General features: G+C 72.7%; 48 protein-coding genes and 2 pseudogenes (1 of these 50 cut by a window edge). 20 read left to right on the top strand and 30 right to left on the bottom strand.

Annotated elements, in window-relative coordinates:
- The 3 genes from IO20_RS0111265 to IO20_RS0111255 all read left to right on the top strand — a co-directional run.
- On the top strand, positions 1-347 hold the 3' end of the coding sequence (locus IO20_RS0111265) for an ABC transporter substrate-binding protein (protein WP_030549523.1). Its footprint begins 952 nt before the window's first position; only the last 347 of its 1,299 coding nucleotides appear in the window; its start codon lies beyond the left edge, outside the window; its stop codon occupies positions 345-347.
- 141 nt (positions 348-488) lie between these two features.
- Entirely contained in the window at positions 489-1,043 is a 555-nt protein-coding gene (locus tag IO20_RS0111260) for a DUF1697 domain-containing protein (protein ID WP_030549524.1), read from the top strand.
- An 83-nt stretch (positions 1,044-1,126) separates the two neighbouring features.
- Positions 1,127-1,756, top strand: a complete 630-nt coding sequence (locus tag IO20_RS0111255) for a mycothiol-dependent nitroreductase Rv2466c family protein (RefSeq protein ID WP_030549525.1) — start codon at positions 1,127-1,129, stop codon at positions 1,754-1,756.
- 30 nt (positions 1,757-1,786) lie between these two features.
- On the opposite strand, the gene IO20_RS0111250 is transcribed toward IO20_RS0111255, so the two are convergent.
- From IO20_RS0111250 to IO20_RS0111175, 16 genes are all read right to left on the bottom strand, one after another.
- Positions 1,787-2,482, bottom strand: a complete 696-nt coding sequence (locus tag IO20_RS0111250) for a hypothetical protein (RefSeq protein WP_030549526.1) — start codon at positions 2,480-2,482, stop codon at positions 1,787-1,789.
- The gene (locus IO20_RS0111245; protein ID WP_030549528.1) at positions 2,479-7,056 is read right to left on the bottom strand and encodes a CHAT domain-containing protein; all 4,578 of its coding nucleotides are present in this window, start codon (positions 7,054-7,056) and stop codon (positions 2,479-2,481) included. Before IO20_RS0111245 ends, IO20_RS0111250 begins: the two co-directional genes overlap by 4 nt.
- A 99-nt stretch (positions 7,057-7,155) precedes the next feature.
- Positions 7,156-7,896: a sirohydrochlorin chelatase gene (locus tag IO20_RS0111240; protein WP_030549529.1), complete on the bottom strand. Its 741-nt coding sequence runs from the start codon at positions 7,894-7,896 to the stop codon at positions 7,156-7,158.
- 8 nt (positions 7,897-7,904) lie between these two features.
- Complete coding sequence (locus tag IO20_RS0111235) at positions 7,905-8,798, bottom strand: ABC transporter permease (protein WP_030549530.1); 894 nt, start codon at positions 8,796-8,798, stop codon at positions 7,905-7,907.
- Positions 8,785-9,579: an ABC transporter ATP-binding protein gene (locus IO20_RS0111230; RefSeq protein ID WP_030549532.1), complete on the bottom strand. Its 795-nt coding sequence runs from the start codon at positions 9,577-9,579 to the stop codon at positions 8,785-8,787. The genes IO20_RS0111235 and IO20_RS0111230 overlap by 14 nt, the downstream gene beginning before the upstream one ends.
- Positions 9,580-9,646: 67 nt before the next feature.
- On the bottom strand, positions 9,647-10,756 hold the full coding sequence (locus IO20_RS0111225) for an aliphatic sulfonate ABC transporter substrate-binding protein (protein ID WP_030549533.1): 1,110 nt from the start codon (positions 10,754-10,756) through the stop codon (positions 9,647-9,649).
- 203 nt (positions 10,757-10,959) lie between these two features.
- Complete coding sequence (locus IO20_RS0111215) at positions 10,960-12,303, bottom strand: sulfate adenylyltransferase subunit 1 (RefSeq protein ID WP_030549535.1); 1,344 nt, start codon at positions 12,301-12,303, stop codon at positions 10,960-10,962.
- Positions 12,303-13,238, bottom strand: a complete 936-nt coding sequence (cysD, locus tag IO20_RS0111210; RefSeq protein WP_030549536.1) for a sulfate adenylyltransferase subunit CysD — start codon at positions 13,236-13,238, stop codon at positions 12,303-12,305. The genes IO20_RS0111215 and cysD overlap by 1 nt, the downstream gene beginning before the upstream one ends.
- Complete coding sequence (cysC, locus tag IO20_RS0111205) at positions 13,235-13,825, bottom strand: adenylyl-sulfate kinase (RefSeq protein WP_030549537.1); 591 nt, start codon at positions 13,823-13,825, stop codon at positions 13,235-13,237. The genes cysD and cysC overlap by 4 nt, the downstream gene beginning before the upstream one ends.
- Positions 13,825-14,541, bottom strand: a complete 717-nt coding sequence (locus IO20_RS0111200; protein WP_030549538.1) for a phosphoadenylyl-sulfate reductase — start codon at positions 14,539-14,541, stop codon at positions 13,825-13,827. Before IO20_RS0111200 ends, cysC begins: the two co-directional genes overlap by 1 nt.
- The gene (locus tag IO20_RS0111195; protein WP_030549539.1) at positions 14,538-14,717 is read right to left on the bottom strand and encodes a hypothetical protein; all 180 of its coding nucleotides are present in this window, start codon (positions 14,715-14,717) and stop codon (positions 14,538-14,540) included. Before IO20_RS0111195 ends, IO20_RS0111200 begins: the two co-directional genes overlap by 4 nt.
- A complete protein-coding gene (locus IO20_RS0111190) occupies positions 14,714-16,411 on the bottom strand; it encodes a nitrite/sulfite reductase (protein ID WP_030549540.1) in 1,698 nt (565 codons plus the stop codon). Before IO20_RS0111190 ends, IO20_RS0111195 begins: the two co-directional genes overlap by 4 nt.
- Before the next feature lie 136 nt (positions 16,412-16,547).
- On the bottom strand, positions 16,548-16,631 hold the full coding sequence (locus IO20_RS42145; protein ID WP_310591794.1) for a putative leader peptide: 84 nt from the start codon (positions 16,629-16,631) through the stop codon (positions 16,548-16,550).
- A 151-nt stretch (positions 16,632-16,782) separates the two neighbouring features.
- Positions 16,783-17,352, bottom strand: coding sequence for a GNAT family N-acetyltransferase (locus tag IO20_RS0111185; protein ID WP_030549541.1), 570 nt, complete (start codon positions 17,350-17,352; stop codon positions 16,783-16,785).
- Positions 17,353-17,442: 90 nt separating this feature from the next.
- Entirely contained in the window at positions 17,443-18,735 is a 1,293-nt protein-coding gene (locus tag IO20_RS0111180; RefSeq protein ID WP_030549542.1) for a helix-turn-helix domain-containing protein, read from the bottom strand.
- Positions 18,736-19,013: 278 nt separating this feature from the next.
- Positions 19,014-20,651 carry an acyl-CoA dehydrogenase family protein gene (locus IO20_RS0111175; protein ID WP_030549543.1) on the bottom strand — a complete coding sequence of 546 codons (1,638 nt, stop codon included), beginning with the start codon at positions 20,649-20,651 and terminating at the stop codon, positions 19,014-19,016.
- A gap of 17 nt (positions 20,652-20,668) precedes the next feature.
- Here IO20_RS0111175 and IO20_RS0111170 point away from each other — a divergent pair, with 17 nt between their 5' ends.
- Positions 20,669-21,793: a YihY/virulence factor BrkB family protein gene (locus tag IO20_RS0111170; protein WP_078945957.1), complete on the top strand. Its 1,125-nt coding sequence runs from the start codon at positions 20,669-20,671 to the stop codon at positions 21,791-21,793.
- A gap of 6 nt (positions 21,794-21,799) precedes the next feature.
- Complete coding sequence (locus tag IO20_RS0111165) at positions 21,800-22,546, top strand: DUF6597 domain-containing transcriptional factor (RefSeq protein ID WP_030549545.1); 747 nt, start codon at positions 21,800-21,802, stop codon at positions 22,544-22,546.
- Here the strand turns inward: IO20_RS0111165 and IO20_RS0111160 are convergent.
- Positions 22,474-22,896 carry a VOC family protein gene (locus IO20_RS0111160; RefSeq protein WP_425423712.1) on the bottom strand — a complete coding sequence of 141 codons (423 nt, stop codon included), beginning with the start codon at positions 22,894-22,896 and terminating at the stop codon, positions 22,474-22,476. The two genes, IO20_RS0111165 and IO20_RS0111160, sit on opposite strands and share 73 nt — an antisense overlap.
- A gap of 252 nt (positions 22,897-23,148) precedes the next feature.
- Between IO20_RS0111160 and IO20_RS0111155 the strand changes: the two genes are divergently transcribed.
- The 3 genes from IO20_RS0111155 (at position 23,149) to IO20_RS0111140 (ending at position 26,830) form a co-directional block, all read left to right on the top strand.
- Positions 23,149-24,042 (top strand): SDR family oxidoreductase, encoded by an 894-nt coding sequence (locus IO20_RS0111155; RefSeq protein WP_030549547.1) that lies wholly within the window; start codon positions 23,149-23,151, stop codon positions 24,040-24,042.
- Between the two features lie 262 nt (positions 24,043-24,304).
- A complete protein-coding gene (gene rsgA / locus IO20_RS0111145; RefSeq protein ID WP_030549548.1) occupies positions 24,305-25,417 on the top strand; it encodes a ribosome small subunit-dependent GTPase A in 1,113 nt (370 codons plus the stop codon).
- Between the two features lie 63 nt (positions 25,418-25,480).
- Entirely contained in the window at positions 25,481-26,830 is a 1,350-nt protein-coding gene (locus tag IO20_RS0111140; protein WP_030549549.1) for a DNA-3-methyladenine glycosylase 2 family protein, read from the top strand.
- A gap of 10 nt (positions 26,831-26,840) precedes the next feature.
- Here IO20_RS0111140 and IO20_RS0111135 read toward each other — a convergent pair whose 3' ends face one another.
- The 3 genes from IO20_RS0111135 to IO20_RS0111125 form a co-directional block, all read right to left on the bottom strand.
- Complete coding sequence (locus IO20_RS0111135; protein WP_030549550.1) at positions 26,841-27,323, bottom strand: DUF456 domain-containing protein; 483 nt, start codon at positions 27,321-27,323, stop codon at positions 26,841-26,843.
- Between the two features lie 81 nt (positions 27,324-27,404).
- Complete coding sequence (locus IO20_RS0111130; RefSeq protein WP_030549551.1) at positions 27,405-27,839, bottom strand: hypothetical protein; 435 nt, start codon at positions 27,837-27,839, stop codon at positions 27,405-27,407.
- Positions 27,840-27,987: 148 nt separating this feature from the next.
- Positions 27,988-28,971: a helix-turn-helix transcriptional regulator gene (locus IO20_RS0111125; RefSeq protein ID WP_030549552.1), complete on the bottom strand. Its 984-nt coding sequence runs from the start codon at positions 28,969-28,971 to the stop codon at positions 27,988-27,990.
- A gap of 232 nt (positions 28,972-29,203) precedes the next feature.
- Between IO20_RS0111125 and IO20_RS0111120 the strand changes: the two genes are divergently transcribed.
- The 4 genes and pseudogenes from IO20_RS0111120 to IO20_RS0111105 form a co-directional block, all read left to right on the top strand.
- A complete protein-coding gene (locus tag IO20_RS0111120; protein WP_030549553.1) occupies positions 29,204-32,977 on the top strand; it encodes a S8 family peptidase in 3,774 nt (1,257 codons plus the stop codon).
- A gap of 123 nt (positions 32,978-33,100) precedes the next feature.
- Positions 33,101-34,513, top strand: coding sequence for a protein phosphatase 2C domain-containing protein (locus IO20_RS0111115; RefSeq protein WP_030549554.1), 1,413 nt, complete (start codon positions 33,101-33,103; stop codon positions 34,511-34,513).
- Between the two features lie 55 nt (positions 34,514-34,568).
- Entirely contained in the window at positions 34,569-36,311 is a 1,743-nt protein-coding gene (locus IO20_RS0111110) for a pyruvate dehydrogenase (RefSeq protein WP_030549555.1), read from the top strand.
- A gap of 71 nt (positions 36,312-36,382) precedes the next feature.
- A pseudogene (locus tag IO20_RS0111105) lies at positions 36,383-36,784 on the top strand (ATP-binding protein); the annotation flags it as partial.
- A 58-nt stretch (positions 36,785-36,842) separates the two neighbouring features.
- On the opposite strand, the gene IO20_RS0111100 reads toward IO20_RS0111105, so the two are convergent.
- Positions 36,843-37,952 (bottom strand): DUF2637 domain-containing protein, encoded by a 1,110-nt coding sequence (locus IO20_RS0111100; RefSeq protein WP_031127120.1) that lies wholly within the window; start codon positions 37,950-37,952, stop codon positions 36,843-36,845.
- A gap of 204 nt (positions 37,953-38,156) precedes the next feature.
- The gene (locus IO20_RS0111095; RefSeq protein WP_030549558.1) at positions 38,157-39,023 is read right to left on the bottom strand and encodes a (2Fe-2S)-binding protein; all 867 of its coding nucleotides are present in this window, start codon (positions 39,021-39,023) and stop codon (positions 38,157-38,159) included.
- Positions 39,024-39,218: 195 nt separating this feature from the next.
- On the opposite strand from IO20_RS0111095, the gene IO20_RS0111090 reads away from it, so the two are divergent.
- On the top strand, positions 39,219-40,163 hold the full coding sequence (locus tag IO20_RS0111090) for a GntR family transcriptional regulator (RefSeq protein ID WP_030549559.1): 945 nt from the start codon (positions 39,219-39,221) through the stop codon (positions 40,161-40,163).
- A gap of 124 nt (positions 40,164-40,287) precedes the next feature.
- Positions 40,288-41,958 carry a WD40 repeat domain-containing protein gene (locus tag IO20_RS0111085; protein ID WP_030549560.1) on the top strand — a complete coding sequence of 557 codons (1,671 nt, stop codon included), beginning with the start codon at positions 40,288-40,290 and terminating at the stop codon, positions 41,956-41,958.
- Between the two features lie 47 nt (positions 41,959-42,005).
- On the opposite strand, the gene IO20_RS0111080 is transcribed toward IO20_RS0111085, so the two are convergent.
- Positions 42,006-42,794: a hypothetical protein gene (locus tag IO20_RS0111080; RefSeq protein WP_030146737.1), complete on the bottom strand. Its 789-nt coding sequence runs from the start codon at positions 42,792-42,794 to the stop codon at positions 42,006-42,008.
- A 343-nt stretch (positions 42,795-43,137) separates the two neighbouring features.
- Positions 43,138-44,835, bottom strand: a complete 1,698-nt coding sequence (locus IO20_RS0111075) for a PucR family transcriptional regulator (RefSeq protein ID WP_030549561.1) — start codon at positions 44,833-44,835, stop codon at positions 43,138-43,140.
- Between the two features lie 308 nt (positions 44,836-45,143).
- Here IO20_RS0111075 and IO20_RS0111070 point away from each other — a divergent pair, with 308 nt between their 5' ends.
- From IO20_RS0111070 to IO20_RS0111050, 5 genes are all read left to right on the top strand, one after another.
- Positions 45,144-46,034: an FAD binding domain-containing protein gene (locus IO20_RS0111070; protein ID WP_030146735.1), complete on the top strand. Its 891-nt coding sequence runs from the start codon at positions 45,144-45,146 to the stop codon at positions 46,032-46,034.
- Positions 46,035-46,036: 2 nt separating this feature from the next.
- Positions 46,037-46,645, top strand: coding sequence for a (2Fe-2S)-binding protein (locus IO20_RS0111065; RefSeq protein ID WP_030549562.1), 609 nt, complete (start codon positions 46,037-46,039; stop codon positions 46,643-46,645).
- A gap of 2 nt (positions 46,646-46,647) precedes the next feature.
- Positions 46,648-49,047, top strand: coding sequence for a xanthine dehydrogenase family protein molybdopterin-binding subunit (locus IO20_RS0111060; RefSeq protein WP_030549563.1), 2,400 nt, complete (start codon positions 46,648-46,650; stop codon positions 49,045-49,047).
- 301 nt (positions 49,048-49,348) lie between these two features.
- On the top strand, positions 49,349-50,824 hold the full coding sequence (locus IO20_RS0111055) for an NCS2 family permease (protein WP_030549564.1): 1,476 nt from the start codon (positions 49,349-49,351) through the stop codon (positions 50,822-50,824).
- Positions 50,825-50,869: 45 nt separating this feature from the next.
- Positions 50,870-52,006 (top strand): XdhC family protein, encoded by a 1,137-nt coding sequence (locus IO20_RS0111050; RefSeq protein WP_030549565.1) that lies wholly within the window; start codon positions 50,870-50,872, stop codon positions 52,004-52,006.
- A 123-nt stretch (positions 52,007-52,129) separates the two neighbouring features.
- Here IO20_RS0111050 and IO20_RS0111045 read toward each other — a convergent pair whose 3' ends face one another.
- From IO20_RS0111045 to IO20_RS0111030, 4 genes are all read right to left on the bottom strand, one after another.
- Positions 52,130-53,434: an ROK family transcriptional regulator gene (locus IO20_RS0111045; RefSeq protein WP_211270362.1), complete on the bottom strand. Its 1,305-nt coding sequence runs from the start codon at positions 53,432-53,434 to the stop codon at positions 52,130-52,132.
- A gap of 118 nt (positions 53,435-53,552) precedes the next feature.
- Positions 53,553-53,795 carry a hypothetical protein gene (locus tag IO20_RS0111040; protein WP_030549567.1) on the bottom strand — a complete coding sequence of 81 codons (243 nt, stop codon included), beginning with the start codon at positions 53,793-53,795 and terminating at the stop codon, positions 53,553-53,555.
- Positions 53,792-54,436, bottom strand: a complete 645-nt coding sequence (locus IO20_RS0111035) for a TNT domain-containing protein (protein ID WP_030549568.1) — start codon at positions 54,434-54,436, stop codon at positions 53,792-53,794. The genes IO20_RS0111040 and IO20_RS0111035 overlap by 4 nt, the downstream gene beginning before the upstream one ends.
- A 192-nt stretch (positions 54,437-54,628) precedes the next feature.
- Positions 54,629-55,234, bottom strand: a complete 606-nt coding sequence (locus tag IO20_RS0111030) for a TetR/AcrR family transcriptional regulator (RefSeq protein ID WP_078945960.1) — start codon at positions 55,232-55,234, stop codon at positions 54,629-54,631.
- Positions 55,235-55,346: 112 nt separating this feature from the next.
- Between IO20_RS0111030 and IO20_RS0111025 the strand changes: the two genes are divergently transcribed.
- The gene (locus IO20_RS0111025; RefSeq protein ID WP_030549570.1) at positions 55,347-56,501 is read left to right on the top strand and encodes an acyl-CoA dehydrogenase family protein; all 1,155 of its coding nucleotides are present in this window, start codon (positions 55,347-55,349) and stop codon (positions 56,499-56,501) included.
- Here IO20_RS0111025 and IO20_RS0111020 read toward each other — a convergent pair.
- Together IO20_RS0111020 and IO20_RS40245 are read right to left on the bottom strand one after the other, a co-directional pair.
- Positions 56,470-57,105: an ankyrin repeat domain-containing protein gene (locus tag IO20_RS0111020; protein ID WP_051874423.1), complete on the bottom strand. Its 636-nt coding sequence runs from the start codon at positions 57,103-57,105 to the stop codon at positions 56,470-56,472. The genes IO20_RS0111025 and IO20_RS0111020 overlap by 32 nt on opposite strands.
- A 32-nt stretch (positions 57,106-57,137) precedes the next feature.
- A pseudogene (locus IO20_RS40245) lies at positions 57,138-57,244 on the bottom strand (heme-binding protein); the annotation flags it as partial.

Genomic DNA, 57,244 nt, shown 5'->3' with positions numbered 1-57,244 from the left:
AGGACAGCCCGTACAAGAAGGAGGCGGCGGAATTCCTCGACTTCTTCCTCCGGCCGGAGAACATGGTGCGGCTCGCCCGCGGCGACTGGATGCTGCCCACCGGTACGAAGGCCCTCGCCGACCCCTCGCTGCACACCGCGGAGGACGGCTGGGCGACCGGCGCGGCGGTGGCGCAGCGGCTGCGGCCCGCGCCCGCGCAGTCGGTACGGGGCTATCCGGAGTGGAAGGACAAGGTCGCGACCCCGGCCTTCCAGGAGTACTACAGCGGGGCCATCGACGTGGGGGAGCTGCGCAGAAGGCTGGTGGAGGACGGCAACCGGGTGCTCGCCCGCTATCAGCGCAAATGATGGATTCGCGATTACGAAACCTTGTTGAATAAGTCACAGATGAGTGAAGGGTCTTCTCCCCGATCCCCTCCATCGGCCAGTGTTCGAACCGGCCACCGTGCCGCCCCCCACGAGGCGCGGTGGCCCACTTAGAGTGAGGCCATGACGCAGACATACGCGCTCCTGCTCCGCGGAATCAACGTCAGCGGGCACCGCAAGGTCCCCATGCCGGAGCTGCGGGCCGTCCTCGAAGAACTCGGGCACCGGAACGCGCGCACGCATCTGCAGAGCGGGAACGCCGTCTTCACCACCGACTCCACCGCCGGCGAGGACGCGCTCACCACCCAGATCGAGGACGCGATCGAGAGCCGCTTCGGCTTCCGCGTCGACTGCCTCGTCCGGGACGGCGACTACCTCGCGGCCGTGGCGGCCGCCTGCCCCTTCCCCGCCGCCGAGCTCGAGGGCAAACAGCTCCACGCCTTCTACCTCTCCGGGCCCGCGGACCCGGAGCGCTTCGCCGGGATCGACCGCGCCGCCTACCTCCCCGAGGACTTCGCCCTCGGCGACCGGGTCCTCTACCTCCACGTCCCCGAAGGCCTGGGCAGGTCGAAGCTGGCCGACGTCCTCACCCGGCCGTCCGTCGTCAAGGGCCTGGTGGTCACCGCCCGCAACTGGAACACCGTGGTCAAGCTGGTGGAGATGACGCGGGAGGCCTGACGGCGAAGCGGCCCGAGTGGCCCAGCCCGGTGGCTGCCGATTGGCCCAAGCCGACGGGCCATTCGCTGGCTAGATTCGGCCGTATGACGACCACCACCGAGACCCCGTCCCGTCCCACCGTCGACTTCTTCTTCGACCCGGCCTGCCCCTTCGCCTGGATCACCTCCCGCTGGATCCTGGAGGTCGAACGGCACCGGGACATCGACCTCCGCTTCAAGGTCATGAGCCTGTACCTGCACAACGAGGGCAACACCCTGCCCGACTGGTACCGCGCACTGGTCGACGCCTCGATCGGACCCGTCCGGGTCGCGGCGGCCGCCGCCGCACAGCACGGCGAGGAGATCCTCCGCCCGCTCTACACCGCGTACGGCACCCGCATCCACGAGCAGAAGCGCGACGACCTCGACGCCGTCGTCGAGGAGTCCCTCGCCGAACTCGGCCTCCCCGCCGCACTCGCGAAGGCCGCCCACGACCCCGGGTACGACGAGGACGTCCGCCGCCACCACGACGCCGGCAAGGAACCCGACACCGGGGCGTACGTCGGCACCCCCACGATCCACGTCGACGGCACCGTCTGGTTCGGCCCGGTCCTGCGCGCGATCCCGCGCGACGAGAAGGCCGCCGAACTCTTCGACGGCTTCCGCGTCCTGGCCGCCCACCCCGACTTCTTCGAACTCAAGCGAACCCGCACCGGAAGCCTCGACTTCGGCTGACGCCCCCGCGAGCTGCCGCGGGAACCGGGGTCACACGAGGCGACAGCTGCCGTCGATGCCGGCGATCTTGCCCGACAGGCGCAGGAACCGCCCGAGCCCCCTGGGCAGGACGCGGGTGCGCAGGGTCACGACGGCGTCGACGGGCTGCCCTTCCGGGGCCCGGACGAGCAGCCGCAGCTCCTCGTTGACGTGCAGGAACGCGCGATCGGAAGCCCTGAAGTCCCAGTAGGCGCTGGTGAATCCGACCCCGGACGACGTGATGCGCGGACAGTAGACGGTACGCCGCCGCAACACCTCGGGACCGGCCTCCAGGCCCAACGGCGTCCCCGCCACGCTGAACGTGAGGTTCGCCCCCAGCGTCGTCTCGATCTCCTGGGGCGTGTCGCCCTCCACCAGGGTGGGCGACATGGCCGCGACGGTCGCGCCAGGGCTGGGCGACAGATCGAGGACCAGACGGGACCAGGCGACCGTGGACTCGGGATGCGTCTGCACCACCAGGATCAGCGGGATGTCGTATCCCTGGAGCCCGGGCTCGCCCGTGTCCACCGGGGTGACCGTGCCCCGGGCGAGTCCGATCCGCGTCTCGCGGCGCAGAAGCCGCACCGTCGTCTCGTCGACCGTGGTGAAGGCCCGGTCGGCCTCGTCCTCCTCCACGGTCGGCTCGACCAGCCCCACCAGCCGGTATCCCTCCGGAAGCCGGGGGGAGAGGTCCAGCGTCTCCGTCATGCGTCGCTCCTTCCACTCGAAGATCCCAGGGTGTCGGCCGCCCGGCCGCCGGAGGTCCGGTCCGCCCGCCACTCGCCCAGCAGACAGAAGGCGGCCCAGCGGTCGAGGCGGTCCCCGCCGGGCCGGTCGCGCGAGGCCAGCACGGCCGCGCGCAGCGCGCCCGCCGGAGTCGCGCCCGACAGGGTCAGCTCGTGGAACGCCCCCATGATGTCGGCCGTGGAGCGGTCCGGGACCCGCCACAGACTCATGACGAGGGACCGGACGCCCGCGAAGAGGAGGGACCGGCTCAGGCCCAACACCTCGTCGGTGCGATCGACGCCTCCGAGCCCGGTCTCGCAGGCCGACAGGACGGCCAGGCGCACACCGTGCCAGTCCTCCCGCAGGATGTCCCGCCCGGTGAGCGGCCCGTCCGCGAGCGCCAGACCCGACGACAAGGGGTCGTCCGCACGGAAGGTGGCATGGCAGGCGGCGTGCAGGATCTCCGACCCGGCCATCGCGTCGAGCACCCTCCGGCGGGTCGCGTCGGCGCCCAGAAGCGGCTCCGTGCCCAGACGCGCGGCGAGCAGCCGCGCCTCCTCCCGGGCGTACGGCAGGTCGCCGCCGGGATCGCCGAGCACCACGGCTCCCCGCCCGGTCCGCGGCTCCCGGTGGGCGAGGGTGCCGAGCAGCGAGATGCTCGGCAGGTACGCCACCGGGTTCCGCTCGATCAGGGAGGCACCTCCGTCGGGAGACAGGGCGTGGAAGGGAACGTTGTGGAGGGGGCCGGTCGGGCAGATCAGCACCGTGTCCTCCGGCCGGGTCAGGCCCGCCAGCGGGGCGACGAGCGGCGAGAGCATCTGTTGGAAGAGGCCGGGCATGTCGATGGCCATCTCCCTGACCTGCCCGGCACTTCCGAAGTTGTCCGCCACGAACCGGGTCAGGGCGGCTCCGTCCGCGTCGATCGGCGTCACGGCGAGTCCGGTCCGGGGGTCGAGCAGGAAGAGGACGAGCCGGCCGTCGCCCAGGCGGGCGTACGAGGCCACCACCACCTGCTCCCCGCGCAGCCGCGCGAGGGCGGCGTCGGCCGTGACGGCCGCGGCGGAACGCACGGCGGCGTACTCCGCGCCCGACACGTGGTGCGAGGCCATCTCCGACCACAGCGCGTCCAGCTCCCGGCGGACGGTCCGGAGCCGCGTCCAGTCCGTGCGCGGGGCCCGTTCCAGCGCCGTACGCTCGCGGAGGAGTCCCGACTCACGGTAGATCAGAGCCGCCGGCACGCCGTCCGGAGCTCTCAGCTCCGCCGTACTGAGCGTGTCGAGGAGCGTGCGGGAGCGCAGCCGTTCCGCTGCGGCGAAGGCGGCCCCGACCTCGGCCGGCCCGTCGCTCCCCTCGGGGCCCTCGGGCCCGTCCCGCCTCTCGGCTCCGGCGGCGCCGTCCAGGTGGTACTGGACGAGGAGTTCGTACACCTCGGCGCGTTCCTCCTGGAGGTGCCGCCGCAGGGCGGGGTCGGGCTGCGCGGCCCGTACGAGATCGGAGAGTTCGACGCCCAGTTCGAGGACCCGGATCGCGGTCTCCGGTTCATCGGCCGTCCAGGCGGCCCTGGCCATGGGGGCGACGACCTGCCAGACCCGCTCGGCGTTCTCGATCCGTACCGGCTGCCCGGCACCGTGGCGCGGATGCCACACGAGGGGACCGACGGACTCCGCGGGCACACCGGACAGCTGGAGGACGTGCTCGTACGCCTCCAGGGGGTCCCCGAGCTCCGGACGGGCGCCGAGGATCTCGGCGGTCACCAGCCAGTCGGTCGCCAGTCGGTCCGAGTTCCCCGCGTTGTGCCGGCGGGCCAGGGCCGCGTGGCGCAGCGCGCCGCGCTGCGGACCGAGCACGGCCAGGGCCCGCGCGCGGGTGTGGTGGACCAGGGCCAACGCGTGCTCGACCGGACTCCAGCCCGCCTCCCGCTCGGCGAGCGGCAGAGCCTCGTCGAGCAGGCGGAAGCATGTGTCCGGATCGCCCTCCCCGAGCGAGATGAGGGCTTGTGCGCACATGGCCACTATCCGGTCGTGGTCGGAGTGCGGAGCCCCCTCGCGCCATCGGTCCGACAGTCCGTCGTAGCGCCCGGCGGCCTCGATGTCCCCGCAGCGCTCGGCCGCGGCGGCGAGCATCCCGTACAGGTCGGCGCGGGGGTTCTCCCGCAGCACGTGCGCGCCCGGAAGACCGGTCATCGGCCTGCCGGCCAGCTCGCGCTCCTCCCGGTCCTTCTCCAGCCAGACCTCGGCGTCGCGCAGCACCGCGTACGCCTCGGCGTACTGCCCGAAGTCGGTGAGGTACGCCGCTTTCGCCTGCAGGGCGTCGCTGATGAGCAGGGCGCGGCCGGCGAACTCGGGTGCGCCGTCGCCCCACTGGGACGGGAGGCCGGTCACGAGCTCCAGCTTACGTTCGGCCATGAGGAGCGCGCGCCCGGTGTCGCCCGCCTTGGCGTTCCACTGCCAGGAGAGCACGCGGAGCGCCGTGAGCGCGGACGCGAGCCGTTCGGGCAGCCACCGTTCCTGCCAGCGTGCGAACGCGTCGTCGTCCGGCAGCGCGTCGAGGAGCTCCGCCGTCCAGGGCTCGCGTGCGCGGAGCACGGCTTCGAGGTGCTCCGGCAGGCGGTGCCGGATCCCCGCGGGCGACAGCCGGGTCAGCTCCTCCTCGACGGAGTCCGGCACGTCGGCACCGTCGCCGGGAGCGGGAGCGGGAGCGGGAGCGGGCGCCGCAGGCGCGGCCGGACGCCGCAGCCTGCGCCAGACGCGCCGTGGCAGAGACGTCCGCTCCGGTGCCGCTGGATCCGCGACCGCTTCACCGTCGTCGTACTCCTCCGGCGGAGGGAGCGCGGCGAGTGCCTGCCGGGCGCCTCCGTACCCGGGGTCGAGCGCGAGCGCGCGCTCGTAGCAGGCGCGGACGTCCGCGGTCGGGGCCGACGTCTCCCTCAACACGTCACCGAGGAAACGCCAGGCCATCGGCGTCTCCTCGACGGCGAGCGACTCCTCGAAGTAGGCCCGCGCCACCGCGAACCTGTCCTGGACGTAGTACGCGTCGCCGAGGCAGAGGAGAGCTGTGACGTGGTCAGGGTTCAGCCGTAAGGCGCCGACGTAGCAGGTGATCGCCTGCTCGAACTCGCGCCGCCCGAAATGGCCTTCGCCGCGGTGGAAGAGCTCGTCCGCCTCGCTGTGCGCCCCCTCCGGCGGCGGCTGCCGCCGGATCCCGAGGAGGTCCGCCACCTGCGCCGCGAGGACGGGTGAGTCGGCCGCGAGCGTACGGAACATCTCCGCCCCTTCGGGGCTGCCCGCGATCAGCGCCGCGGTGAGATGGGCCTGAAGCTGACCCGGTGGCAGGGCCGCGGCGGCCGTGGGATCGACGGTCAGCCTGCCGTCGGCGAAGTGGGCGGCGAGCGGAGCGGGTCCGCGCGCCGCGCTCGGGAACAGCGAGGCGATCTCCTCCTCGTTCAGGAGACGCGCGAAACGCTCGGCCCACTCCGGGGCCTCGGGTGCATCCGCCGCCGCGAGCAGGACGACGAAGAGGTGCGCGAGGCGCTCCTCGCCCGGCACGGGCGGGTCCGAGACGTGCGGCCGGAGCACCGCGACGCCCTCCTCGGGGGCGCCCACCCGCCGGTACGCCTCCGCGAGCTGGAGGGCCACGTCCCTGTCGCCCGGATGTGCGGCGTTCCAGGGCTTCAGGACCGTGACCACGGCGTGCGGCAGGTCGTGTGCCTGGTAGAACCGCGCCAGCACGTCCTGGAAGAGGGTCGTCTCGCCGTGCACCCCGAAGGCGGCGTCGAGCAGCCGGGCCCGTGCGGCGGCGGCCTCCGGGTCAGCGGCCGCGTCGATCAGGCGCCGGGCGGACACCCATCTCAACTCCGCCGCCTCGTCACGGTCGTGGCCGCGCAGCCACTCCGTCAGCAGCGCCGCCGAGGCCTCCGGACCGTCCGCCGCCCAGGCGCGGGACACCGTCCCGTAGGCCGAGAGACGAACATCCAGGGAGCGACGGACTGCGTCCCGTCGCTCCCCGGACTCCGGTCCGGTCGGCGGGCCGAGCTCCGCCGCCACCGCGCGGCGCAAGGAGTCCGCGTCCGTGCCGTCCCACGCGGACACGAGTCGGCCGACCGTCCCCAGGGTGCGGGCGAGAGGAGCCTCGTCCACCGTCAGCGCGTGGAGCCCGTGGTCGAACTGCCGCACGGCCTCCTGGTCCTGGCCTTGCAGAGCGGCCGCAGCGCCCCGCAGGACGTGGGACTCGCGACGCAGTTCCCCCGACAGGGCACGGTCACCGGTGAGGAGTTCGGCGGCGAGTGAGACCGAGGCCAGGACGTCACCGAGAGCGGCAGCCGTCGGACGGTCCCGCCAGACCGTGCCCGCCCCTTCCGCCACCTCGGTCAGATCGCCGAGGAGGTGGCCGAGCCCCTCCGCGGGCAGGGCCGCGACGGTGCGGTTCAGCTCCTTCGGCGGAAGCGAGGCCAGCCGCAGGATCCGGTCGGAGGCGGCCTGTCGATCGTCCGGATCGCGCGGGGGGACGGACCCGCCGCGCTCCGCCGCCCACAGCCGGAACAGAGCCCAACCGAACACGCCGCACCCCCTTGCGTCATGTCTGACCCCTCATACCCCGCAGGGCACGTCTGCAAGGGAGAACGAAGGAACGTCCGGCGCGGTTCCAGAGGTGGGGGATCAGCCGGCGGCGGCCACGCGGGAGAGCGGGCGGGCCGCCTCGGTGTACCGCTCGACGAGCAGCGCGGCCAGTTCGGGGGACGGGCCGAGGACGTCCGCCAGGACGTCCGCCCCTGCCGCGCCCGCCGCGATGCGGTCGGGAAGACGGCCCGGGGCGATCACGTACGGGGCGACCGCCACCCGGCGCACCCCGTCGGCGCGCAGGGCGCGGACCGCGTCCTCGGTCCTGGGAAGGGATGCGGAGGCGAACGCGGGCCGCACGGAGCACCAACCGGTGCGCCGCAGCTCCCGCGCCGTTTCTGCGATCACCGCGATCGCCTCCGGGTCGGTGGAGCCCGCCGAGGCCAGGACGACCCCGGTCGTGCTCTTGTCGCCGGGCGTGAGCCCGGCCTCGTACAGCCGTCGTTCCACCGCCGCGACCAGCAGCGGCGAGGGCCCCAGGACCTCCGCCTGCCGGATCCGCAGCGAGGGAGGGGCCTGCCGCAGGACGGCGGGGACGTCGGCCTTCGCGTGGAAGGCCCGGGTGAGCAGCAGCGGCAGCGCCACCACGTCCCGCACCCCCTCGGCGGCGAGCCGGTCGAGGACCCCCGTCACCGACGGCAGGTTGAAGTCCAGGAACGCCGTCTCCACGCGCAGCCCCGGCCGCAGCGCACCGGCCCGGCGCACCAGCGCCTGGACGGTCGCCGCGTGCCGCGGGTCGCGGCTGCCGTGGGCGATCACGAGGAGGACGGGCCTGTTCATGGTGCGGTTCAGCCCTTCGTCAGCAGACCGCGGCGGCGCAGGACCGCGCGCTCCAGCGGGCTGAAGATGAGCAGGTCGATGGCGATGCCGACGACCAGGATCAGGATGATCGCCAGGAAGATGCCCGCCATGTCGATGTTGTTGCGGCCGTTCTCCAGGAGCTGGCCGAGGCCGAGGCCCAGGTCCGGGGAGGACGCGATGATCTCCGCGGCCATCAGCGAACGCCAGGAGAACGCCCAGCCCTGCTTCAGGCCCGCCAGATAGCCCGGCAGCGCGGCCGGCATGACGATGAACCAGGCGCCCTTGAGCCCGGTCGCGCCGAGCGTCTGGCCTGCCCGCAGGTAGAGCGGCGGGACCTGGTCGACACCGGCGACGAGGCCGTTGGCGATCGACGGGACGGCACCGAGCAGGATCACCGCGTACATCATGCTGTCGTTGAGGCCGAGCCAGAGGACGGCCGGCGCCACCCAGGCCACGGACGGCAGCGACTGGAGCCCGGCGAGGATCGGGCCGATCGCCGCGCGCACGAACTTCACCCGGGAGACGAGGAGTCCCAGCGGGGTGCCGATGGCGAGGGCCAGCAGGAAGCCGAACAGGGCCCGGGACACACTGGTCCAGAGGACTTCGAGGAGCGTGCCCTCCAGCCACATCGTGGTCAGGCTGTCCCACACCGCGGACGGTGCCGGGAGCTTGTACTCGTCGGTGACCTTCAGTGTGACGAGCAGCTGCCAGACCACCAGGACGAGCACGACGGCGACGACCGGCGGCAGCACCTTCTTGAGCAGCACCTCACGGACCGGGGTCCGTCGGATCTGCACGCTGTCCAGGGCGTCCAGACCGGCTTCCAGACCGGCGAGATCGTCGGCCTTCCGTGCCTTCGGAGTCGTTTCAGTGCTGGCCATGACGGCGGATCTCCCCACGCAGGTGCTCGGTGATCTCGAGGGACAGCTCCGCGACGTCGGCGTCCTCGATGCGACGCGGCTGAGGGATGTCGATGGTCCACTCGTGCGCGATCCGGCCCGGCCGCGACGAGAGGAGGACCACGCGCTCGGCCAGCCGCACGGCCTCGCGCACGTTGTGGGTGACGAAGAGCACCGACAGCCTCGTCTCCCGCCAGATCCGGGTCAGTTCGTCGTGCAGCACGTCCCGGGTGATGGCGTCGAGCGCCGCGAACGGCTCGTCCATCAGGAGGAGATCGCTGTCCTGGGCGAGCGCGCGGGCCAGCGCGACCCGCTGGCGCATGCCGCCGGACAGCTCGTGGACCCGCTTGCCGTACGAGCCGCCGAGCCGGACCAGGTCGAGCAGCCGCTCCGCCTCGGTCCGCCGCTCGGCCTTGGGCACCCCGCGCAGCCGCAGGGCCAGTTCGATGTTCTTGCCCGCGGTGAGCCACGGGAAGAGGGCGTGCTCCTGGAACATCAGGGCCGGCCGGCCGCCGGGGGTCTCGATGGACCCCGCGGACGGCCGGTCGATCCCGGCGACCAGGTTGAGCAGCGTGGACTTGCCGCAGCCCGAGGCGCCCAGGAGGGTGACGAACTCGCCCGGAGCGACATCGAGCGAGATGTCGTCGAGGACGAGCTGCCCGCCGGCGGGTCCGCCGAAGGACTTGGATACATGCTCGATACGGGCGGCATGGGTCACCGCCGCACGGTCCTCGGCCTTGGCGAGCGTCGCGGTCGTGGCCATGGTCGTCACCTCCTGGTGAAGCTGAACTCGGGCTGCTGCGCGGGTGTCTGACGCTTTTACTCGGGGACTACTTCACGCCGAGACCGGCGTCGGAGACCTCGGGCCTGCCCGCGGCCTTCAGGACCTTGTTGAGCGGCTTCAGGTCGTAGATGCCGGACAGCTCCGGCTTCTCCAGGAGACCGGCCTTCACCGCGTGGTCCGCCTGCGCCTGGAGCGTGGCCGCCAGCGGGTCGTCGGTGAACTGGATGGACGGCCACGCGGCGTCGATCACCTTGGCGCCCAGTGCCTTGCCGGACAGGTCCTTCAGCTTGGCGTTGGCCGAGGCCTTCGCCTTGTCCTGGTTGGCGTTGATCCACTCGTTGGTCTTCACCGTGCCCCGCAGGAACGCCTCGACGACGTCGGGGTGCTCCGTGAGGAACTTCTGCGACACGATGATGTTCGTGATCACGAACTTCTTGTCCGGCCACAGGTCGGACTCGTCGAGCAGCACCTTCGCGCCGTCGCTGACCAGCTTCGACGCGGTCGGCTCGGGCACCCAGGCGCCGTCGATGGCGCCGGAGGCGTAGGCGTTCGGGGTGACCTTGTTGTCCGTACGGACCACGGAGACGTCGCCCTTGCCGCTCTCGGCGTCGACCTTCCAGCCCTTCTCGGAGATCCAGTTGAGGAAGGCCACGTCCTGCGTGTTGCCGTGCTGCGGGGTGGCGATCTTCTTGCCCTTGAGGTCGTCCAAGGTCTTGATCTTCGCGGGGTTCACGACGAGCTTCACACCGCCGGAGGCGGCGCCGCCGACGATCCGCAGGTTCGCGCCCTTGGTCTTGACGTAGCCGTTGATCGACGGCGAGGGGCCGATGAAGCCGATGTCGATCGAGCCGGCGTTGAGCGCCTCGATCTCGGAAGGACCGGCGTTGAAGGTGGTGGGCACCAGCTTGGTGCCGCCCAGCTCCTTCTGGAGGATGCCCTCCTGGTCGCCCACGAGCGCGGTGGCGTGGGTGAGGTTGGGGAAGTACCCGAGCCGTACGGTGTCGGCGGAGAGCTTCGTGCCCTCGGCGGCCACCTTCTTCTCGTCGTTCTTGGCCTCGGAGCCGTAGCCGCAGGAGGCGAGTGCGCCGATCAGCAGCGGCAGAGCGGCGGCGGCGGCGAGGCCGCGGCGCAGGGTGGTACGGGTGGTGGCAGGCACGGGAGGTTTTCCCCTCGATTCAGCGTTTTCGAAGTCTGCGTCTATGTCGTTCGGGGTGGAGCGGGTGGAGCGGGGTCGCGCCGCGCATGCGGCGCGTCGAGGTCAGCACGCACATCGCGCGACACCTCCGCGGCCCGCGCCGAGGGCGCCGGAGCCCACCCGGCCGCCTTCCTTCGCGAAGGTGGCGTACATGTCCTTCGTCATCAGAAGTCCCACCCTTCTTCGTCCTCGACGACCGTGACGGTCTTGGTGGTGGCGAACGACTCGCCCGCCATGCCCGCCGCGAGCGTGGTGCCGTCCGCCGGGTCGATCAGCAGGAACGAACCGGTGCGGCGCGAGTCCGCGTACGCGTCGAGCGCGAGCGGCTCGGCCGTGCGCACCACGACCCGGCCGATGTCGTTGGCGACCAGCTGACCCGGGTTCGGGTGCTGGGAGAGGTCGTCGAGGGTCAGCCGCGAGGGGATCTCCTTGACGATCGCCTTGACCGTGCGGGTGGTGTGCTTGAGCAGCACCCGCTGGCCGACGGCGAGCGCCTGGTCCGCGACGTGGCAGACGGTCGCCTCGATGTCCTGCGTGGTCGCCGGGGCGTCACCGCTCGGGGCGAGCAGGTCGCCGCGCGAGATGTCGATGTCGTCGGCGAGCCGGATCGTGACCGACTGCGGCGCCCAGGCGATGTCGACCGACTCGCCCAGCGCGTCGATCCCGGTGATCGTGGAGGTCTTCCCCGACGGCAGGACGGTGATCTCCTCGCCGACCCGGAAGGCGCCGGCCGCGATCTGACCGGCGTAGCCCCGGTAGTCGGGGTGCTCGGCGGTCTGGGGGCGGATCACGTACTGCACGGGGAAGCGTGCGTGGCAGCTCGTCAGGTCGTGGCTGACCGGCACGGTCTCCAGGTGCTCGAGGACCGTCGGGCCGCCGTACCAGTCCATGTTCGCGGACGGCTCCACCACGTTGTCTCCGGCGAGCGCCGAGATCGGGATCGCGGTGATCTCCGGGACGCCGAGCTCGGAGGCGTACGTCGTGAACTCCTCGGCGATGGCGGCGAAGACGGGCTCGGCGTACTCGACGAGGTCCATCTTGTTCACGGCCAGGACCACGTGCGGGACGCGGAGGAGCGCGGCGACGGCGGCGTGCCGGCGGGTCTGCTCGACGACGCCGTTGCGGGCGTCGACCAGGACCACGGCCAGCTCGGCGGTGGACGCGCCGGTGACCATGTTCCGGGTGTACTGCACGTGCCCGGGGGTGTCGGCGAGGATGAACCGGCGGCGCGGGGTCGCGAAGTAGCGGTACGCGACGTCGATGGTGATGCCCTGCTCACGCTCGGCCCGCAGACCGTCGGTGAGGAGTGCCAGGTCGGGCGCCTCCTGACCGCGGGAGCGGGAGGCGTGTTCGACGGCCTCCAGCTGGTCGGCCAGGACCGACTTGGAGTCATGCAGGAGGCGGCCCACCAGGGTGGACTTGCCGTCGTCGACGGAGCCGGCGGTGGCGAAGCGCAGCAGGGTGGTGGCCGCCAGCTGCTCGGTCAGCTGCTCGGTGGACGTGCTCATTAGAAGTACCCTTCGCGCTTGCGGTCTTCCATCGCGGCCTCGGACATCTTGTCGTCGGCGCGGGTCGCGCCCCGCTCGGTCAGTCGGGAGGCGGCGATCTCGGCGATGACGGCGTCGAGCGTGGTGGCGTCGGAGTCGACGGCGCCGGTGCAGGACATGTCGCCGACGGTGCGGTAGCGGATGAGCCGCGTCTCGACCGTCTCGGACTCCTTCGGGCCGCCCCACTCACCGGCGGTCAGCCACATGCCGCTGCGGGCGAACACCTCGCGCTCGTGGGCGAAGTAGATGTCGGGGAGTTCGATCTTCTCGCGCTGGATGTACTGCCAGACGTCGAGCTCGGTCCAGTTCGACAGCGGGAAGACGCGGACGTGCTCGCCGGGGGCGTGCCGGCCGTTGTAGAGCTGCCACAGCTCGGGGCGCTGGCGGCGCGGGTCCCACTGCGAGAACTCGTCGCGGAGGCTGAACACCCGCTCCTTGGCGCGGGCCTTCTCCTCGTCGCGCCGGCCGCCGCCGAAGACGGCGTCGAAGCGGTGCTGCTGGATCGCCTCGGTCAGCGGGACGGTCTGCAGCGGGTTGCGGGTGCCGTCAGGGCGCTCGCGGAGCTTGCCCGCGTCGATGTAGTCCTGCACGGAGGCGACGTGCAGCCGCAGTCCGTGCCGGGCGACGACGCGGTCGCGGTACTCGAGCACCTCCGGGAAGTTGTGCCCGGTGTCGACGTGCAGCAGCGTGAAGGGGACCGGCGCGGGGGCGAAGGCCTTCAGCGCCAGGTGCAGCATGACGATCGAGTCCTTGCCGCCGGAGAAGAGGATCACCGGCCGCTCGAACTCGCCCGCCACCTCACGGAAGATGTGGACGGCCTCGGACTCCAGGGAGTCCAGGTGCGACAGCGCGAACGGGCTGTCGGTGGCGTCGTGGAGATGAGCGACGGTGGTCACAGCAGACCCCTCTCGGTGAGCAGCGCGTGGAGCTGCGCTGCGGACTCCTGCACGGTCTGGTTCTGGGACTCGATCCGCAGGTCGGGCGTCTCGGGAGCCTCGTACGGGTCGTCGACCCCGGTCAGGCCGCTGATCTCGCCCGCGGCCTGCTTGGCGTAGAGGCCCTTCACGTCGCGGACGGAGCAGACCTCGACGGGGGTGGCCACGTGCACCTCGACGAAGGCGGTGCCCTCGGCCTGGTGGCGCTTGCGGACCGCCTCGCGGCTGTCGGCGTACGGGGCGATGACCGGGACCAGGACCTGTACGCCCTGCGAGGCGAGGAGTTCGGCGACGAAGCCGATGCGCTGCACGTTGGTGTGCCGGTCCTCGCGGCTGAAGCCGAGACCCGCCGACAGGAACTCGCGGATCTCGTCGCCGTCGAGGACCTCGACGCGGTGGCCCTCGCCGCGGAGGCGGCCGGCCAGCTCGTACGCGATGGTGGTCTTGCCGGCGCTCGGCAGGCCGGTGAGCCAGATGGTGGCACCGGTCACGTGGGTCTCCTGGGAGGTGTGGGAGGTCTCGGGGGAGGTCTGAGGGGTGGTGGTCATCAGCCGTGCAGCCCGCATTCGGTCTTGGCACGGCCCGCCCAGCGTCCGGCGCGGGCGTCCTCGCCCTCCAGGACGCGGCGGGTGCAGGGGGCACAGCCGACGGAGGCGTACCCGTCCATGAGGAGCGGGTTGGTGAGGACACCGTGCTCGGTGACGTACGCGTCGACGTCGTCCTGCGTCCAGCGCGCGATGGGGGAGACCTTGACCTTGCGCCGCTTCTCGTCCCAGCCGACGACCGGGGTGTTCGCCCGGGTCGGGGACTCGTCGCGGCGCAGCCCCGTCGCCCACGCGCTGTACCGGGTCAGGCCCTCTTCGAGCGGCTTGACCTTGCGCAGGGCGCAGCACCGGTCGGGGTCGCGGTCGTGCAGCTTCGGGCCGTACTCGGCGTCCTGCTCGGCCACCGTCTGACGCGGGGTCAGGGTGATGACGTTGACGTCCATGACGGCGTCCACGGCGTCACGGGTGCCGATGGTCTCCTCGAAGTGGTAGCCGGTGTCGAGGAAGACGACGTCCACGCCGGGGCGGACCCGGGAGGCGAGATGGGCGACGACCGCGTCCTCCATGGAGGACGTGACGCAGAAGGCGTCGCCGAAGGTGTCGACCGCCCACCGGAGGATCTCCAGGGGGGAGGCGTCCTCCAGCTCGCGGCCGGCCTGTTCGGCGAGTGCCTTGAGGTCGGCCGCGGTCGCGTCCTCGTTCACTTGAGTGACCGTCATATCTCTTTCCTTCCAGCGGTGTTGCTCGAAGTGCCCGGGGCGAGCAGCCCCAGGAACTTCAACTGGAAGGCTCGGCTGCACGCGGCGCATTCCCAGGCGCCGTGGCCCTGCTCGTTCGGACGCAGGTCCTCGTCGCCGCAGTAGGGGCAGTGGAACGGTGCGGCGCGCTCGCTCATGAGAGGGCCTCCTCGGAGGCGCGCGACGCCCAGGTGGCGAAGCGCTCGCCGGTCTCGCGCTCCGCCTGGAAGCGCTTGAGGACCCGCTCGACGTAGTCGGGGAGCTCGGCCGCGGTGACCTTGAGGCCCCGGACCTTGCGGCCGAAGCCGGCCTCCAGGCCGAGGGCGCCGCCCAGGTGCACCTGGTAGCCCTCGACGCGGTTGCCGTCGTCGTCCAGGACCAGCTGGCCCTTGAGGCCGATGTCCGCGACCTGGATGCGGGCGCAGGCGTTCGGGCAGCCGTTGATGTTGATCGTCAGCGGCTCGTCGAACTCCGGGATCCGGCGCTCCAGTTCGTCGATGAGCGAGGCGCCCCGCGCCTTGGTCTCGACGATCGCGAGCTTGCAGAACTCGATGCCGGTGCAGGCCATCGTGCCGCGCCGGAACGGGGTCGGGTTCACCCGCAGGTCGAGCGCCTCCAGGGCGGCGACCGCCGACTCGACCTGCGCCTCCTCGACGTCGAGCAGGATCAGCTTCTGGTCCGCGGTGGTGCGCAGCCGGCCGGAGCCGTGCTGCTCGGCCAGGCCCGCGATCTTGGTGAGGGTGGCGCCGTCGACCCGGCCCACGCGCGGGGCGAAGCCGATGTAGAAGCGGCCGTCCTTCTGGCGGTGCACGCCCATGTGGTCGCGCCACTGGCCGGCGGGCTGCTCGGGGGCGGGGCCGTCGGTCAGTTCGCGCTTGAGGTACTCGTCCTGCAGGACCTGGCGGAACTTCTCCGGGCCCCAGTCGGCGACGAGGAACTTCAGCCGGGCGCGGTTGCGCAGGCGGCGGTATCCGTAGTCGCGGAAGATCGAGATGACGCCCTCGTAGACGTCCGGGACCTCGTCGAGCGAGACCCAGGTGCCGAGGCGGACGCCGAGCTTGGGGTTGGTGGAGAGGCCGCCGCCGACCCAGACGTCGAAGCCGGGGCCGTGCTCCGGGTGGTGCACGCCGACGAAGGCGATGTCGTTGATCTCGTGCGCGACGTCGAGCTGCGGCGAGCCGGAGACCGCGGACTTGAACTTGCGGGGCAGGTTGGAGAAGTCCTTGTTGCCGACGATCCGCCGGTAGATCTCGTCGATGGCGGGCGTGCCGTCGATGATCTCGTCCTCGGCGATGCCGGCCACGGGGGAGCCGAGGATGACGCGCGGGGTGTCGCCGCAGGCCTCCGTGGTGGACAGGCCGACCGCCTCCAGGCGGTTCCAGATCTCGGGGACGTCCTCGATGCGGATCCAGTGGTACTGGACGTTCTGCCGGTCGGTGATGTCCGCCGTGCCGCGGGCGAACTCCTCCGAGATCTCGCCGATGACCCTGAGCTGCTCGGTGGTCAGCCGGCCGCCGTCGATGCGGACGCGGAGCATGAAGTACTCGTCGTCCAGCTCCTCCGGCTCCAGGACGCCCGTCTTGGTGCCGTCCAGACCCTGCTTGCGCTGGGTGTAGAGGCCCCACCAGCGCATGCGGCCGCGCAGGTCGTTGGGGTCGATGGAGTCGAAGCCGCGCTTCGAGTAGACCGTCTCAATACGTGTCCGTACGTTGAGACCGTCGTCGTCCTTCTTGAACTGCTCATTGCCGTTCAGGGGGGTGAAGTGCCCCACGGCCCACTGACCCTCGCCACGGTGGCGCCCGGCCTTGCGGCGGGCGGCGGCGGGAGTGGGGTTTTCCGGGGTGGCGGCCATGGCGTCTTGTCCTTCGGGACTGCGAGAGGGCGGCTCTGACCTGCACACTGGCGCTCAGGTCAGAGGGTGGCGCGTCAGTGCGCAGCAGGGTGGGGCAGAGTCGGGCTGTGTGGAGATCGCGGCGGTGCTGGTTCTCTCAGCGCGCCGGACAGATGGCGCTGGACATGCGGCCGAGGTCGACGTGCCGCCGACTCACCAAGGCAATTCCAGTTCCAGACATGACGGAAGCGTGTCACGGGACTTTGGACCCAGTCCAGCATCGTCCAGAATGCGGACATAGTCGTCTCGCTTGTCGAGATGGTGTGGTCTGGGTCACGCGAAAGGGGCCCTGATCAGGGCCCCTTTCGGTCGGGATGCCGGAAGCGACCGGCTCAGGCGTGGGCGCCGGGCCACGGGCCGGGCGTCTCGCTCTCCTCGACCTCCTCGACCTTGGTGTCGAACAGCCGGAAGCCGCGCCGCTCGTAGTTGGCCATCGCGTGCGGTCCGTCGAGGGAGCAGGTGTGCAGCCAGACGCGCTTCGTCGCCTCCCGCCCGGGCCACCGCTCCGCCAGGTCCCAGGCCCGCGCCACCCCGTACGAGAGCAGGTGGCCGCCGATCCGGCGCCCCCGGAAGGCCGGGATCAGGCCGAAGTAGACGATCTCCACCGTGCCGTCGTCCTGCGGGTCCAGCTCCACGTACCCGGCCGGCGTCCCCTTGTCGTACGCCACCCAGATCTCGGCCCCCGGCTTCTCGACGATCTCCTGCCACTGCTTGTACGTCAGCGACAGGCGGTCGTTCCAGCGGATGTCGCCGCCGACTGCCGTATAGAGGAAGCGGCTGAACTCCGCCGAGGGCACCTCGGCCCGCCGGACGACCACGTCGTCGCCCTCCGGCGGGGTGGCGGGGCGGAGGTCGGACGGCGAGGTCTGTTCGAGGGACCAGGTGGTGAGAGTGATGCTCATAAGGTCATCGCATCATGCGGAGCGGCTGATTCCCACCCTGTTCGGTATCGGCGGACAACCGGTCCGTCATCCGGACACCCGGCCTTTCGCTCACGTACGCGCCGCCGCCCGGACCGCCGGGGCCAGGGAGTGCGGCAGCAGGTCCGCCGCGCGCTCCGGCCGCAGGACCTCCACGGCGACCTCCTCCCGGAAGCGGTACGGGCGGTGCGCCAGGACCCCGGCCAGATTGCGCCGCACCCGGGACATCTCCGCCCGCACGGTCACCGTCCTCGTCCGGTCGCCGAACACGTCCTCCGCGAGGTCCGCCGCGCTCCGCCCGTCCCGGTGCAGCGCGAGCACGTACAACAGCTCGGCGTGGCGCGGGCTCAGCTCCAGCTGCCAGCTGCCCTCCGCGCCCGACACCGCCACCGTCGCGCGGCGCGGCCTGCTCAGGTCGAGCACCACCCGGGCCGCCGCCGTCGCGCCCGGGCCCTCGCCCGGCGTCTCCTCCTCCACCCGCAGCAGCCAGCCGCCCGGCAGCGGCTCCACCGCGCACAGGCCGAGCGAGGGCAGCCACAGCCGGCCGGACCCGAAGGACTTCGGCAGCGGGATCCGGTCCACCGGCGCGAGCCCGGTCACCGCCGCCGTCCAGCCGTGGGTGTCCACCGCGACGGCCCGGCCGCCCACCCGGCACAGGATCGGCGCGGCCACCGCCCGCAGCCGCTCGATCGAGCTGCGGTGCCGCTCCCGCATCTCGGCCTCGGCGAGCTGGGCCACCGAGTCCACCAGGGCCAGCATCGCCGGATGGAAGGTGGAAGCGGGACCGCTCACGTCCAGGATGCCGAGCAGCCGCCGGTCGCGCGGGTCGTGCACGGGCGCGGCGGCGCAGGTCCAGTTGTGGAGGGTGTGCACGTAGTGCTCGGCCGAGTGCACCTGCACGGCCCGGTCCATGGCGAGGGCCGTGCCGACGGCGTTGGTGCCGGTGGTGTGCTCCGACCAGGCGGCGCCCTCCTCCAGGCAGATGCCGTTCGCCTGCCGCAGCACCGCCGCGTTCCCCTGCCGCCACAGCACGCGGCCGTGCTCGTCGGTGACCACCATGATCTGGAGCGAGGTGTCGGCGATGCCGGCGAGCCCGCCGCTCAGCGTCTGCATGACCTCGGAGAGGAGCGTGCTCCTGCGCCGCTCCTCCAGCTCGTCCCGCTGGAGCAGCACACTGCTCGTGCCCTGGTCGGGGTCGAGCCCCAGCCGGGCCATCCGCTGCCAGGAGGCGTCGATCACCGGGCGGGGCGCGATCGGGGGCGTACGGCCCGCCAGGGTCTCCTCGCGCACCCGGTGGAGCAGTCGGCTGGCCTGGACGGCGTCCATGGAGGCGAGGCGCTTCATGTCGAGCTGCGTGTTCTTCATCGGTCTCTCCCAGCCACCCGGGGTGCTGTATCGGTTCTGCACGGGGCAGATGTCCGGAGTGTCGGTGCCCATCGTGCCGTTCGCCGCCGTCCGGCGAGGCCCGGTTCGGGTAATCCTGCAACCCTTTGCAACTCTGGTCGTCCACCGGCTCCCTGGGCGAAGGTGGTGTGAGCGGTGGGTGGTGCCGTGTCGGCGCAGCACCACCCCCGCTTTCCCGCGCGTACCGACCCCCTGCGGTCCACCCCTGGTGCGCGCGGCACGACTTCACTCGGCGCGCGTCAGACCTCCACCCGCGCCCGCTCCACCACCGCCCGCAGGTCCAGGGTGTGCGGCAGCGTCCCGAACGCGGCGCCGCCGTCCCCGCCGAGCCGCGCCGCGCAGAACGCGTCCGCGACCTCCGGCGGCGCCCACCGCACGAGCAGCGAGCCCTGGAGCACCAGCGCGAGCCGTTCCGTGAGCCGCCGCGCCCTCGCCTCGATCCCGTCCATGTCCGCGAGTTCGACGAGGACGCCCCGGATCGCCCGGTCCAGACGGTGGTCCGCGCCCCGCGCCTCTCCGACCTCCCGCAGGAACGCGTCGAGGGCGGCGGGCTCGGTCCGCAGCACCCGCACCACGTCGAGCGCCTGTACGTTCCCGGAGCCCTCCCAGACGGAGTTCAGCGGCGACTCCCGCAGCAGCCGGGGCATCCCCGACTCCTCCACGTACCCGTTGCCGCCCAGGCACTCGAGCGCCTCCGCCACCATCGGCGTGCAGCGCTTCGTCACCCAGTACTTCGCCGCCGGAACGGCGATACGGAGAAGGGACCGCTCCTCCGGAGTGTCGGCGTCGTAGGCCGCCGCGAGACGCAGTCCCAGGGTCGTCGCCGCCTCCGACTCCAGGGCCAGATCGGCCAGGACGTTCCGCATCAGCGGCTTGTCGATCAGCAGCCCGCCGAAGGCGCTGCGATACGCGCAGTGGTGCACGGCCTGCGCCACCGCCTGCCGCATCAGGGCCGCCGAGCCGAGCACGCAGTCCAGCCGGGTCGCCGCGACCATGCCCATGATCGAGCGCAGCCCGCGCCCCTCCTCGCCGACCCGGCGCGCCCACGTCGTCCCGTCGAACTCCACCTCCGCGGAGGCGTTCGAACGGTTGCCCAGCTTGTCCTTGAGCCGCTGGAGCGCGAAGGCGTTCCGCGAGCCGTCCGGGAGCACCCGCGGCACCAGGAAACAGGTGAGACCCGCCGGGGCCTGCGCCAGGACGAGGAACGCGTCCGACATCGGCGCCGAACAGAACCACTTGTGCCCCGTCAGGACGTACTCCCCGTCGGCCGCCAGCGGGCGGGCCTCCGTCGTGTTCGTCCGGACGTCGCTGCCGCCCTGCTTCTCCGTCATGCCCATCCCGACCAGGGCACCGGCCTTCTCCGCCACCGGACGGAGCCCCCACTCGTACACGTGCGAGGTGGCCGCCGGCTCCCAGACCTCCGCGACCTCCGGCTCGGTGCGCAGCGCCGGCACCGCGGCGTGCGTCATCGACAGCGGGCAGCCGTGCCCCGCCTCCACCTGCGACACCACCATGAATCCGGCGGCGCGTCGCACATGACCACCCGGACGGCCCCACGCGTCGGTGAGCCCGGCCCCCACCGACTTGCCGAGGAGCCGGTGCCAGGCCGGATCGAACTCGACCTCGTCGATCCGGTGGCCGTACCGGTCGTGGGTGAGCAGCCGCGGCGGGTTCGCGTTCGCACGCTCGCCCCACTTCGCCATCTGCCCCGAACCGGCCGCCTTGCCGAGCACGCCGAGATCACCGCGGGCCTCGTCGAGGAGCTCCGGCGCGAGGTGTCGCTCGACCGCCTCGGCCAGCACCCGATCGCTGTCGAAGACGTCATGTCCGACCAGGGGCGGAGCCTGGTTGGTCACGGTGTGGGTGGTCGCTGTCATGCCGATACGGTAGGCAGGTGCAGGCAGCAAGCGAAACACCCGAACGGCCCGAGCGGCGGCCCTGGAGCAGGCTCCACCGCGCGCGCGTCCTCTACCGCAACGTCTCGAAGCGGAAGATGGTCTGGCTGCTCCTCAAGGACACCGTCAACTCGTGCATCGAGTACCGGATCCTCGGCCTCGCCGCCGAGGCCGCGTTCTTCACCCTGCTGTCCCTGCCGCCGCTGCTCCTCGGTCTGATCGCCCTCCTCGGCTACGCCGACGACTGGACCAACACGGACACCGTCGCGAGCATCCAGGAGAACATCCTCCGCGCCGCCGGAACGGTCCTCTCCGACCGGGGCGTCGACGACATCGCCAAACCGATCCTGGACGACGTGACCCAGGGCAAACGGGCCGACCTGATCTCCCTCGGCTTCGCCATCGCCCTCTGGTCCGGCTCACGCGCGGTGAACGTCTTCATCGACACCATCACCGTCATGTACGGGCTCGACGGCCACCGCGGCATCGTGAAGACGAGGCTCCTGGCCTTCCTGCTCTACCTCGTCGCCCTCCTCATCGGAGCCGTCGTGCTGCCCCTCGCGGTCGTCGGCCCCGACCGGGTCGTCGAACTCGTCCCCTTCGGCACGGAGGTCGTCGCCGTCCTCTACTGGCCGGCCGTCATCCTGCTCTCCATCGCCTTCCTCACCACGCTCTACCACGTGTCCGTGCCCGTCAGATCGCCGTGGATCGAGGACATCCCGGGTGCCCTGGTCGCCCTCGGGATGTGGGTCCTCGGCAGCTTCCTGCTGCGGATCTACCTCACGAGCCAGGTCGAGGGCCCGACGATCTACGGCTCGCTCGCCGCGCCCATCGCCGTCCTCCTCTGGATCGGCATCTCGGCCTTCGCAGTCCTCGTCGGCGCCGCGGTGAACGCCGCCATCGACCGCGTCTGGCCCTCCGTCGCCACCGCCGCCGCCCGCGAGGCCAACGAACGCGCCCGCGCCGTCCAGGCGGCGGAACTCGTCGCCCGCGTGCGCGCCGAGGCGGACGACGTCGACGAGGACGACCCGGACATGCCCTCGGAGTTCCCCGAACGCTGGTCCCGCTTCCTCCCCCCGGACGACGTCAAGGCCCGCCTCCACTCGGGCTGGGAGAAGGACTGACCCCGGGTGTACGAGGAGCGCCCCGCCCTGCTCGACGGAGCCGTCCTGTGGACCCGGACCGCCGCTCCGTCGCCGGAGAGCGCACGCCCGGTCCTTCCCGACGGCTGCATGGACCTGATCTGGGCCGACGGACACCTCCTCGTCGCCGGACCCGACACGCGCGCGTACGTACCGCGGGAGACCGCCGTACGGTACGCGGGGATCCGCTTCGCGCCCGGTGACGCGCCCGCCTTCTTCGGCGTCCCGGCCCGCGAACTCCGTGACCGACGGGTCGCCCTCGGCGCCCTGTGGGACGAGGCCGGGGCGCGCCGCCTCGCCGAACGGATCGCCGAGGCGCCCGACCCCGCCGGCGCCCTGGACGAACTCGTACGGCTCAGGGCGGCCGAGGCGCCCGCGCCCGATCCGCTGATCCGGGCCGTCGCCGAGCGGCTCGCGGCCGGCCGGCCGGTCGCCGAGACGGCCGACGCGGTCGGGCTCGGCGCCCGGCAGCTGCACCGGCGGTCCCTGGACGCCTTCGGCTACGGCCCGAAGACCCTCGCCCGCGTCCTCCGCCTCCAGCGCGCCCTCGCCCTGGTCCGCGCCGGAGTGCCGTACGCCGAGGCCGCCCTGCGCGCGGGCTGCGCCGACCAGGCCCATCTCGCGCGCGAGACACGGGCCCTGGCGGGAACGACGCTCGGCGCCTACGCGCTCTCGGCGGCGGCGTCGGCGAACAGGGAGACCCCGCAGCCGTCCGGGTCGAGGACCACCGCGTAACGCTGGCCCCAGACGGCGTCCCAGGGCGTCAGATGTCCCCGGTACCCGGCGCCGACCAGCTCCTCGTACACCGCGTCCACGTCCGCCGGCGTACCGCACCGGAAGGCGAGCTCGATCCGGTTCCCGCCCTCGGGCCGCTGCCGGCCGGGATCGAAGGAGCGCACGACGTCCTCGGTGTCCCAGGCGATCCGCAGCCCGCCGGGCAGCGCGACCTCCACGTGCGGGGCGGACTCGGCCCCCTCGGGAACGTCCACGCCGAGACGGCGGTAGAAGGCGAGCGAGGCGGCCATGTCCGAGACGACGAGGCCGACGAGGTCGAGACGGGGAGTGACCCGGGGTGCGATGTCCATGCCTCCCATGCTGGACGCCGCACCCACCGAGGTCTTGTACGAATCGGTCACGACTTCCTGTCCTCGGACGTCCTTCTCCCCCCTTTCGGGTGCCTCCTGGCAGGCGACCACCGGATCGGGTGCTCGGCCCGTCGAAGACCGCCGCACGGTTCCGCCCGGCCCGCACGCCGGGCGGGACGTGACGGCGCGGGATAATCTCGACCCCTCCGCCGAGGCGTGGACTCGAGAGGCAGCCGACGGAAGGGAGACGCCGTGCGCGGGTCTGTACTGGAGGGCCGGATCGCCGTCGTCACCGGCGCGGCGCGTGGTGTGGGCGCCGCTCTGGCACGGGAGCTCTCGGCCCACGGCATGCGTGTGGCACTGCTGGGCAGGGAGACTGCGACCCTGCGCTCGGTGGCCCGCACTTTGCCGGGGGACGCACGCTGTTACGGGGTGGACGTCACCGACAGGGCGGGCATGACGCGGACGGCCGCCGAAGTGGCGGGCGACATGGGCCAGGCCTCCGTGGTCGTCGCCAACGCGGGCATCGCCGCCACCGGTCCGTTCGAGACCGCCGACCCGGAGCTGTGGGAACGCGTGGTGGGCGTCAACCTGCTCGGCAGCGCGACCACCGCCCGCGTGTTCCTGCCCCACCTCGTCCGGACGCGCGGGTACTTCCTCCAGATCGCCAGCACCGCCGCTTTCGGCGCGGCTCCGATGATGAGCGCGTACTGCGCCTCGAAAGCGGGCGCCGAGTCGTTCGCCCTCTCGCTCCGGGCCGAGATGGCGCCGGCAGGGGTCGGCGTGGGCATCGCCTATCTGCACTGGACCGGTACGGCCATGACGCAGGACATCGACGAGCATCCCGTGCTGCGCGCGCTCCGGTCCTCCCAGCCGCGCTTCGCCGGACGCGTGCACGAGGCGGAACAGGTCGCACGCTGGCTGCGCCACGGTGTCGAGCGGCGTGCGGCCGGCATCTACTGCCCGCCCTGGCTCAGACTCATGCAACCCCTGCGACCGCTCTTCCCCTTCGTCGTCGCCCGTGTCGCCCGCCGGGGCCTGGCGCACCTCGACACCGCCGCCGTCGAAGAGGCGGCGGGCATCCTGGGCGCGGGAGGCCTCGCCGACTGGCAGGCTCCCCGGCCGCACGACGCGTCACCACCGTGACCGCCGTCGTGCGGCGAGGCCCCCGTTTAATCGGTGGCGCGCTGCCGTCCGCGGGACTATGGTTCTGCTCATCCGGTCCCCGTGGGGCCGGAGTTGGCTCGTTGAGAAGAAGCAGGAGGTGAGGACATTGATGACTGTCACGGAGACGGGCTCTGCCCGCATTCAGGAGTTCATCGTTCCCACCCCTGTGGCCTCCGGCTGACACCCACTCGACTTCCGCGCGCAGAGCGCGCCGCCGGGGCCGCCCTTCGAAGGGTTTCCCTTGTCTTTCCCGCTTTCCTCCGTCATCTCCGACTCCTCGCTGCTCGACGCCCACGGCTGGGACTCCGGCTGGGCCTCCCTCTTCGCGCCCTACGCCGCCCAGGGACTCGTCCCCGGACGGGTCGTCCGGGTCGACCGCGGGCAGTGTGACGTCGCCACCGCCGAGGGGATCGTGCGCGCCGACACCGCGTTCGTGACCCCGCACGACCCGCTCCGGGTCGTCTGCACCGGCGACTGGGCGGCCGTCGACCCGGCCGACGCCGGCGATCCCCGCTACGTACGGGCGTGTCTGCCGCGCCGTACGGCCTTCGCGCGCTCCACCTCCTCCAAGCGGTCCGAGGGGCAGATCCTCGCCGCCAACGTCGACCACGCCGTCATCACGGTCTCGCTCGCCGTCGAGCTCGACCTCGGCCGGATCGAGCGCTTCCTCGCCCTGGCCTGGGAGTCCGGCGCCCAGCCGACCGTCGTCCTCAGCAAGGCGGACCTCGTTCCCGACCCCGTCGGTCTCTCCTACCTCGTCGAGGACGTGGAGACCGTCGCCCCCGGCGTCCAGGTGGTGCCCCTCAGCTCCACCACCGGCGAGGGCCTCGACGTGCTCTCCGCGGTGGTCGCGGGCGGCACGACCGTGCTCCTCGGGGTCTCCGGCGCCGGCAAGTCGACCCTCGCCAACGCCCTCGTCGGCGAGGACGTCATGACCGTCCAGGCCGCCCGCGACATCGACGGCAAGGGCCGGCACACCACGACCACCCGCAACCTCTTCGTGCTGCCGGGCGGGGGAGTCCTCATCGACACCCCCGGTCTGCGCGGCGTCGGCCTCTGGGACGCCGAGACGGGCGTCGGCCAGGTCTTCTCGGAGATCGAGGAGCTGGCCGCGGACTGCCGCTTCCACGACTGCGCCCACGAGGCGGAGCCGGGCTGCGCGGTGGCGGCGGCGATCGAGGACGGCTCGCTGCCCGTGCGCCGCCTGGAGAGCTACCGCAAGCTGCTCCGGGAGAACCAGCGGATCGTGGCCAAGACCGACGCCCGACTGCGCACCGAGATGCTCAAGGACTGGAAGCGCAGGGGCGCCGAGGGCCGCCGTGCCATGGAGCTGAAGCGCGGCCACGCCCGCTAGAGCATGAACGTCGTGTCCGAAAACCGCGAGCCCGCCGCCCGGCGGGCCCGCACACTGGGAGGCATGAAGGACGACGACACCCGCTACGAGGCGGTGAGCAGCAGGGACGCGCGGTTCGACGGGGAGTTCTTCTTCGCCGTACGGACCACCGGCATCTACTGCCGTCCCAGCTGCCCCGCCGTCACCCCCAAGCGGCGGAACGTCGCGTTCTTCCCGACGGCCGCCGCCGCCCAGGGCCACGGCTTCCGGGCCTGCCGCCGCTGCCGTCCCGACGCCGTGCCCGGCTCCGCCGCCTGGGACGTACGGGCCGACGTCGTGGGCCGCGCCATGCGGATGATCGGCGACGGCGTCGTCGACCGCGAGGGCGTGCCCGGACTCGCCGGACGCCTCGGCTACAGCACCCGCCAGGTGCAGCGCCAGCTCACCGCCGAGCTCGGCGCCGGGCCCGTCGCGCTCGCCCGCGCCCAGCGGGCGCACACCGCGCGGCTGCTGCTCCAGACCACCGGCCTGCCGGTGACCGAGATCGCCTTCGCGGCCGGTTTCGCCAGCGTCCGCCAGTTCAACGAGACGATCCGCGCCGTCTACGCCCGCACCCCCACCGCCCTGCGCGCGGAGGCGGGCAGCGGCGCGGGAGCCCGTACCGCGCTCGCCGCAGGCGTCCCGCTGCGGCTCGCCCACCGGGGGCCGTACGCGGCCGGGGAGGTCTTCGACCTGCTGGCGGCCGAGGCCGTGCCCCGCGTGGAGGAGGTCGTCGGCGCCCCCGGCGCCCGCACCTACCGGCGGACGCTGCGCCTCCCGTACGGCACCGGGGTCGTCTCCGTCGACGAGCGCTCGGCCGGGCGCTGGCTGGACGCCCGGATCCATCTCACCGAGCTGCGCGACCTGACCACCGCCGTGCACCGGCTGCGCCGCCTCTTCGACCTGGACGCCGACCCGTACGCGGTCGCCGAACGTCTCGGGGCGGCACCCGGCCTCGCCGCCGAGGTGGCGGCCCGGCCCGGGGTGCGGTCCCCCGGCACGGCCGATCCTGAGGAGTTCGCCCTGCGGACGGTCCTCGGCGCGGTGGAGTCGGCCCGGGTCGTCGAGCGGTACGGGACCCTCCTGGCCACGGCCTGCGGCACCCTGACCCACGTCTTTCCGGAACCCGTCGCCCTGACCGGCCACCCCGTCGCGGGACCGCTGGCCCGCGCCCTCGCCGACGGAGCCGTACGCCTCGATCCCGGCGCCGACCGCGACGAGGCCGAGCGCGCCCTGCTCGCCGTCACCGGTGTGACCGCCGAGTCCGCCGCCCTCATCCGGATGCGGGCCCTCGGCGACCCGGACGTCCCCCCGCCGGGCTGCCGGGCCACCGAGGACTGGCGGCCGTGGCGTTCGTACGCGGCGCGCTATCTCGCGACGGCCCCGGTCTCCTGAACGACCCGTCTCACCCCCACAGCACCGCCCCCGCCCATGCCCCCACGATCAGCAGACAGGCGAACAGCTCGACGAGCACGCTCGTGCCGGCCGCCCGCATCACCGTCCGGGTCGCCGCCCTGGCCTGGCCGTGCCCGCCGAGCCGGAGCCGCTCCGAGAGGTAGATCCCGCCGACGAAGCCGGGGATCGCGCCGACCACCGGGACGATCACGAAGCCCAGGAGCGCGCCGAGACCGGCGTACGTCACCATCCGCCGGGTGATGCCCACGCCTCTCATGCGGCGGGGCGGCAGCTGCCAGACGACGACCTGGGTGAGCAGCAGGAGGCCGGTGGTGCAGGCCAGCAGGATCCAGGCCAGGTCCGTCCGCTCGTGCAGCGACCACCAGAGCATCGCCGCCCACACCAGCCACGTGCCCGGCACGCCGGGGGCCAGCACCCCGAACAGACCGAGCAGCATGACCGTCGCGACCATCAGGAGCTGCCAGACACCCACCTGCCCAGGGTGCAGGATGGTGCGGGTTCCCGCAGGTCGCAGCGGGCGGACGGGGTACGCGAGACGGGGACCCCGGGGCCGTCAGGCCGCCAGGGGGAGCGCGGCGGCCACCAGATCGCGGTCCTTGCGGCCGAGCAGCGGGAAGACGATCTTCAGGCCGTTCCCGCCCTCGGCGGGGGAGACGACGAAGGAGGAGTTGACGAACCGCTCCTTGATCTCCGAGCGGACGAGGCCCGCGCGCGCGATCGTCAGGGCGTGCTCCACCGGCTTGGCGAAGACCGGGTCCGCCCGGTGGACGAGGATCCGGCGGTCGGTCATCGTCAGGTACATCGGCGTCGGCACCGGTATCACCGCCATCGCGCCGGCGGACGCGATGGCGGAGGCCACGGCGAACGCCGCCGTCCGCCGCACGGAGACGCTGCTCAGGTTCACGACGGTCGTCACCTCGACGCGCTCCCCGGGTTCGAGGAGGGGGTGGACGGTGGCGAGCAGGGCGCGACGGCGCCTTCCGTTCATGGCGGTACTCCTGAGGTGCGAGGTGCGGGGTGCGGCGGTATGCGGAACCAGCCGCTCACCCTGCCACACGCCCGGACGTCGGCCGCGGGCCACCCGGCCCTTCTCGTACGGCCTCAGCCGCGGGCCACCCGGCCCTTCTCGTACGGCCTCAGCCGCGGGCCACCCAGCCCTTCTCGTACGCGTGCCAGCCGAGCTGCAGACGGGTCGTCACCCCGGTCAGCTCCATCAGGCCCTTCACCCGTCTCTGTACCGTCCGGAGCCCCAGGTCCAGCTGCTTGGCCACGCTCGCGTCCGTCATCCCGGCGAGCAGCAGCGACAGGATCTCCAGGTCCATGGCGTCCGGGCCGGGGGCCTCGTCCTCGGTGATCTGGGCGCCCGCCCCGAGGCGCAGCGGCAGCGCCTCCCGCCACACCGACTCGAACAGGCCGAGCAGCGATTCGAGGAGCCCGCTCGCGTGCACCACGATCGCCGCGGGCTCCACGCCCCGCCCGGTCAGCGGGACCATGGCGAGGGACCGGTCGGCCACCACCAGCTTGGTGGGGACCCGGTCGGCGACCCGGATCCGCTCCTCGCGGCCGAGCGCCGCGGAGAGTTCCAGGAGCCCGGAGGGGAGCGTGAGCACCTCGCGCTCGATCACCACCCGGTAGCGCACCCCCCGCTCGGCGGCCTGTTCCTCCGCGTCGTTCTCCAGGCCGGTGACGGCGATCGGCTTGCCCGTCACCAGGGCGCAGACCTCCTCCTGAGCGCCCAGCTGGAGCTGGAGGAAACGGTGGGTGACGGCGCTCGCGCCGGTCACCACCTCCACCAGGTCGTGCACGGCAGCCTCCGCCGCCTCCGCCCGGTACTCCTCGGCGAGCAGCGCCGCCGCCAGCTCCGCCTGCTCCAGTTCGTGCCGCTGCTGGGTGAGGAGCGCGCCGAGCGCCACCCCCGGGGGCGCCGCCACCCACCGCCCGGTCCTGGCCGAGGACTGGGCGGCGAGCCCCTGCGACTCGAGGCGGCGCAGCGCGCGCTCGGTGTCCCGCTCGGGCAGTGCGAGCCGGTGCGCGAGATCGGTCACCTCGGCCGCGCCCAGCGCGACCAGCGCGCGGTACGCGGATTCCTGGCGCTCGTCGAGTCCTATCGCTCCCAGCATGGATGCCCCACCCCTCGCCGTACCCGCGGCGGACGTCCCGGATCTTCCCGGGACGTTCACCGGAGGCATTCGTTCCGTTGGTGACCTGGCGGGAAACGGCCACGGCGTATTCCCGCCTTCCCCATCATCCCTGTACCGCCCTCACCTCTGCCAATGTGGCGCCACCGCAGCACCGACAGCCTCCGGAGACGGGTGTTCTGCGCCCAATTTCCGGAATCAGATGGGGAGAGCGATGCGCCCGATTTCGCGTACGGCCCTGGGGGCGGCGACCGCCGTCGTCCTGGCCGTCACCGCGGTCGCGCCGTCCACGGCGAACGAGCCGCAGGACGACACGGCCGGCAAGCGACCGCTGGTAGGAAGCGAGGCCGCGGCCCGCGCCGGGGACCGGCCCGTCACCGTGACCCTGGTCACCGGCGACCGCGTCGTGGTGAGCCGCGACGCCGACGGCAACCCCGCCGCCACGGCCCTGCCCCGCGAGGACGGCACCGTCCCCCTGGTCCAGACCCGCCGTTCCGGTCAGGACCTGTACGTCTACCCCGAGGCCGCCACCGCCGCCCTCGCCGCGGGCCGTGTGGACCAGGAACTCTTCAACGTCACCGGACTCGTCCGGCAGGGCTACGACGACACCTCCACCACCACGCTCCCCCTCATCGCGGTCTACGGCACCGACCTCGCCCGGTCCGTCCCCGCCGCCCCGCGCGGCGCCCGGCGCGGCCAGGTCCTGAAGACCGTCGACGGCGTCGCGCTCAAGGCGGACAAGAAGCAGGCCGCGACCTTCTGGGCCGACGTGAACGCCCCCGCGGCCCGCTCCGCCTCCGGCATCCGGAAGCTCTGGCTCGACCGCAAGGTCCAGGCCACCCTGGAGCGGTCGACGAAGCAGGTCCACGCCCCCGAGGCCTGGGCCGCCGGCTACGACGGCACGGGCACCAAGGTCGCCGTCCTCGACACCGGCGCCGACGCCGAGCACCCCGACCTCAAGGGCCGCATCACCGCCGCGGAGAACTTCACCGACTCCGACACCGCCGACGACCGCCAGGGCCACGGCACCCACACCCTCTCCACCGTCGGCGGCTCAGGCGCCGCGAGCGACGGCACGAAGAAGGGCGTCGCACCCGGCGCGGGCCTCCTCAACGGCAAGGTCCTCAACGACCACGGCTCCGGCGCCGCCTCCTGGATCATCGCGGGCATGGAGTGGGCCGTCGCCCAGGGCGCCGACGTCGTCTCGATGAGCCTCGGCAGCCCCGTACCCACCGACTGCACCGACCCGATGAGCGTCGCGGCCGAGGAACTCGCCCAGAACGAGGGCACGTTGTTCGTCATCGCCGCCGGCAACACCGGCCCCACCCTCAACACGGTCTCCTCGCCCGGCTGCGCGCCCAGCGTGCTCACCGTCGGCGCCACCGACCGCGACGACTCCACCGCGTGGTTCTCCAGCCGCGGCCCGACCATCGTCAACCACACCCTCAAGCCCGAGATCGCCGCGCCCGGCGTCGGCATCTCCGCCGCCGCGGCCGGTGGCCGGGGCGTGTACGCCTACCAGTCCATGTCCGGTACGTCGATGGCCACCCCGCACGTCGCGGGCGCCGCCGCCATCGTCAAGCAGCGCCACCCCGACTGGACCGCCCAGCAGGTCAAGGCCGCGCTCGTCGGCTCCGCCGAGAGCTCCGTCCCCGGCGACGTCCGCGAGGTCGGCGGCGGCCGGCTCGACGTCAAGGCCGCCGTCGACCAGACGGTCCTCGGCGCGCCGGCCGTCCAGGGCGGCACGTTCAACTGGCCGCAGGACCGCACGGACCGCACCACCGTCTCCGTCCCGTACACCAACACCTCCGACGCCCCCGTCACCCTGGCCCTGGCCGTCGAGAAGGTCACCGGCAACGACGGCACCCCCGTGCGGAGTTCGGTCGCCCGCCTCGGCGCGCGGACCGTCACCGTCCCGGCCGGAGCCACCGTCCGTGTCCCCCTGGACATCGACCCCGCGGCCCGCCTCGACCGCGCACAGTACGGCGACGTCACCGGGCGGATCGTCGCCACCGGCGCCGCCACCGGCACTGGGAGCACGCACGTCTCCACCCCGTTCTCGCTGTACGTCGAGCCCGAGACCGTCACCCTGCGCGTCAAGCTGATCGACCGTCAGGGCAAGCCCGCCGCCGGCGCCTCCTCCCTCGACGTCATCGGCACCGACGACGCCAGCGGCGAACGCCGCTTCAACGACGGCGCCGCCGACCAGGTCTACCGCCTGCGCCCCGGCAGCTACTTCCTCTCCTCCTTCGTCACCACCCCCGACGCGGGTGAGGGCGCCACGCTGAACGACTCGCTCAGCTACCTCGGCCGCCCGCAGCTGGAGCTGAAGAAAGACACCACCGTCGTCCTCGACGCCCGCAGGGCGCACAAGCTGTCGGTGAGGACCGACAAGGCCACCGAACTCCGCGGCGCCACCCTCGCGTTCGCCCGCTCCTGGGACGACGTCTGGCTGCACTCCGGCACCGCCGCGGGACCGCGCACCATCCGCGGCTACTACGCCTCCGTCGAAGGCGCCGCCGACGAGGGCGACTTCGAGTTCGGCAGCTACTGGCGCGCCGCCGCCCCGAAGATCACCTCGCTGCGCACCACCGACGGCCTGACCCTGCACCCGGTCACCGCCTCCCTCGGCTCCGACAACCTCGACGGCACCGGCTCCGCCCGCCTCGTCGACGCCGGAACCGGCACCCCGGACGAGCTCAAGGCCGCCGGCGTCCAGGGCCGCATCGCCCTCGTCCGCCTGCCCGACGACTCCACCAACGCGGGCGCCGTCACCCGAAACGCCAAGGCCGCGGGGGCCGTCGCCGTCCTGCTGCACCGCTCGACCGCCCACCGCTGGTACCCCGGCGGCTCCTTCACCGGCCTGGGCCTCGCAGCCCTCGCCGTCCCCGCCGACGAGGCGGCCCAGCTGCTCGCCAAGCTGGCGGCGGGCGAGGTCACCCTCGCCTGGCAGGCCACCGCCAAGAGCCCGTACGTCTACAGCCTCGCCTTCCCCGAGACGGGGTCGATCCGGGACGAGAAGACCTACCGGGTCCACGACGGCAACCTCGGCCGTACGGACGCCACCTACGGCTCGGCCGGCATCGCGACGGACTTCATCGAGAGCCCGGCCGCCGTCCGGCCCGACGGCACCAGCGTCTCCTTCAGCTGGATCGAGCCGCTCCCGGCCCCCGGCACCCGGGCCGAGTACTACACAGCCGGTGACACGCGCTGGGAGCAGATGGTCAGCAGCAGCTTCCCGTTCGGCGAGTTCATGAGGGGCACGCCCCGCGCCTACACGGCGGGCGAGCGGCGCACCGAGGCCTGGTACGACGGAGTCCTCGCCCCCACGGCCCCGCGCGACACGACCGGCGAGCCGATCCTCGTCTCCGAGCGCCAGGGCAACCTCATCGGCTTCGCCGACGCCATGTGGGGCGACGGCACCCACCACGCCGAGGCCGGCTCCTTCGGAGACATCGGCAATCTCAGCCTCAGCCGCGACGGCGAGGTCCTCGGCAGCACCGGATGGCCGTTCGGAGTGTTCGAGGTACCGTCCGACGCCGGGACGTACACACTCGAGCAGAACACCATGAAGATAGGCAGCAAGGTGTGGGCCCGCTCCACATCCGTCAACTCGGTGTGGAAATTCACCTCCAAGCTTGACGAGAGCGTCTATTCTCAGGGCATCCCGATTCTCTTCCCCCGGTACGACCTTCCGGAGGACGGACTCAAGACCCTCGCCGCGACCGACGGCCAGCACATCGGCCTCACCGCGACGGGTCACGCGGGCTACACCCCCGCAGCGCTCACCTCGGCCAAGCTCTCGTACTCCTACGACGGGGGTACGACCTGGACCGAAGCGCGGGTCTCCCAGCAGGGCGGTTCCTGGACCGCGACCGTGAACCACGCGGGCGCGACCGGCAAGCCCGTCACCCTGAAGACCGAACTGACGGACGCCAACGGCAACTCCGTCATCCAGACCGTGGTCCGCGCCTACGACGTGCGCTGATCACGACGGTCCGCCGGGCGTCCTTCCCGTGGGGGGTGGGGCCGCCCGGCGGACCACCCATTTGCAGCAACGGTTTTCCTGATGTCCCGTTTTCGGGCGCCGTGCGCGGTGGACAATAAGGGCATGACTCAGCAGGGGGACAGCAACTGGTGGGACAAGCTCTACGACGAGTCGGTGCCGGACACGGCCCCGGCGGTCTCGGGTGACACGCTCGACGACCACTTCGTCACGGCGACCAGGGCCACGACGGGCCCGCCCTCGCCGCGCCCGCCGGACATGACGACGGAGCGGGCCCGGACACCGGCGCACGCGGACGACAAGGCGCCCTGGGAGTCCCCTTCGGGCGGACCCAGGACCTTCCCCTCGCCGCCTCCTCCGGCGCCCCCGGCTCCCGAACCGCCGGTCGTCGAGACGCCCACCGTCCAGGTGCCGGTGCCGCCCCTCGGCCCGGTCCCTGGCGAGGCCGACACCGGCGCGGGCGCCGACCCGGACGCGGCCGACCGCGACCTCACCGTCGAGGTCTCCGTGCCCCGGCCCCGTACCGGGTTCGTCGGCAGCAGACCGCCCACCTACGAGGCCGAGCCGACCGCCCTGCCCGTCGCCCGTCCCGGCGAACTCGGCGAACTGGTCCCCGACACCGTCCTCGACGGCGCCCGCTACGGCACCTGCACCGTGCGGGCCGCCTCCGTACGGGGCGACTCCGCCCGCTACCGGGGCGAGCCCCGCCGCGACGCCCTGCTCACGGCCCGCTTCGGCCACGACGAGACCGCCCTCGTCCTCATCGCCGTCGCCGCCGGATCCCGCGCCGCCGAAGACGCCCACCTCGCCGCCTCCGACGCCTGCCGGTGGATCGCCGAGGCCGTCTGCCGCAGCCACGCCCGGCTCTCCGAGGACATCAGGACCGGCCGCCGCGGCGACCTCAAGTCCGGGCTGCACCGGCTCACCGACCGCACCTACGGCAAGCTCAGGGCCCGCGCCGCCGAACGCGGCCTGGCCCCCGACGAGTACACCGCGACCCTCCGCTGCCTCCTCGTGCCCGCCGACCCCGCCTGCCGCACCCGGGTCTTCTTCGGCATCGGCGGCGGCGGTCTCTTCCGGCTCCGCGACGGCGCCTGGCAGGACATCGAACCGCTCCTGCCCGAACCGGCCGCCGTCACCGGCGCCCCCGTCGTCGGCTTCGGCTCCCCGCCGCCGGAGCCGGTCGCCTCCACGAACGAGGAGACCGAAGAGGGCGACCGGCTCACCATGGACCTCGGCATCACCACCGCTCCCGCGCCGCTCGTCGAGGGTCCCGTACCACCGCCCGCCGAGCCCTTCCGCTTCCGCGCCTCAGTCGCCCGTCCCGGTGACACCCTGCTCCTCGCCTCTCCCGGTCTCGCCGAGCCGATGCGCGGTGAGCCCGCTCTCGCCCGGGAGCTGGCCGCCCGCTGGGCCGGTGCCGAGCCGCCCGGCCTGGCCGCCTTCCTCGCCGACAGCCAGCTCAGGGTGACCGGTTACGCCGACGACCGTACGGGGGTGGGCGTCTGGGAGGCGTAACCCACGGGGCGCATCCCGTCGGGCGCATCCCGTCGGGCCATGGGTTGATGGAGCCATGGCCAAACAGAACGTGGCGGAACAGTTCGTCGACATCCTCGTGAGCGCGGGCGTCCGGCGCCTGTACGGCGTCGTCGGTGACAGCCTGAACCCGGTCGTCGACGCCATCCGCCGTACCCCCGCGCTCGACTGGATCCAGGTGCGGCACGAGGAGGTCGCGGCCTTCGCCGCCGGCGCCGAGGCCCAGATCACCGGCGGCCTCGCCGCCTGCGCCGGCTCCTGCGGGCCGGGGAACCTGCACCTCATCAACGGCCTGTACGACGCACACCGCTCCATGGCCCCGGTGCTCGCCCTCGCCTCGCACATCCCGTCCGCGGAGATCGGCCTCGGCTACTTCCAGGAGACCCACCCCGACCAGCTGTTCCGAGAGTGCAGCCACTACAGCGAACTCATCTCCAATCCGAAGCAGATGCCCCGGCTGCTCCGGACGGCGATCCAGCACGCCATCGGCCGCGGCGGGGTCAGCGTGGTCTCGCTGCCCGGCGACATCGCCTCCCAGGAGGCCCCGGAGAAGGGCGCCGACACCTCGCTCGTCACCTCCCGGCCGACCGTCCGCCCCGGAGACGCCGAGATCGAGGCACTGGTACGGATGATCGACGCGGCCGACCGGGTGACGCTCTTCTGCGGCAGCGGCACCGCAGGGGCGCACGCCGAGGTGATGCAGTTCGCCGAACGGATCAAGTCACCCGTCGGCCACGCCCTGCGCGGCAAGGAATGGATCCAGTACGACAATCCGTACGACGTCGGCATGAGCGGGCTCCTCGGGTACGGCGCCGCCTACGAGGCCACCCACGAGTGCGACCTGCTGATCCTGCTCGGCACCGACTTCCCGTACAACGCGTTCCTGCCCGACGACGTCAAGATCGTGCAGGTGGACGTCCGGCCCGAGCACCTCGGCCGCCGCTCCCGGCTCGACCTCGCCGTCTGGGGCGACGTCCGCGAGACCCTGCGCTGTGTGATCCCGCAGGTCCGCGCCAAGACCGACCGCCGCTTCCTCGACAAGATGCTGAAGAAGCACACCGAGGCCCTCGAAGGCGTCGTCAAGGCGTACACCCGCAAGGTGGAGAAGCACGTCCCGATCCACCCCGAGTACGTCGCCTCCGTGATCGACGACCTCGCCGACGGCGACGCGGTGTTCACCGTCGACACCGGCATGTGCAACGTCTGGGCCGCCCGCTACCTCAGCCCCAACGGGCGGCGCAGGATCATCGGTTCGTTCAGCCACGGCTCGATGGCGAACGCCCTGCCCCAGGCCATCGGCGCGCAGTTCACCGACCGGAACCGCCAGGTCGTGTCGCTCTCCGGCGACGGCGGCTTCTCCATGCTGATGGGCGACTTCCTCACCCTCGTGCAGTACGACCTGCCGGTGAAGGTGGTCGTCTTCAACAACTCCTCGCTCGGCATGGTCGAGCTGGAGATGCTGGTCTCCGGACTGCCCTCGTACGGAACGACGAACAAGAACCCCGACTTCGCGGCCATCGCGCGCGCCGCGGGCGCCTACGGCGTCCGGGTCGAGAAGCCCAAACAGCTCACGAACGCCCTCAAGGACGCCTTCAAGCACAAGGGCCCGGCCCTGGTGGACGTCGTCACCGACCCCAACGCGCTGTCCATCCCCCCGAAGATCAGCGCCGACATGGTGACCGGCTTCGCCCTCTCCGCCAGCAAGATCGTCCTGGACGGCGGAGTGGGCCGGATGCTCCAGATGGCCCGCTCGAACCTTCGGAACGTGCCCCGGCCCTGAGGGAATGCGGACGAACCGGCGGGGGCATGCATCCCCGTGAGCCTGTTCGACGCGATCTGTGGGTGGGGGTTATGGCAGGGGAGGCACGACAGCCGACTCAACTGCTCAGGAAGGTGGGATGCGCGGATCTCACCGCGGTGCCGGAGGTGCGACATGCCTTGCGTGACCTGCTGCGGAAGTGGGGCGGACCGGGCGCCTCCGACGTGGCGGAACTGCTCACCAGCGAACTGGTGACCAACGCCCTGGTCCACACCGAGCACGGGGCCGTCGTGACCGCGACGGTCGTGCCCGAACAACTGCGCGTCGAGGTGCGGGACTTCGTCCCCGGACTCGCGCCGCCGCTCGTACCGCCCGCCGACGACGGTACGCACGGCAGGGGGCTCGTCCTCGTCGAGGCCCTGGCCGACTCCTGGGGGGTCGAGGACCACGGGGTCGGCAAGGTGGTGTGGTTCGAACTGAACGGCGGGGGCGCCCGGGGGGGGGGCCCCCCCGCCGGTGTGCGGTGCGGAGGATGTGCGGAGGGTGGGACGCTCAGCCGAACTGCTGCTCCAGGTCCTTGAGCTTGCGCTCCAGGGAGTCGAGACGGGGCAGCGTCTGGGTGTCGTCCTCCGCGGTGAGGTCCACCGTCCGGGAGTCACTTCCCCTGACGGCTTGGAGGGAGGGCCGGGGTCGAAGCGGCAGTTGTCCCGGGTCCGCTATGGCGGGTTCCGCGACGGCGGCCTGGACGGACGCCGTGGCGGAACCGGAACCCGGACTGCCGCCGGACCCCGGACCCGGGCCCGTACCGGCCCCGGGTGAGGCGTTGAGCGCGGCCATCTCGACCTGGCGTCCGCCGCCCCTGCCGAGCCCGAAGGACCGGTGCTGGCGGTTGATCGCCTTGAGCCGTGCCCGGTCGAGCTTGACCTGGTCGCGCCGGCGGATGCGGTTCTGCTCCTTCTCCTTCCGGTCCTCGCGGACCTCGTCGACCGCCTCGTCCAGGGTCCGTACGCCCTCCAGGAGCATCAGCGACCAGGCGGCGAAGGTCTCCCGGGGCGCCCTCAGCCAGCGGACGATCCGGATCTGCGGCAGCGGGCGGGGCACGAGGCCCTGCTCGCGGAGCGCGGCCCTGCGGGTCTGCTTGAGGGCCCGGTCGAAGAGGACCGCCGCCGAGAGGGACATGCCCGCGAAGAACTGCGGGGCGCCGTCGTGGCCCAGGCCGCGCGGTGCGTGCACCCAGTTGAACCAGGCCGCCGCGCCCGCGAACAGCCAGACCAGGAGGCGCGAGCCGAGGGCCGCGTCGCCGTGGCTGGCCTCGCGGACCGCGAGCACCGAGCAGAACATGGCGGCGCCGTCGAGGCCGAAGGGGACCAGGTACTCCCAGCCCCCGGCGAGGTTGAGGTTCTGCCGGCCGAAGCCGACGAGTCCGTGGAAGGACAGCGCCGCGGCGACCGCGGCGCAGCAGAAGAGGAGGACGTAGGAAGCGGTGCCGTAGACCGCCTCCTTGCGTCTGCGGCGCTCCTCACTGCGTTCCCAGGAGTCCTCTGCCGCGGCCTGGTCACCGGCGCGCTTCCCGCGCGCGAGCACCGCCACCGCCGTCAGGACTCCGGCCACCATCACGCCACCCGGAAGCAGCCAGTCCAGCGATATGTCGGTCAGTCTCATGCGGTGTCCCTTGCATCGCAGTAGGGCGTTTGGCGGCCCATACTGGCCGACCCCGTGGGGTGCTCAAGGGGTTTCCGGGCAAGAGCACGCCATCGGGGCGCCAGGACATACGAATAGGTGCGATCTGGTCGAACACCCATGCAGGGAAGGGGATTTGAGTTCGATTTACGCCACCCGTCCGGGTGGCGTAATCACTCGGGTGCCTCAGGCGGTCGCGGCCAGCCGCCGGACGCGGTCGGCGTCACAGGTGCGGGGGCAGGTGAGGCAGGTGTCGTCGGGACGCAGGGTGTAGAAGAAACAGCAGGTCGCCCGGTCGCGCGTGGCGCGCGGCTCCCCGTCGGGACCCTCGGAGCCGGCCAGCTCGCGGAAGGCCGCCGAGCCCGCGTAGGGCTTGTACGGCTTGGCGGTGCCCGGCATCAGGAGTTCGAGCTCGTCCATCGCCCGCCGCTCCTCGCCGAGCAGCGCCCCGACGTACCAGAGGCCCTCGACGATCTCGTCCGTCGCCATTCCCCACAGGGCCCGGCGGCCGCGCCGCATCCGGGGTCCGAAACCGTCGAGGACCGCCTCGAAGTGCTCCGCGAGCGAAGCCCGCAGCTCGGCCCGGAGGGCGTCCTCGTCGGCGACGACCCGGGCGCCGGGCAGCGCGGCGGCGGGATCGCCCGGCAGGCAGGCGAACTCCTCGATCCGGACCGACAGGCGGCCGAGCGCGCGCTGGAAGGACACGTTCCCGACGGGCAGTCGGGGGACCCTGCGGTCCAGGAACCAGGGGACGGTGACGAGGAGACAGGCGGGCCACGCGTACCGGTGCAGTCCGAAGCTGGCGACGACGTCGGGGCGGGCCTGGGTGCCGTAGTCGCGCAGCACCTGCGCGTTGTCCCAGGCGAGGAAGGCGTCCAGGTCGGGGCCGCCGGCCGCGAGGTCCTCCGCGCCGACCCAGCCCGCGCCGCGCGGAAGCCGCTCACCGTCGGCGATCTCGTCTATCCGCAGATGGGGGAAGACCTCGGCGAGGCGCGCGTAGGCGGCCGCGACGGGCGAGGTCAGGGGGGCGGGCAACAGGGCGGGGACGGTCATGTGGACCACCGAATCGCGAGCGTTGGCAGGTTAGCCTTACCTTACCCGATTCGAGGTCACCTCTCACCACCGGCCCACCGCTCTCACCAGCGAGGTATGTTCCCCACGTCCGTGATGTCGGTCCGTTCGCCTATGGTGCACAGAGGACCCGGGCGACGCGAGCCGGGCCCGGCACGAGGCCGCAGGAGGACCCGGGTGGAGCAGGGCGCAGCGCGCGAGCGGGCGACGGAGAAGCCGTCCCCGCCCTTCGGCGACGCCGTACGCGTACCGGAACAGGCCCGCGGCGCGGAACGGCCCCACGAGGCGGAGGCGCCTCACGGCGCGGACCGCCCGCATGCGGTGGAAGCGGCTCAGAGCACGGAAGCGACTCGTGGTGCCGAACGGGAGCGCGGGGCCGCACGTCCTCGTGGTGCCGGGCGGCCTCCGGGTGGCGCGGCGCGGCGCGCCGAGTACGCCCGGGGTGAGCACACCCACGACGAACCGGCGCCCTCCCCGTCCGGTGGCGCCCCCGCCCCCCGTGTCGTGCGCCACTCCGTCCGCGGCCAGATCCTCGACGCCCTCCGTACCGCCCTCGTCGGCGGTGAGCTGGTCCCCGGCGAGGTCTACTCCGCCCCCGCCCTGGGCGAGCGCTTCGGCGTCTCGGCCACCCCCGTCCGCGAGGCCATGCAGCGCCTGGCCGTCGAAGGCGCGGTCGAGGTCGTGCCGAACCGCGGGTTCCGGGTCATCGAGCGCACCCCGCGTGAGCTCGCGGAGCTCGCCGAGGTCCGCGCGCTCATCGAGGTCCCCGTGATGCTGCGGCTCGCCCGCACGGTCCCGGCCGCCCGCTGGGCCGCGCTCCGGCCGCTCGCCGAGGCGACGTCGACCGCCGCCGCCCGGGGCGACCGCGCCCATTACGCGGAGGCCGACCGGGCCTTCCACCGGGCCGTCCTCTCCCTCGCGGGGAACGAGCAACTGCTCGCCGTCGCCGACGACCTCCACCGCCGCTCCCAGTGGCCCCTGATCAGCGCCCCCACCCTCCGGCACGGCGTGCTCGTCGCCGACGCCGCCGAGCACACGGCCCTCCTGGACGCCCTGATCGTCCAGGACCTGACGGTCGTGCAGACCCTGGTACGGGAGCACTTCACCGGATCGGACTGCTAGGGGGTGTCCTGTCGATCAGGCCGGGTCCTGATCCGGGCTGATCGACAACACAACCGCCGGGCGCCCCGGACCACTAAGGTCGTTGACGTCAGCCGCCCGCACCGCGTCGCCCGTGAGGTGTCCCATGCCGTCCGCGACCCCGTCCCCGGCATGGGACGGACGCCGACCCGTCACCGGCACGGAAGCCGAGGCCGCGGCCCTGGTCGGCTGGCTCACCGATCCCGAGGCGCCCCGGCTCTGCCTCGTGACCGGTGCCCCCGGCAGCGGCAAGACGGCGCTGCTCGGCTGGCTCGCGACCTACGGCCCGCGCGCCGGCCGGCCCCGCCGCCGCGCCGCCCGGGCGCTCGTGCCGCTCGCGGGCCAGAGCGCGCTCGGCGCGACCTGGACGATCGCCGACCGCCTCGGTGTGGTGGCCAGGTCGCCGGGCGACCTCGTGCACGCCCTGGCCACCAGCGAGGCCCGGCCCGCCGGACGCACCGTCCTCCTCCTGACCGATCTGCACGCCGCCGCCGAACCCGCCGCGCTCACCGAGCTGATCGCCGAACTCGCCGGCGTGGGGCGGATCCGTCTCGCCGTCGAGGCCCGCAGCGGCACCCCGGCCCTCGCCGCGCTGCGCGCCGACCGCCGGGTGACCGTCGTGGACCTCGACGGCGAGACGGAACCCGCCGACGCGACCCGGCCGGAGCCGCCCCGGCCGCAGCCCGACCTCGCCGACCCGGTGGCCGTCTGCGTCGCCGACCCGCTCCTCGTCACCACGGCGTACGTCACCGGATCCGCCGCCGCGGGTCTGCCCGGCACCCTCGACGGTCCCGAACCGTCCGCACGCCCCGGCGAGAACGCCGCCGGGGACCACGGCGGACTGCGGGCCGCCTGGATGCGGGCCGGACAGTCGCTCTGCCGCGAACAGGCTCCAGGTGAGCGGGCGTTGGTGCTTCTCGCCGCGCTGGGCGACGGCGCCGACCCCCGACTGCGCCCGACGCTGGCCGAGTTGGCGGCGGGCGCGCCCTGGCGGCTCCGCTGGGCCCGGCACCTCGGCGACCTGACCCCGCCCTGGCCGGGCCCGGTCACCGTACTCGGCGCGGCCGGCGGGCCCCTGGAGGGGACCCTCCTCGTCGGCGACCGCACCGGGACCGTACGACTGCTGCACGAGGCCGACGCGAGCCCCGCCGGACGCCTCGCCCACACCGTGCCGGGCCGGATCACCGCGCTCGCGCCCGCGCCCGACGGCACGGTGCTCCTCCTGGACGACCGGGGCCGGCTGCACACCGTACGGGGGGCGGCGCCCCGTGCCCCGTATCTGGAGCGCCTCACGGAGGCCGTCTCTGCGACCCTGGCCCGCCATCCGGGCACGGCGCTCGCGGCGATCGCGGGTTCGGTGGTGGTGGGGGACCGGCTCGGCTCCGTGCACGCCTTCGGCCTGAGGGGGCTGCACCAGGCGGCCTCGCACAGCGGCCGGGTCACGGCGGTCGCGGCGGTCGAGTCCGAGACCCCCTTCGTCTGCTCCGGCGGCGTCGACGGGACGGTACGGCTCTGGACCCCGGGCCGTGACCCGCGCCCCGAGCCCCTCGTCGAGCGGCCCTCGCCCGTGGTCTCCCTGCACGCGACGGACACCCCGCACGGCCCGCTGGTCGCCGTGGCCTGGGCCGACGGACTCGTCGGACTCCACCACCCGGAGGGAGGCCGGACGCTGTCGTTCCGTCCCGGCCCCCCGGTCCGCGCGGTCGCCGTCACCGGCGCCGGTTCCCTCCTCGTCGGCACCGACGAGAGCCTGGTGTGCCTGGCGCCGAGAGATTGACCGGACTGTGGTGAGTGGCGGTCAGATACCCCTCACCTCAAGGGACTTCAGGCCGCGGTCTGCGGTGTCAGCTGGCTCGCCAGCCAGGTCGGCACGCCGCCGAGGAGACGGAAGAGGCGGCGCGCCTCGGCGCGGAGACGGCCCGCCTCCGGCTCCGTCTCCGTGGTGGCGAGGGCGGTGAGCGCCGGAGCCGTACCCACCAGGTATCCCAGTTCCTCACGGATGCGGAGCGACTCCGCGAAACCGTGCCGCGCCTCCGCCAACTCCCCTTCCCGCAGAGCCAGTCCGGCGAGGTGCCGCCAGGTGGAGGAGAGCAGCAGAGAGTCCCCCTGCGCCGCGGCCCCCGCGTGGGCCCTGCGGTACGCGGCGCGGGCGGCCTGCGGGGAGTCGCCGAGGTTCTGGGCGATGAGCCCGCGCCGCAGGTCGAGCAGCGGCCGGCCCTCGCCGGAAGGCGAGATGAGGGCGGCGGCCCGGCCCAGGGCCATCCGTGCCTCGTCGGCCCTGTCACGTACCCCGAGGAGCGTGGACGCGTAGGCGAGATAGCCGCGTTCGCAGGCTGCGGCCCCCCGTTCCTCGTCGGTGCGGGCCACGGCCTCGGCCGCCCGGAGCGCCTCCTCGGCGTCGGCCCAGCCCTGTTCGGTGTAGAGGCAGCGCTCGATCAGCAGCGCGGCCCTTTCGAGTGCGGCGGCCGGTTCGGCCGCGTGCGGTGCGAGCAGTGCTGCCGCGTCCGTCCAGCATCCCCGGGACCGGAGCCGCCATATGGCGGTCTCTACGGGACTCTCCTTGCCATAGGCGAGGGACGGATCTTCGCCGCCCCTTGATTCGGAACCAGACATGGCGGTATCCGCCACATTGCCCTCCCCGAGCGCGCCATTGAGCTGTTGAGTGAGAACCGCATCAGAGCACGAACGGGAGTACCTGGCCAAGGGGTCAGGTGAAAGATTTCACAAGAGGGCGGTGGATCGGGGTACGGCTCCGTGGTGGGCGGCCGAGAGTCCGTCAGATCGCCCCGGAGCCCGGGATCAGGCCCCCGGGCGGCCCCTCGGCCACCCGGGCCCGGGGGCCGCCACCGGCCCGGACGTCACTCGGGCGGACTCGCCCGAAGGGGTGAATCCCGAAGGTGACTTTCGGGGCTTTCCGAAGGCTCGGACCCCGGCAGGGGCCTTCCCGGCCGCTCGCTCAGCTCATCCGCAGCGCGAGGAAGAAGTCGAGCTTGTCCTCCAGACGCGACAGATCGCGTCCGGTGAGCTGCTCGATCCGGCCCACCCGGTAGCGCAGCGTGTTCACGTGCAGGTGCAGCCGGGTCGCGCAGCGCGTCCACGAGCCGTCGCAGTCCAGGAACGCCTCCAGGGTCGGGATCAGCTCCGCGCGGTGCCGGCGGTCGTAGTCGCGCAGCGGGTCGAGCAGCCGGGCCGTGAAGGCGCGGCGGACGTCGTCCGGCACGAACGGCAGCAGCAGGACGTGCGAGGCCAGTTCGTGGTGCCCGGCGGCGCAGACCCGGCCCGGGCGTGCGGCGGCGACCCGGCGGGCGTGCCTGGCCTCCTCCAGGGCCCCGCGCAGCCCCTCCGCCGAGTGCACGGCGGCGGACACGCCGAGGGTGAGCCGCCCGTCGTCGGCGAGGCCCGCGGAGAGCGGGGCCCGTACGGCGGCGAGCAGCGCGTCCGCGTGCAGGCCCAGCGCGGGGACCGGGTTCTCGTCCTCGCTGTCCGGCAGCGGCCCGGCGGCCAGCGGAACGAGGGCGATGGCCTCGTCGCCGCTGTGCGCGACGGCGATCCGGTCGGCGGACTCGGCGCCCACGGTCGCCGGGTCGACCAGGATCTCCTCCAGGAGCGCCTGGGCGACCGGACCGCCGTCCACGGGGGTGCCCTGACCGGCCTCCTGCTCCCACTCGACCCGGGCGACGACCACCTGCCAGTGCGGGGCGCTGCCGAGGCCGGGCAGCAGTACCGGGGCGGCGACCCGCAGCCTGGCCGCGATCTCGGCGGGCGCGGCGCCCGTCTGCACCAGTTCGAGGACCTCCTGGGCCAGCCGGCGGCGCACCGTACGGGCCGCGTCGCGGCGGTCCCGCTCGACGGCGATCAGCTGGGTGACGCCCTGGAGCAGGTCGAGCCGGGCGGCCGGCCACTCCCCGGCGTCCGCCTCGACGGCCAGCAGCCAGTCGGACAGGACCGTCTCGCGCACGTCCCGGGAGGCGGGGGCGGCGCCCCGGCCCGTGTTGCGGATCGGGAAGAGCGAGTACGCCGTCCCGCCGGTGCTCAGCCGGTGCGGGCCGCGCCGGCCCGTCCGGGTGGCGGCCAGGTGCTCACCGGCCAGGGTGGCGGCGAGAGGGGCCGGGAGCGGCTCGCCCGCGCCCGCGATCTGGCGGCCGGTGGGGGAGAGGACCCAGGCGCGGAGATCCAGGTCGGAGCCGAGCAGGTCGAGGACCACCTCGGGTCCGCCGCCGGCCGGTCCCGAGGTCATGAGGCGCCTGTGCCGGTCGACGACGGCCGCCAGGTCACCGGCCCGCTCGCCGGACACCTGTCGAACAACGTGCTCGGTGATCGTCGCGAACGCAACGGACTCGTTCACCGCGAACAGCGGCAGCCGATGGCGTGAACACGCCTGTACGAGATCGTCGGGGATGTCGCCGAGTTCCGCCTCGCCCGCGGCGAGGCCGGCCACCCCGGCGGAGGCCAGGATCCGGACGAAGGGCTCGGAGTCGTCCGGCTCGGCCCGCCAGGCGAGGCCGGTGAGGACCAGCTCGCCGCCGGAAAGGTACCGGCTGGGGTCCTTGAGGTCCGTCGTCATCACGCCGCGGACGGTGCGGTCGAGCTCGTCCTCGCCGCCGAGCAGGCGCAGCCCGAGCGCGTCGTTCTCCAGCAGTGCGCGCAGCCGCATCGTGTCGCCGCCGTTCCTTCGTCTGGGGGGTGGGGGTGTGTCGCGTTGTCGACGGTGGGGTGGTGCCACCGTTTCCAGGGGAAAACAGCGAGGTTTCTGTTCCCCGCCGTTCGTTCGAATCTACAAGACGACAACAGGACCCGGCCAACTCCTTCATGTTTTCGGTGACTGCACCCGGGCGATCGTGGCCTTGTGTACTAGGCCACACACCGCGTGAACAGCACATGAACACGATGTCGAGGGCCGGCCGTCCCCCCGGGCCCCACCGTTCGACCCCCGATCACCAGAATCACTAGAAGAGAGCCACCATGGACTTCCTTCGCCCCGCCAGCTGGGAGGAGGCGCTCGCCGCCAAGGCCGAGCACCCCACGGCCGTGCCCATCGCAGGTGGTACCGACGTCATGGTCGAGATCAACTTCGATCACCGGCGGCCCGAGTACCTCCTCGACCTGAACCGTATCGAGCTGCTGCGCGAGTGGGAGGTCGGCGAGGAGAACGTCCGCCTCGGCGCCTCCGTTCCGTACACCCGGATCATGGAGAGCCTGCGGGCCGAACTCCCCGGTCTGGCGCTCGCCTCGCACACGGTCGCCTCCCCGCAGATCCGCAACCGCGGCGGCGTCGGTGGCAACCTCGGCACCGCCTCGCCCGCCGGCGACGCCCACCCGGCCCTGCTCGCCGCGGGCGCCGAGGTCGAGGTCGAGTCGGTGCGCGGCAGCCGCTTCATCCCGATCGACGAGTTCTACACCGGCGTGAAGCGCAACGCGCTCCAGCCGGACGAGCTCATCAAGACCGTCCACATCAAGAAGGCGGACGGCCCCCAGCAGTACTCCAAGGTCGGCACCCGCAACGCGATGGTCATCGCCGTCTGCGCCTTCGGCCTGGCGCTCCACCCGGAGACCCGGACCGTCCGCACCGGCATCGGCTCCGCCGCGCCGACCCCCATCCGCGCCAAGGAGGCCGAGGCCTTCCTGAACGCGGCTCTGGAGGAGGGCGGATTCTGGGACAACGGCAAGATCATCACCCCTTCGATCGCGAAGCAGTTCGCCGACCTCTGCTCCGGCGCCGCCAACCCGATCGACGACGTCCGGGGCACCGCGAAGTACCGCCGCCACGCCGTCGGCATCATGGCCCGCCGCCAGCTCGGCTGGACCTGGGAGCAGTACCGCGGCGCAGGCCGCACGCTTGAGGGAGCTGCATAACCATGCGCGTCAATTTCACGGTCAACGGTCGTCCGCAGGAAGCCGACGACGTCTGGGAGGGCGAGTCCCTCCTCTACGTTCTGCGTGAGCGCCTGGGTCTGCCCGGCTCCAAGAACGCCTGCGAGCAGGGCGAGTGCGGTTCCTGCACGGTCCGTCTCGACGGGGTGCCGGTCTGTTCCTGCCTCGTCGCCGCCGGCCAGGTCGAGGGCCGCGAGGTCGTCACGGTCGAGGGCCTCGCCGAATACGCGAATGAGCGCGGGCAGGCCCGTAGGGAAGGAGGTGCTTGCGCCTCCGGTGCCTGCGGCACCTCGCTCGACGCCGCCAAGAAGTGGGAGGCCAAGCCCGGTCAGGACTCGCAGACGGGCGAGGGCGTCGAACTGAGCCCCATCCAGCAGGCGTTCATCGACGCCGGCGCCGTCCAGTGCGGCTTCTGCACCCCCGGTCTGCTCGTCGCGGCCGACGAGATGCTGGAGCGCAACCCGTCCCCGACGGACGCGGACATCCGCGAGGCGCTCTCCGGCAACCTCTGCCGCTGCACGGGTTACGAGAAGATCCTCGACGCGGTCCGCCTCGCGGCCGCTCGCCAGGAGCGTCAGGAAGAGGCGGTCTGACGATGGCTCAGCACACACGCACGGTCCCGGCGGGCACGCCCACCGAGGTCACCCAGAACCACGTCAAGGGCGGCGTGGGCGAGTCCACCCTCCGCCCGGACGGCACCCTCAAGGTCACCGGCGAGTTCGCGTACTCCTCGGACATGTGGCACGAGGACATGCTGTGGGGCCAGATCCTGCGCTCCACGGTCGCGCACGCCGAGATCCTGTCCATCGACACCTCCGAGGCCCTCACGATGGACGGCGTCTACGCCGTCCTCACCCACGAGGACCTGCCCGCCGCGAAGAACTACGGCATGGAGTTCCAGGACACCCCGGTCCTCGCGTACGGCAAGGTCCGTCACCACGGTGAGCCGGTCGCCCTCGTGGCCGCCGACCACCCGGAGACCGCCCGCCGCGCCGCCGCGAAGATCAGGATCGAGTACCGGGAGCTGCCCCTCATCACCGATGAGGCCTCGGCCCTCGCCCCCGACGCGATCCTCGTCCACGAGAACCGCGACGACCACCACTCCGGCCACGTCCCGCACCCGAACATCGTGCACCGCCAGCCGATCATCCGCGGCAACGCCGACGAGGCCGCCAAGCGGGCCGACGTCATCGTCAAGGGCGAGTACACCTTCGGCATGCAGGACCAGGCCTTCCTCGGCCCCGAGTCCGGCCTCGCCGTACCGGCGGAGGACGGCGGCGTCGACCTGTACGTGGCCACCCAGTGGCTGCACTCGGACCTCAAGCAGATCGCCCCCTGCCTCGGCCTGCCCGAGGAGAAGATCCGCATGACGATGGCGGGCGTCGGCGGTGCGTTCGGCGGTCGCGAGGACATCTCGATGCAGATCCTCGCCTCCATCCTCGCGCTGCGCACCGGCAAGCCGGTCAAGATGGTCTACAACCGCTACGAGTCCTTCTTCGGGCACGTCCACCGGCACCCGGCCAAGCTGTACTACGAGCACGGTGCCACCAAGGACGGCAAGCTCACGCACCTCAAGTGCAAGATCGTGCTCGACGGCGGCGCCTACGCGTCGTCCACGGCCTCGGTCGTCGGCAACGCCGCCTCCCTCTCCGTCGGTCCCTACGTCGTCGACGACGTGGAGATCGAGGCGATCGGCCTCTACAGCAACAACCCGCCCTGCGGCGCCATGCGCGGCTTCGGCGCCGTCCAGGCCTGCTTCGCGTACGAGGCGCAGATGGACAAGGTGGCGGCGAAGCTGGGCATGGACCCGGTGGAGTTCCGCCAGCTCAACGCCATGGAGCAGGGCACCATCATGCCGACCGGACAGCCGGTCGACTCGCCCGCCCCGGTCGCCGAGCTGCTCCGCCTGGTCAAGGCGCGCCCGATGCCGCCGGAGCGCCAGTGGGAGACCGCCGGCGAGAGCGCGGACGTCCGCGCGCTGCCGGGCGGCCTGTCCAACACCTCCCACGGCGAGGGTGTCGTGCGGGGCGTCGGCTACGCCGTCGGCATCAAGAACGTCGGCTTCTCCGAGGGCTTCGACGACTACTCGACCGCCAGGATCCGCATGGAGGTCATCAACGGCGAGCCCGTCGCCACGGTCCACACCGCCGCGGCGGAGGTAGGCCAGGGCGGTGTCACCATCCACGCGCAGATCGCCCGCACCGAGCTCGGCGTCCAGCAGGTCACCATCCAGCCCGCCGACACCCAGGTCGGCTCGGCCGGTTCGACCTCCGCGGGCCGCCAGACGTACATGACCGGCGGCGCCATCAAGAACTCCTGCGAACTCGTCCGCGAGAAGGTCCTGGAGATCGGCCGGCGCAAGTTCGGCTCGTACCACCCCGCCTGGGCCAACGCCGAACTCCTCCTGGAGGGCGGCAAGGTCGTCACCGACGGCGGCGAGGCCCTCGCCACCATCGCGGACGTCCTGGAGGACCAGGCCGTGGAGGTCGAGGAGGAGTGGCGGCACCGCCCCACCCAGGCCTTCGACCTCGTCACCGGCCAGGGCAACGGCCACGTCCAGTACGCCTTCGCCGCGCACCGCGCGGTGGTGGAGGTCGACACCGAGCTGGGCCTGGTCAAGGTCATCGAACTGGCCTGCGCCCAGGACGTCGGCAAGGCGGTCAACCCGCTCTCCGTGGTCGGCCAGATCCAGGGTGGCACCACCCAGGGCCTGGGCGTCGCGGTGATGGAGGAGATCATCGTCGACCCGAAGACCGCGAAGGTGCGCAACCCCTCCTTCACGGACTACCTGATCCCCACGATCCTCGACACGCCGACCATCCCGGTCGACTACCTCGAGCTGGCCGACCCCAACGCGCCGTACGGCGTGCGGGGCATCGGCGAGGCCCCCACCCTGTCGTCGACCCCGGCCGTCCTCGCGGCGATCCGGAACGCGACGGGCCTGGAGCTGAACAAGACGCCGGTCCGCCCCGAGGCGCTCACCGGCACCCTCTAGGAACTCTCCGGGCGGTACGTGCCTCCCCAGGAACGTCACACTTCCCCCCAGCCCGCACCGCCCGGAGTAACCCCCCGCGCCACCGGCCGCTCCCGGTAGCGCCAGCACCACCGGTAACACCAGCACCACCAGCACCACCCGTCAGTACCAGCAGCACCGCAGTACCGATTCACTTCGTTCGTCTCGGGCCGTCCCCCGGGTCGTGCAGCCCACGCAGCATCCCAAATCCCGCAACTTCAACCAGATCAGAGTCCTTCGAAGTCTGATGCGGGTGCCCCTTTGAACCTTGGGAGTAGGCCCCATGACCCAGTCGTCTGTGGAGCCCAAGACCGCTTCGGAGGACGCGGGCTCCGGCTCCAACGTCCCCGCCGGCCGCTCTTGGCTCGACCGGTACTTTCACATCTCGGAGAGAGGATCCACCGTCGCGACGGAGATCCGCGGCGGCGTCACCACCTTCATGGCGATGGCGTACATTCTCCTGCTCAACCCCCTGATCCTCGGCGGCAAGGATGTGGCCGGCAACGTCCTCAGCCAGCCCGCCCTCATCACCGCGACCGCGCTCGCCGCCGCGGTGACCACTCTCCTGATGGGCTTCTGGGGCAAGGTCCCGCTCGCCCTCGCGGCGGGACTCAGCGTCTCCGGCGTGCTCTCCTCGCAGGTCATCGCCGTCATGACCTGGCCGCAGGCGATGGCCATGTGCGTGGCCTACGGCGTGATCATCTGTCTCCTGGTGGTCACCGGCCTCCGCGAGATGATCATGAACGCGATCCCGCTGGCGATCAAGCACGCGATCACCATCGGCATCGGCCTCTTCATCGCGATCATCGGCTTCGTCAAGGCCGGCTTCGTGCACGAGAACCCCGCCCCGGGCGGCGGTCCCGTCTCCCTCGGCCCGGCCGGTGAGCTCATGGGCTGGCCCGTCCTGATCTTCGCCGTCACCCTGCTGCTCATCTTCGCGCTGCAGGCCCGGAACATCCCCGGCGCCATCCTCATCGGCATCGTCGCGGGCACGGTCATCGCCATGATCGTCAACGCGGTCGCCGACATCCCGGCCAAGGGCGCCGGCGCCTGGTTCTCCGGTCCGCCGGAGCTCAACGGGAGCGCCGTCTCCGCACCGGACTTCTCGCTCATCGGCGAAGTGTCCTTCAGCGGCTGGGGCGACGTCGGCTACATCACGATCACCATGATCGTCTTCACCCTGGTCCTCGCCGGCTTCTTCGACGCCATGGCCACCATCATCGGTGTCGGCTCCGAGGCCAACCTCGCCGACGACAAGGGCCGCATGCCGGGCCTGTCCAAGGCCCTGTTCATCGACGGCGCCGGCGGCGTCATCGGCGGCGTGGGCGGCGGCTCCGGCCAGACCGTCTTCGTCGAGTCCGCCACGGGCGTGGGCGAGGGCGCCCGCACGGGCCTCTCCTCCGTCGTCACCGGCGCCTTCTTCGCGGCCTGCCTCTTCTTCACCCCGCTCACCGCGATCGTGCCGGCCGAGGTCGCCTCCGCCGCCCTGGTCGTCATCGGCGCGATGATGATGCAGAACGCCAAGCACGTCGACTGGAGCGACCGCTCCGTGGCGATCCCGGTGTTCCTCACCGTGGTCCTGATGCCGTTCACCTACACCATCACCACGGGTGTCGCGGCCGGTGTCATCTCCTACGCCGTCATCAAGGTGGCGCAGGGCAAGGCCCGCGAGGTGGGAGCCTTCATGTGGGGCCTCACCGCGATCTTCGTCGTGTACTTCGCGATCCACCCGCTCGAGAGCTGGCTCGGCGTCGGCTGACGCCGACACCGCCGCCCTCCCCACACCTTCCAGAGGAGAACCGAGATGCTGGACATCGCCGAAGAGCTGCACCGGTGGGTCGAGCAGGGACGCGTCTTCGCCGTCGCCACCGTGGTGGCCGTCGGCGGCAGCGCGCCCCGGCAGCCGGGAGCCGCACTCGCCGTCGACAGCGAGGGCACGGCCATCGGCTCGGTCTCCGGAGGGTGTGTGGAGGGGGCGGTGTACGACCTGTGCGTGCAGGCCCTCGAAGACGGCAGGACCGTCGTCGAGCGCTTCGGCTACAGCGACGAGGACGCCTTCGCGGTCGGCCTGACCTGCGGCGGCGTCATCGACATCCTCGTCACCCCGGTCCGCGGCGGGGTCTTCCCCGCCGCGGTCGCGGCCGCCGCCACGGGGGAGGCCGCCGCCCTGGCCCGGATCACCGCCGGACCCGAGGAACTCATGGGCCGGGCCCTCCTGGTCCGCCCCGACGGCTCGTACGAGGGGGTGCTCGGCGGCCACCCCGAGCTGGACCGCACCGCCGCGGGCGAGGCCCGCGCGATGCTCGACGCGGGCCGCACCGGCACCGTGGAGATCGGTGAGGACGGCAGCCGCTGCGGGCAGCCGCTGACGCTCCTGGTCGAGTCCTCCGTCCCCGCCCCCCGCATGATCGTCTTCGGCGCCATCGACTTCGCCGCCGCCCTCGTCCGGGTCGGCAAGTTCCTCGGCTACCACGTCACCGTCTGCGACGCGCGGCCCGTCTTCGCGACGCCGGCCCGCTTCCCCGAGGCCGACGAGATCGTCGTCGAATGGCCCCACCGCTACCTGGAGTCGACGGAGGTGGACGGCCGTACCGTCCTCTGCGTCCTCACGCACGACGCCAAGTTCGACGTGCCCCTCCTCCAGGCCGCCCTGAAGCTTCCCGTCGCCTACGTCGGCGCGATGGGCTCCCGCCGTACCCACGAGGACCGCAACGAGCGCCTCCGCGGGGTCGGCGTCACCGAACTCGAACTCGCCAGGCTGCGCTCCCCGATCGGCCTCGACCTCGGCGCCCGGACGCCCGAGGAGACCGCCCTGTCGATCGGCGCGGAGATCGTCGCGAACCGCCGCGGCGGCAGCGGCGCCTCCCTCACGGGCGCCCACACCCCGATCCACCACGACGTGCCCCGCGAACCGGACGGCCGCATAGGCTCCGTGGCGTAGCGAGGCCGCCCCCCGCCCCCTTGCCACGTCGGTGTCGAGCTCCGGACTGATCGCGAGGGCGGGGCCGTTCCGCGCGCTCGCTCCGTCCGAAGGGCGGAGAGAAGTGGCGGGCCGAAGACAAGCTCAGTGCGCCGTTCTGCCCCGTAGCGTCGACGCCCAGGCCGGCTGTTCCTCGGGGGGATCCGTCTCCGCGCGGCGGCCGCCGCGGGCGAAGAAGTCCGCCAGGGGCAGGATCGCCGCGCCGACCGTGACCGCGTCGGGGCCGAGCGTGCCCATGTCGATGGCGACCCGGGCCGCCGGGTACGCGAGGGCGTACTCCTTCGCGTAGCCCTTCACCGTCTCCAGGAAGCGCGCGCCGAGCTGGAGGCCCGCCCAACCGCCGACGAGGATGCGCTCGGGCTGGAAGAGGTTGATCAGGTCGGCGAAGCCGGCGCCCAGGTACTCGGCCGTCTCCTCCAGGACGGCCAGCGCCGTCGCGTCGGGGTCCGTTCCCGGGGCCGCCGGGTACGCGGCGGCCAGCATCGCCGTCAGGGCCGTCTCCTCGTCCGCGCCCGCCGGGGGACGCCCGCCCGCCTCCCGCCACCGATCGAGGAGCGCCTCCGCGCCCGCGTACGCCTCCAGGCAGCCCCGGGCTCCGCAGCGGCAGCGGCGGCCCCGGACCCGTACCGTCAGATGCCCCCACTCGATCGCCCGGCCGGGACCCAGCGGGTCCGTGACCACACAGGCGCCCACGCCGGAGCCGAAGAGCACGACCACGGCGCTGCGCGCGCCCCGGCCGGAGCCGAACCACATCTCGGCCTGGCCGAGGGTCTTGGCGCCGTTGTCGATCCAGTACGGCACGGCGGCCGGCAGCTCCACGCTCTCCCGCAGCAGCCGTTCCAGGGGGACGCCGTCCCAGCCGATGGTCTGGCCGTGCACGACCGCGCCGTCCTCGGCGGTGCGCGCCACGATGCCGGGGACGCCGACGCCGACGCCGAGGAGCCGTTCGGCGGACACACCGGCGGACCGCAGCACCTCCGCGATGCCCTCCCGTATGTGGCCGACGACGACGCCGACCTCGTACCGGTCGTGAGGATGGGGGCTGTCGACCGCCAAGGGGCGCTCCGTGCGCGCGAGTTCGGTGAGGGTGAGGTCGAAGAGCTCGATCCTCACCCTGGTCTCGCCGACGTCGACGCCGATCATGCAGCCGCTGCCGGGGGTGATCCGGAGCAGGGTGCGGGGGCGCCCGCCGGCCGAGTCGACGCTGCCCGCCTCCTCGACCAGGCCCTCCGCGACGAGTTCCGCGACCACGTTGCTGACGGAGCCGGAGCTGAGGCCGGTGGCGGGGCCGAGGGAGAAGCGGCTCAGCGGCCCGTCGAAGTAGAGACGCTGGAGGACGGCGGTGCGGTTCTCGCGTCGCAGGTCACGCACGGTGCGGCCGTTCCGCATGGTCACTCGGCCCCCAGGTGAAGTAGTCCTGACCGCAACATACCGCTGTCCGGACCTTGGCCGCCCTTCTCCCGCGGCTTAGCCCACACCCTGAATTGCGTCGCCGCAACTGCCGGCCCTACACGCCCAGGAGCGTCCTGAGGTGGACGCAGGCGCCGGCCTCGGTGGCGTGCGTGGCGACCGGCTCGTACCCGCCCCGCTCGTACACCCCGGTCTCCCAGCCGGACCCGCCCGGCCGCGTCCGCAGATAGACGAAGTCGGGCGGGGTGGGCGCCGGTTCGTGGACGCCCTCGATCCAGTAGTACGCCTCGGGCACTCCGGCCTCCCGGAGTGCCCGTTCCAGCGCGCGGCGGTCCGTCACGCGGGGACGCGCACCAGGTAGCCGTTGTCGAGCAGCCACTTGACGCTGAGCCGCTGGCCCTCGCCCGGGTTCAGGAAGGCCGGGTCCAGCTTGATCTGGCGGCCGCCGCCCGGCTGCTCGAACCAGGGGGCGATGGAGCCCTCCCAGACCACGAACGACCGCGTCACCTCGTACAGGTGGTAGTCGCAGGGGAATTCCGCGTCCCGGGTGTTGAGGTTCTGCGGGGGCAGCGCGCGCTTGGCGTAGGCGTCACCGGCCGGGGCCAGGTAGGAGCCGTACTCGGAGCCGAAGCGGTCCAGGCGCTCGCCCTCCGCCAGCAGCTCGGGCGCCTTGTCGACGGTGCCGTTGACCTCGCCGAAGCCGTCGTTCGGCGGGTACTTCCAGCTGCCCGTGTCGGCGGGGCCCTCCCAGTACTTCTTCAGGAAGTCGGCGGAGGACAGCTTCCCGGTCCGGTGGTAGCGGTTGAGCAGCGGGCCGACCGGCTCCTGCCACTTCTTCGGCAGGAACTTCGGGCCGAGCCGCTTGTCGCCCTCGAACTCCCCGGTGCAGGGGGCAGGGGGAGCGGAGGCGGGCTTCCCGGCCTGCTCGGCGGGGGCGGCCTGTGCCGCGGGGGCCGCGGCGAGGGCGGCGGTGACGCCCATGGCGGCGAGGACGGCACGGATCCTGAGGGCGGTACGGCTGCGCTCCACGCGGAGGTCTCCCTGAGTGGGGGTGGTCGTTGGCGCCGCACACAGTAGTGGATCACCTGCGCAGAGTGATCGAACGCGGGCGGAAACCGGCCAATCGGGTCCCTGCCGACGGCGCCGCGGCCGTCCCGCCCCCGCCGAGGCGCCTCAGGCCCTGCGGAGCCCGCTCAGCAGCAGCTCGGCCAGCTGGTCGTACGCCTCCGCGTCGGCGAGGCCGGTCGCCGCGGCCACCTGGCGCCGCTGGATGCGGACCATCACCGAGGAGATGACGTCGGCCGCGAAGGTCACGTGCACCTCGCGGAAGACGCCCGCCCGCACGCCCTCCTCGATGAGCTGCTGGACCCGGCCGGCCGCCGCGCGCGTGTTGCGCTCGTACACCTCCGCCGCCGGCTCGAAGGCGGCCACGTCGTCGAAGAACTGTGGCGACACCGGCGCCAGCTCGGCCGAAACCGCCCGCAGGTAGGCGGCGAGCCGCTCGGCGGGGTCGGTCGCGGCGGCGAGGACCGCCTCGACGCGGGCCGTGGCGCGCCGGAAGAAGTGCACGACCGCCGCCCTGACGAGCTGCTCCTTGCTTCCGGCCAGGCCGTACAGGGTGCGCTTCGAGCAGTGGAGGCGGGCGGCGAGATCGTCGAGCGTGAACCGGGCGAAGCCCTCGCCGACGAGGAGGGCGACGAGTTCCTCGAAGAGGGCGGTGCGGCGCGCGGCTCCTCGGCCCGTCAGCTTCGGGGCGTCGGTGGCTGAGGTCTCGATCACGCCGCCAGTATTCCAGGCCGGCTTTCCGGGGGGTTACGGCGGCACCCTTCTGCGCTACGCTAACCGGTACTGCAGTACCCGCCCCAGTACCACTTTGAGCGCTGGAGTCGCCATGGATGTCGACCGCCTGCTTCCCACCCCCGAAGCGGCGGACCTCATCGCCCTCACCCGGGAGATCGCCGACAAGGAGCTGTCTCCCCGGGTGGACGAGTACGAGGCCGCCGAGACCTATCCCGAGGGGCTCTTCGCCACCCTCGGCGAGGCCGGGCTCCTCGGCCTGCCGTACCCCGAGGAGTACGGCGGCGGAGGCCAGCCGTACGAGGTCTACCTCCAGGTGCTCGAAGAGCTGGCCGCGCGCTGGGCCGCCGTCGCCGTCGCCACCAGCGTCCACACCCTGGCCTGCCACCCGCTGCACACCTACGGCACCGCCGAGCAGAAGGAACGCTGGCTGCCCGCGATGCTGGAGGGCCGGACCATCGGCGGCTACAGCCTCTCCGAGCCGCAGGCCGGCTCCGACGCCGCCGCCCTCAGCTGCAAGGCCGAGCGCCAGGACGACGGCAGCGGCTACCGCGTCACCGGCACCAAGGCGTGGATCACCCACGGCGGCAGGGCCGACTTCTACGCGCTCTTCGCCCGTACCGCGCCCGGCGGCCACGGCATCTCCTGCTTCCTCGCCCCGGGCGCCACCGAGGGCCTCAGCTTCGGCGTCCCCGAGCGCAAGATGGGCCTCCAGGCCGTCCCGACCACCTCCGCCTACTGGGACGGCGCCCTCCTGGAGGCCGACCGGCTCGTCGGCAGCGAGGGCCAGGGCCTCCAGATAGCGTTCAGCGCCCTCGACAGCGGCCGGCTCGGCATCGCCGCCTGCGCCACCGGCCTCGCGCAGGCCGCCCTCGACGCCGCCGTCGCGTACGCCAACGAGCGCACCACCTTCGGCCGCAGGATCGTCGACCACCAAGGCCTCGGCTTCCTCCTCGCCGACATGGCCGCCGCCGTCGACGCGGCCCGCGCCACCTACCTGGACGCGGCCCGCCGCCGCGACCTCGGCCGCCCCTTCAGCCGCCAGGCCAGCGCGGCCAAGCTCATCGCCACCGACACGGCCATGAAGGTCACCACGGACGCCGTCCAGGTCCTCGGCGGCTACGGCTACACCCGCGACTTCCCGGTCGAGCGCTACATGCGCGAGGCCAAGATCACCCAGATCTTCGAGGGAACCAACCAGATCCAGCGGCTGGTCATCAGCCGGGGTCTCGCGCAGGCGCGGGGGTAGGGGCCACTCCCGCCGCTCCCGCGAGCAGCGCGGCGATCTCCGTGAGGCCGTGACGGACGGCGTGGTCCAGGGCGGTGCGACCGTAGGGGTCCGGGAGCCCCGGGTCCGCGCCCGCGGCGAGCAGCAGGGCGACGACGTCCTGGTGCGGACGGGCCCCCGAACCGAGGATCACCGCCTCCAGCAGGGCCGTCCAGCCGAGCCGGTTGACGTGGTCCACGTCGATGGCGGTCTCGGCGAGGACGGCCCGGACGTACGCCACGTGGCCCCGTTCCGCCGCGGGGATCAGGGCCGTACCCCCGTATCGGTCGGTCAGCCGCAGATCCGGGCCCGCCGGAAGCAGGGTCCGCATCATCGCGACGCTCCCCGTGACACCGGTGACCAGCCAGGGGCTGTCGCACCGGTCGTCCTGTGCGTTCGGGTCCGCGCCCGCCGCGAGGAGCACCCGCGCGGCCGGGACGTGGTCGCCCAGAGCGGCACGCAGCAGCGGGGTGCGCCGGTGCCGGTCGCGGGCGTCGACCCGGGCGCCCGCGGCGAGGGCCGCGCGTACGGCTTCGGTGTCCCCGCGGGCCGCGGCTGCCAGGAGCGTGTCGGCGAGCGCGTTCATGGCACCGGTCCTCGTACGGCGCGAGCGCCGGACTACTTGCCGAGGGCGGCGACGCCGGCCTGGGCGAACTTCTCGTCGAGGTCGCCGGAGGGGGCGCCGGCGACGCCGATGCCGGCGATGGGGGCGCCCTTGGCGGCGA

The sequence above is a fragment of the Streptomyces exfoliatus genome (genome assembly GCF_000725545.1).
Lineage (GTDB): Bacteria > Actinomycetota > Actinomycetes > Streptomycetales > Streptomycetaceae > Streptomyces > Streptomyces exfoliatus.
This window is presented reverse-complemented; position numbering and strand designations above follow the sequence as displayed.

Bases quoted from the DNA above. Each gene is read 5' to 3' on its own strand.
- IO20_RS0111185 (WP_030549541.1), bottom strand. From the start codon at position 17,352: ATGAGCATCACTCTCACCACCTGGTCCCTCGAACAGACCTCGCCGTCC.
- IO20_RS0111160 (WP_425423712.1), bottom strand. From the start codon at position 22,896: ATGGACATCGCACCCCGGGTCACTCCCCGTCTCGACCTCGTCGGCCTC.
- IO20_RS0111140 (WP_030549549.1), top strand. From the start codon at position 25,481: ATGAAGGACGACGACACCCGCTACGAGGCGGTGAGCAGCAGGGACGCG.
- IO20_RS0111080 (WP_030146737.1), bottom strand. From the start codon at position 42,794: ATGTCTGGTTCCGAATCAAGGGGCGGCGAAGATCCGTCCCTCGCCTAT.
- IO20_RS0111100 (WP_031127120.1), bottom strand. From the start codon at position 37,952: ATGAGACTGACCGACATATCGCTGGACTGGCTGCTTCCGGGTGGCGTG.
- IO20_RS0111065 (WP_030549562.1), top strand. From the start codon at position 46,037: ATGCGCGTCAATTTCACGGTCAACGGTCGTCCGCAGGAAGCCGACGAC.
- IO20_RS0111250 (WP_030549526.1), bottom strand. From the start codon at position 2,482: ATGACGGAGACGCTGGACCTCTCCCCCCGGCTTCCGGAGGGATACCGG.
- IO20_RS0111190 (WP_030549540.1), bottom strand. From the start codon at position 16,411: ATGGCCGCCACCCCGGAAAACCCCACTCCCGCCGCCGCCCGCCGCAAG.
- IO20_RS0111110 (WP_030549555.1), top strand. From the start codon at position 34,569: ATGGCCAAACAGAACGTGGCGGAACAGTTCGTCGACATCCTCGTGAGC.
- IO20_RS0111055 (WP_030549564.1), top strand. From the start codon at position 49,349: ATGACCCAGTCGTCTGTGGAGCCCAAGACCGCTTCGGAGGACGCGGGC.
- IO20_RS0111175 (WP_030549543.1), bottom strand. From the start codon at position 20,651: ATGACAGCGACCACCCACACCGTGACCAACCAGGCTCCGCCCCTGGTC.
- IO20_RS0111035 (WP_030549568.1), bottom strand. From the start codon at position 54,436: ATGGGCGTCACCGCCGCCCTCGCCGCGGCCCCCGCGGCACAGGCCGCC.
- IO20_RS0111115 (WP_030549554.1), top strand. From the start codon at position 33,101: ATGACTCAGCAGGGGGACAGCAACTGGTGGGACAAGCTCTACGACGAG.
- IO20_RS0111180 (WP_030549542.1), bottom strand. From the start codon at position 18,735: ATGAAGAACACGCAGCTCGACATGAAGCGCCTCGCCTCCATGGACGCC.
- IO20_RS0111060 (WP_030549563.1), top strand. From the start codon at position 46,648: ATGGCTCAGCACACACGCACGGTCCCGGCGGGCACGCCCACCGAGGTC.
- IO20_RS0111255 (WP_030549525.1), top strand. From the start codon at position 1,127: ATGACGACCACCACCGAGACCCCGTCCCGTCCCACCGTCGACTTCTTC.
- IO20_RS0111025 (WP_030549570.1), top strand. From the start codon at position 55,347: ATGGATGTCGACCGCCTGCTTCCCACCCCCGAAGCGGCGGACCTCATC.
- IO20_RS0111125 (WP_030549552.1), bottom strand. From the start codon at position 28,971: ATGCTGGGAGCGATAGGACTCGACGAGCGCCAGGAATCCGCGTACCGC.
- IO20_RS0111045 (WP_211270362.1), bottom strand. From the start codon at position 53,434: ATGCGGAACGGCCGCACCGTGCGTGACCTGCGACGCGAGAACCGCACC.
- IO20_RS0111095 (WP_030549558.1), bottom strand. From the start codon at position 39,023: ATGACCGTCCCCGCCCTGTTGCCCGCCCCCCTGACCTCGCCCGTCGCG.
- IO20_RS0111085 (WP_030549560.1), top strand. From the start codon at position 40,288: ATGCCGTCCGCGACCCCGTCCCCGGCATGGGACGGACGCCGACCCGTC.
- IO20_RS0111130 (WP_030549551.1), bottom strand. From the start codon at position 27,839: ATGAACGGAAGGCGCCGTCGCGCCCTGCTCGCCACCGTCCACCCCCTC.
- IO20_RS0111230 (WP_030549532.1), bottom strand. From the start codon at position 9,579: ATGGCCACGACCGCGACGCTCGCCAAGGCCGAGGACCGTGCGGCGGTG.
- cysC (WP_030549537.1), bottom strand. From the start codon at position 13,825: ATGACCACCACCCCTCAGACCTCCCCCGAGACCTCCCACACCTCCCAG.
- IO20_RS0111075 (WP_030549561.1), bottom strand. From the start codon at position 44,835: ATGCGGCTGCGCGCACTGCTGGAGAACGACGCGCTCGGGCTGCGCCTG.
- IO20_RS0111120 (WP_030549553.1), top strand. From the start codon at position 29,204: ATGCGCCCGATTTCGCGTACGGCCCTGGGGGCGGCGACCGCCGTCGTC.
- IO20_RS0111235 (WP_030549530.1), bottom strand. From the start codon at position 8,798: ATGGCCAGCACTGAAACGACTCCGAAGGCACGGAAGGCCGACGATCTC.
- IO20_RS0111215 (WP_030549535.1), bottom strand. From the start codon at position 12,303: ATGAGCACGTCCACCGAGCAGCTGACCGAGCAGCTGGCGGCCACCACC.
- IO20_RS0111020 (WP_051874423.1), bottom strand. From the start codon at position 57,105: ATGAACGCGCTCGCCGACACGCTCCTGGCAGCCGCGGCCCGCGGGGAC.
- IO20_RS0111200 (WP_030549538.1), bottom strand. From the start codon at position 14,541: ATGACGGTCACTCAAGTGAACGAGGACGCGACCGCGGCCGACCTCAAG.
- IO20_RS0111050 (WP_030549565.1), top strand. From the start codon at position 50,870: ATGCTGGACATCGCCGAAGAGCTGCACCGGTGGGTCGAGCAGGGACGC.
- IO20_RS0111195 (WP_030549539.1), bottom strand. From the start codon at position 14,717: ATGAGCGAGCGCGCCGCACCGTTCCACTGCCCCTACTGCGGCGACGAG.
- IO20_RS0111260 (WP_030549524.1), top strand. From the start codon at position 489: ATGACGCAGACATACGCGCTCCTGCTCCGCGGAATCAACGTCAGCGGG.
- IO20_RS0111070 (WP_030146735.1), top strand. From the start codon at position 45,144: ATGGACTTCCTTCGCCCCGCCAGCTGGGAGGAGGCGCTCGCCGCCAAG.
- IO20_RS42145 (WP_310591794.1), bottom strand. From the start codon at position 16,631: ATGTCTGGAACTGGAATTGCCTTGGTGAGTCGGCGGCACGTCGACCTC.
- IO20_RS0111240 (WP_030549529.1), bottom strand. From the start codon at position 7,896: ATGAACAGGCCCGTCCTCCTCGTGATCGCCCACGGCAGCCGCGACCCG.